Genomic DNA, 57,671 nt, shown 5'->3' on the forward strand with positions numbered 1-57,671 from the left:
CTTTCTTTTTGAGCATAAAAAAAAGACTGTCTCACTTTTGAGACAGCCTCTTTTATATCATTAAACTTATCATGCTTAGTTGATCAGATCAAATCTTGCATATTCAGCAATCTTTTTAGGAAGCTTTATCCCTTCTGCGGTCTGGTTGTTCTCAAGCAATGCAGCCATAATTCTCGGTAAAGCCATTGCAGAACCATTTAAGGTATGTACCAGCTGAGATTTACCGTCTGTTTTATAACGGCATTTTAAACGGTTAGACTGGAATGTTTCGAAATTGGTAACAGAACTTACTTCCAGCCACATTTCCTGCGCAGCGCTCCATACTTCAAAATCATACGTCATTGCAGAAGCAAAACCGGTATCACCACCACAAAGCCTTAACACTCTGTATGGCAGTTCAAGATCAGTTAAAATTTCTTTAATATGCTCTACCATTTCTTCCAGAACAGCATAGGAATTCTCAGGCTTTTCAAGTCTTACAATTTCCACTTTCTCAAACTGGTGAAGACGGTTTAATCCTCTTACATGAGCCCCGTAGCTTCCCGCTTCTCTTCTGTAACACTGGGAAAAAGCCGTATTTTTAATCGGAAGGTCTTTTTCTTCCAATAAAACATCACGGTATAAATTCGTTACCGGAACTTCTGCCGTAGGGATTAAATAAAGATTATCTTCATTAATGTAATACATCTGGCCTTCTTTATCCGGCAACTGACCTGTTCCGTATCCTGATGCTTCATTCACAACGTGAGGCGGATTTACTTCTGTATATCCTTTATCAACGTTTTTATCCAAAAAATACTGAACCAAAGCTCTCTGCAACCTCGCTCCTTTTCCTAAATACACCGGAAAACCTGCCCCCGCAATTTTTACGCCTAATTCAAAATCGATAAGATTATACTTTTTGGCAAGCTCCCAGTGCGGAATGGCTCCTTCACCAAGACCTTTCACATCATGAGATTGGTATACAATTTCATTATCATCTGCTGAAGCCCCGCTTTTCACCAAATCATTCGGGATATTCGGAAGCTGATACAGGATATCCAGTAAAGTTTTTTCTTTAATTTCTAACTGAGATTTCAATTCTGAACTCGACTCTTTGTACTGTGCTGTTTTAGATTTTGCGGATTCTGCTTCTTCTTTTTTTCCTTCTTTCATTAAAAGCCCGATTTCTTTGGAGATTTTATTGATTTCGGAAAGTTGAGAATCCAATTCAAACTGGATTTTTTTTCTTTCTTCATCGGTAGCAATAGCCTCGTCTACCAATTCAAGATTTTTGAATTGTCTTTTCTTAAGACCTTCTAAAACGCGTTCTTTGTTGTCGCGCAAAAAATTGACTTGTAACATTTTATTTAGATGTTAGTTATTAGAAATGTCAGCATCAAGCTAACAGTTTTGCAAATTTAAAAATTATTTTACGATCGTAACTACATTGGGAATATTTGGTTCTTTTACAAATACCTGAACATTATTGTAAAAGACCTTGGAAACCTCAAATGCCACGGGCGACCAGTGGTACTGAATCTTCAATGTATCATTCGTTACCTCATTCGTCGTTTCATTTATCTTTTTGGTAAGCGCCAATGTTATTCTCGATTCATAGGTTCTGTCTTCAGGGCTGATCGAATCCAGGGTTACTCTTCTCGCTCCCGCAATGTATTCAATATAAAGTGTGGAGTCTGCTGTAGCTTTTAATGAAAAACTTACCGGGGCTGTATCTGAAAGCCCGTTAATGTCATTCATTGTAATATTAGTGTAAGAGCCTTCTTTCTTACTGTTCAGTAAATCCTGTCCGGCACTGTTTTTCATGTACAGATTAAATATCTGATCTATTTTTTGTATAGAATCGTCGTCATTTCTACAGCTTAGAAATGCAAAACAGATTACCAGTGATCCCCAAAAAATATTTTTCATACAACAAATATAGTATTTATCCTTAAGAAAGTTTTTTTAAATATAAAAAGAAAAAGAAAAGATAAGCAATCCCTGAAATCAGGATCGTAAAGCTCATTGCAATTCCCATTCCGATAACACCATACATTGGAATGAGAATGTAAGCCATTACTGATAAAAGGATAAGAGATCCAAGGCTGATCCAGGTATTGATCTCTATTTTCCCTACGGCAGGCAAAAGATTTCCGTACAGGTTCCGGGTAAGCATCCCCAGGTTAAAACCGGTCAGTAAAATCATGAATAAAGTGGTATTATCCATATAGGTTTCTCCAAAAAAGAATTGCAGAATATAGCTTTTAAAAAGGTAAAAGAATATAAAAATCCCGGCACAGACCGGCAGGAATATCTTGTGAAAATTAATAAGATAAGACGTTAAAAAACTTTTATTCTGATAGTTTTTTGAAAGAACCGGGAAGTCACTCTGCATAAAGCTTATCGCTAAAAATGTAATATTGGAAGGGATCAGGATTGCCACTCTGTAATTGGCCACCATACTTTCGTTGGAAAAGAATCCCAGCAACAAAATATCTAAAGAAAATAAGGTGTCTGAAATCAGTGAGGTAGCAGCCGTAAACATTCCGTAACTCCAGTATTCTTTGTATTGCCCCGGAATGAATTTTGAAAATGAATACATATCCTTCTTTAGCCAGAATAATGACAGATAAGGGGTAATTGCAATTGCAATCAGATAGCCATAAACTTTAAAAAAATAAGTGAGGATCAGAATCAGCAGCAGCCCACCGATATTGGTGACATTACTTATTCGCGCAAAAGTCTGGTTTTTTGCCGTAATCCTGTAAAACGACTGGATATGATTGACAAAATAAAAACCACCCAATCTGATGGTACAGAACACAAATATTAAAAAAATATCTTCATATTTGTTCAGATAGAATAAAGATATGGTTAAAAAGACAATCAGCAGTATCATTTCAAAGAAGATACCTTTGAAAAAAAAATAAGAGGAAAGCTTCTGTTTTTCATCTTCACCGGAAGCTATTGATCCGTACCGCATTAAACTCTGGCTGCTTCCGAAGCCTGTAAAGGGTAAAAAAATAGCAACCACAGAAAGGGCAATACTTAAAATCCCGAATTCCTTTTCTGGCAACAATCTTATGATCAGCAAAGAACCCGCAAAACCGCATATTTTAGCAATAAGAAAAGACAGGAAAACATAATGCCCGCTATTATTAAAAAAATTTCTTAAAAAATCTTTGAGACTTTTCATGATACAGGAGTTTTAACAATCTGATGATAAATATCCGTAAACTGCCTGGCGATTGCTTCTCTGGAATATCCAGTCACAGCAAATTCCCTGATCTCTGCTTCTTCTTTGAAAGAATATCTGTCTTTACAAATTTTTTCCAGGGTATTGTACAGCTCATCTGTATTATTTTTCTCAATCCCTACTCCCAAACCGTCGATTATAAATTCTGCTGCACCACCTACTTTCGTTGAAATAACAGGTTTTCCGCAGGCATAGGATTCAAGGATCACGCATCCCTGGGTTTCATTTTCACTGAACAGGATAAAATAATCTGAATTCTGCATTTTTTCAGCAACTTCCTGATAACTTATCATTCCAAAGACTTTAATATAGTCTTCGGCACCTATGTCATTAATCAGGCTGATCAGAGATTCCGTATCACCGTCTCCTCCGATTTCCAGGCTTACCCGATATCCGTTTTCATGCAGGACATGAACTGCTTTAATAATATCTTTCGGCCTTTTGCGTGGAATCAGGCTGGATACATGCAGAAAATGAACCAATCCCTGATTTTGAACTTTAGGTTTAATCGTAAAAATTTCCGTATCCACAACATTGGAGATAACCTTCATCGGAGTTGTGATTCCCAGTAATTTCAGGCTTTCTTTCAAGTTGTTGCTTACCGGGAAAATATAGCCAGCATTTCCGGCAATATACCTGGCTATTCTTTTAATACTGGAGGATGTCGTATGCAAATTCTCTTCCTGAAAAGCCGTCCAGTGTTCGGTAACGACAAATGGGATCCCTAATTTCTTTTTGAGATAAACCGCAAAAAGCATATTGTTGTGAAGAACATTGGCATGCACCAGATCCGGCCTTTTCATTCTTGAAAACCCAAGGCTATAGGCTTTCATTCTCGTTAAAAAATTAAGTGCCGGATTTTTAGAATTCTTATAATAGATAATCAACGTTCTTATCCCGTTGATCACCTGATCGTCAAAAACAAATTTCTCTTTTTGGTTAAAATCCCCTATAGCATGTAAAATTTCCACATCGTGTAGCAACGATACCGCTTCTGCATGACGTTGTACAAAATTGCCGTTGGTAGGTTCCAGCTTATTGGGAAACCAGGAGGAAATAAAGAGAACTTTCAACAGAAATTATATTATGGAAGCAGCCCAGCTTTTACCAAACGGTAACAGGAAATGGCTTAAAAAATCGAGATAAGTATTCTTTGAAAAATCAAAAACTTCAATCTCTTTTGATAATTCACCGCTTCTGATCTTTGTTTTAAAATCAAGAAGCTTTAAAGTTTTTACTTCTCCGTTTTCCACAAAGCTTGCTTTCATCCTGTCAAATAATCCAAGCTGATATTCCTGATCAATTGCTCTCATAATTTGTCCCAAAGCATCAATACTGCATCCTGAAGCCATTTCTTTCTCTTCATCCACACACACCACAATAAACTGATTTTTCTCAATCTTAAAAGATGATGAAAGCGGTTTCCCGTGTGCTGCCCAGCCTGCTAAAAAATCAAATAACTTTTCAGTGATCACTTTTGCCTCTTTTGTTGTAAAGGGTCTTGATGCGGGATATATAATAACTCTGTAGTCGTTGGTTTCTACTATATTGGATTCTTCAATCTTCATTGTTGTAAATTTAAAGTATAAAATTAAGAATTATAATTGACTTTATCTTCCGGTAAATAACAAAAACCCAGGAACGTATCCTGAGTTTTCATTGATATTTTTTAAACATATTTGATTTATAAATCTTCTGCTTCAGCAAGAAGCTCTACAATATCTTTTACGGCAACTTCTGCATTTTTATTAAAGTGCTTCACACCGTCTGTCATCATGGTGTTGCAGAACGGGCAGCCTGTAGCAATCACTTTAGGCTCAAAAGACAAGGCTTCTTCCGTTCTTTCGATATTGATGTCTTTATTTCCTTTTTCAGGCTCCTTAAACATCTGTGCACCTCCGGCTCCGCAGCATAAACCATTGGTTTTGCAACGCTTCATTTCTACAAGCTCGGCATCCAGCTTTTCAAGTAACATTCTCGGTGCTTCATACTCGTTGTTGGCACGTCCTAGATAACACGGATCGTGGAAGGTTATTTTTTTACCTTTGAAAGCTCCACCTTCAATTTTCAGTCTTCCCTCTTCCATTAATTTTTTAAGGAACTGTGTATGATGCACCACTTCAAAATGCCCACCGAGACTCGGATATTCATTTTTAAGGGTATTAAAACAGTGCGGACAGGCTGTTACGATTTTTTTCACTTCATAAGCATTCAGAACCTCAATATTCGTTAATGCCATCATCTGGAAAACAAACTCATTCCCTGCACGTTTCGCCGGATCACCGGTACAGCTTTCTTCCTGTCCTAGAACAGCGAACTCAACCCCTATTTTATTGAGTATTTTGCAAAATGCTTTCGTAATTTTTTTGGCGCGGTCATCGAAACTTCCCGCACATCCAACCCAAAACAAAACTTCGGGTGCTTTTCCCTCGGCAGCATATTCTGCCATTGTTTTTATATTGAAATCCATTTTTTCAAATTTACTAATGTTCCAATGTATCAGCTTATCAATAATTGCTACATTGTTGCATTATTTTTACATTGTTACATTAATTTTCGTTGGCCCAGTTCAGGCGGTCTGCCTGATTATACTGCCAAGGTGCAGCATTGTTTTCCACATTCGTCATCATCAGGTTTAATTCCTGCGGAGCAGCAGACTGTTCCATAACCAGGAATCTCCTCATCTCAAAAATGATGGAAAGCGGATCTAATAATACCGGGCAGGCTTCTGTACAGGCATTACATGTAGTGCAAGCCCAAAGCTCTTCTTTGGTGATATAATCGTTCAGTAATTTTTTACCATCATCCACAAATTTTCCATTTTTGTCGATGTTTCTCCCTACTTCTTCCAGACGGTCTCTGGTTTTCATCAGTATTAATCTTGGTGAAAGCTTTTTCCCTGTGATATTGGCGGGACATACGGATGTACATCTTCCGCATTCGGTACATGAATAAGCATTCAGCAACTGAACCTGATTCAGGTCAAAAACATCTTCTGCTCCAAACTTTGAAGGAACTTCTGCAACATCTCCTTCAGCCGGAGCTGCGTAAGGATCTGCATTCGGATCCATCATCAGCTTAATTTCTTTGGTAACGGATTCCAGGTTGTTGAATTTTCCTTTTTTCTCAAGGTTGGCAAACCAGGTGCTTGGGAAAGCCAGGATAATATGTAAATGTTTTGAATAATAAAGATAATTCATGAAGAAAAGGATTCCTACAAAGTGGAACCACCAGGCCGCTTTTTCTGTGAAGAATAAGAAGCTGTCTCCAAAATTATTGAATATCGGAGCTAAAAATATTGAGCTGATCGGGAAACTTCCGTGTTCAGGAAGCAGTCCTCTTTGCTGAAGAATCCAGTCTGCCGTATTCATTTTAAAGAAAGCCATCATTAAGGCAAATTCAATAATAAGAATCCAGTTGGCATCATGTTTCGGCCACCCGAAAAGCTCCTTCATTGTCAACCTTTTAACTCCATAAAAGTTTCTCCGGATAAAGAATACCACCACTCCGATCACTACCAGAAGGGCTAAAATTTCCAAAGTAGCGGTAAAGAAGTTATAAAAACCATGTCCGAAAATAGAAGCTAAAAAACGGTGGGTCCCGAATATTCCGTCAACAACGATTTCAACAAGTTCAATATTAATAATCACAAATCCTACGTATACAAAAAGGTGCAGAATACCTGCGACAGGACGTGTTACCATTTTGCTCTGCCCCATAGCCACCCGTGCCATGGTTTCCCAGCGTTCTGATTTGTTATTGCTACGGTTAATCTCTCTTCCTAATCTGATGTTTCTATATATCTTTTGCAGGCTCTTTGCAAACAATCCAAATCCGGCAACTAATAAAATCAGAAAAATAATATTATCGATATATTGCATAAGGTGTATTAGTCTTTATTGTTTTTACCAAAAACGGAGAAGTTGATATATCTTTTCGGATTGGCTTTCATATCTTCAATCAAAGAATTCAAATTCGTGGATGCAGAATTCAGATTGTTATAAAGCTGCTCATCCTTCATCAGTTTTCCTAAACTTCCCTGCCCGTTATTAATTCCTACAACAACCTCATTAAGCTTTCCTACGGTAGCATCCAGATTGGCAATCGTGGCATTCAATCGTTTTGTATCAATGCTTTCTGCAAGATTTCCATATTTATCTAAGGTAACTTTACCGCTCTGCATGGTAAGGCTTGCGTCATCCAGCACTTTCTGTAATTTAGGATCATTATGCCCTACTAAAGTATTTACGCTTCCTGCTGTCGTTTGCAATGCTCCAACAGTTTTATTAAGATTGGCAAGCAATGCCCTGATCTCTTCTCTGTTTTGCGCATTCACTACCTGGTTTGCATTGGCCATCAAAGAATCTACTCTGTATAAAACACTTTGCAGCTGATCTTTAACAGGACCTACCTGAGAAGAAAGACTCCCCAATGTACCCAATTTGAAAGCCCCCTGTAAGGTGTCGCCATCTTTTGCAGTAGGCCCCCCATACATAAGATTCACTCTCATCTCTTTACCGGACATCAATCCCGGTTCAAAAATCTCAAGGGTAGAATTTTTTGAGAATTCAAAATTATCATCAACAGTAATTTTTACAATAAAATTGATTTTTCCCTTTTTCGTTGTCTGAGGAATGATTTTGTCAACCTGCCCCACTTTCAACCCGTTAATAGAAACAGGTGAAGACTGCGCCAGACCTTCAACATTATCGTATTTTGCGTAAAATATATTATCGGTAGTAAAAAGACTTCTGCCTTTCATGAATTGAAATAACAGCACAAACCCTACAATGGCTAAAAGTGCGATTACACCAGCTTTTAATTCTTTACTGAACTTCACTTGCTAAATTTTTTCTAATGAGCAAATATAATACATTTTAAATTAATCTTTTTCTTTATTGCTCTGTGTTAAATACAAAAAAAGCGGCAAAATTTTTGCCGCTTTTATATGAATAAATATGATTTTTTATTGTTGCTGGCTACCTGCCTTATCCCAGATTTCAATTCTGTAATCTTCAATATCAGCATTGTCCTGTAAGCTTTTCAGCCAGGCCTGACCAAACATTCCTGCATTTCTTTGATTAATAGACTGTGTAAACTGCTTTACATCACCAGGTTGTTTATTAATTGTTTCATTCTTTTTAATTAAAACATAAACTCCTGTTCCACCTTCAACCGGATTGGAAACCTTACCTTTTGCCACACCAAATGCAGCTCCGGCAACTTTAGGTTCCATTGATCCTGCTACTGAAGGATTTAATAAGTTAACCTGTGCAGACTGTTTCGTTGTAGCAAACAGTTTAGCCACCTGGTCAAGACCTGTTGCTTTCGCAGCAGCTATTTTATCAGAGATTTGCTTAGCCGCTAATTTATTTTTAACGACAACTTCAATCTGATCTCTTACTGATTCAGGATCTGCAAGCCCTTGTTCCTGCTTACCGTTTAAGTAAACAACAATTTTATCTCCGGTTCCGTCTACAGTAAAGAATTCCGTATTTCCTTTTTCTCTTTTCTTATCGAAAGCCCAAGCCAGGATCTCTCCATCTTTTTCAGTTCCTAAACCTTGTAACTGGCCATCAAATCTCTTCGCCGTTTTAGGATTTGAGAACTGATAATTCCCTTTTTTAGCAATGTTTACGAAATCATTGAAAGATTTCCCCTGTACCTGCTGGATAAATCTTCTCGCTTTTTTATCTGTATCTGCTTCTGTAGCATCAGATGGCTTAATTGCTTTTACAATATTAGCCACTTTATAGCCCATTGCTCCTGGTTTTTTGTCTTCGATATTGATGATGTGATACCCGAACTGAGTTTCTACAACTCCTGTAGCTCCTTTAGGATTGTTTGCTAAATAAGTTAAGAATTCAGGTACGAAAGGAGTTTCAGGAGTAGTCCATCCTAAACTACCTCCCTGAGCTGCAGAGTTTGGATCATTTGAAAGCTTAAGGAATTCTGTAAATTTAGCCGGTGTGGCTTTTACAATAGCCCCGATAGAGTCTGCCAGTTTTTTAGCTTCTTCTTTAGATCTTTTAACACCTTCTCCTGCAGGACTTCCTTTGAAAGCAATAAGGATATGTCTTGATAATGTAGAATCTGAAGTTTTTTTATTTAAAAGTTTAGAAACCACATAGAAATTTTGTTCTTTATAAGGGCCGAAAGTCTGACCGATTGCCGCAGTAGCAATTTGCCCCTGAATGGTTTGCGGTAATTGGTTCGGCTTTAAATACTGATTGTTGAAAGGCATATCAGAATTTGCCATTACAAACATAGAGTCGTTGGTGGTATTCTGGAAGTTTTCCTTTCCTCCACTGGCATCAGTACCTCCTGAGAATAATTTTGTAATTTCTTTCTGAGCGGCGGCATCATCAGCAGCGCTTGGCTGAGAAGGGAAATACACAATCCCGATATTTCTGCTTGGTTCAGCCTTGAACATTACAGGGTGCTGCTTAATGTAATTTGCCAAATCCTCAGTCGAAACTTTGATATTATTTTTTTGAAGATATGAGGCATAGTCTACTTTCACAAAATCGATATCAGCTAACTGATCTCTTTGTTTCATCAACTCTTCCGCTTCCTTTTTTCCTGTAGTAATACCTGTGGAAACATTGGCAAATACCTGTCTTGCCATGATTCTGTACTCAACAGATTTTCTGGTTTTCAACCACTGGTTGTAGCCTTCTGCACTTGTTGCTTTTAAATCTTCGATCTGTTTTTTAAGTTCCTGAGTTTTGAAATTACCTTTCTCATCAAAGAATTGTTTGTTTTGAGCAAACATCTGATCATACTGGATCTGATTCCAGAAATAATCTTCCGTCATTTCAAAGCCCATCTTCTCGAATTGCTGCTTAATTAACTTGGATTGCACCAATAATTGCCATGCCTGCTCTTCAAGACCGCTTTTCGGTTGGCCCTGCTGATCAGCCTGTTGCTGCAATACGAAAAGTTGATCATTAAACTCTTCACGGGTAATTTTCTCACCATTTACTTTTCCTAAAACATCAGGATTTTTACCAAACACCTTATCGATACTATCCGGGTTTACCAGGAACGCTAAAAGCGCCAGTGCAATAACTCCCATCAAAAGCCAAGGTCTATTCCTAATCTGTCCTAAAATTGCCATTATATAAATTATAGTTTTTTATCAGTTTGCGAAAATACACATTTTTAAGAAATTACAGAAATCTAAGTCTCTTTATTTAATTTTTAAAATTCAAATTATATAAAAAAGGAAATTTTGACCATATTTTTTAGCAAAAAACAAATGGCACAGGTCTTGTGCATTTTAAGGCAACACAGTATGTTCTGTACTTTTCAGGCATATTGTGAAATATCATTATAACGATTTAAAACGAAAATGACAATTTGTCATTCGATCAACTATGACAGAATTTGAAGATATTAGTTTAGAGGAAATGATCAGCGATGGATTTGATATTGTGGCTGAGGAAATCAATCTTTCCGATTTTTCGGAGACTGATAAAAATTCCGGACAAAAAATATTCCCTATACTTCCTGTAAGAAATATGGTAATGTTCCCTAATGTGGTAATTCCTATTACGGCAGGAAGAAAAGCATCGATACAACTCCTTGAAGAAGCCCAGAAAAATGGAGATTTCATTGGAATTGTAAGTCAGAAAAATTCAGATTTAGAACAACCAACAGAAAAAGATCTTTATCACACCGGTACACTGGCCAAAATCATCAAAATAATAAAACTTCCCGAAGGCAATATCACAGCTATTACCAAAGGATTTCACAGATTTAAGGTGAAGAGGTTTACTGAGACCCAGCCTTATTTTAAAGCTGAAATTTCTAAATTAAAAGATACGAGAGCCAAACATAAGGAGGAATATGAAGCCTTGTTAGAAAATATTAAAGATCTGGCTTTAAAGATTATTGAGCTTGATCCCAATATCCCCAATGCAGCTAATTTTGCGATCAAAAACATCAACAATAATGATGACCTTTTGAATTTCATCTGCACCAACGCCAACTTCCCTTCTTTTGAAAAGCAGAAACTGCTTGAAGAGAAAAATTTAATGGAGAGAGCTAATAAATGCTATGAAATGATGCATGAAGATTTCAGAAAACTGGAATTGAGAAATCAGATTCATCAGAAAACATCAAAGGATCTTGATAAACAACAGAGAGAGTATTTCTTAAATCAGCAGATCAGAACCATCCAGGAAGAATTGGGTGGCGGACTGGAAAGCGATGTGGAAGATTTAATCGCTAAAGCCGGAAAGAAAAAATGGAGCATTGAGATTGAAGAACATTTCCAAAAGGAAATCAACCGGTTACAGAGACAAAATCCTAATTCACCTGACTATAATGTGCAGAGAAATTATTTAGATTTCTTTACAGATATGCCCTGGGAGAATTACACCAAAGATACTTTTGATATTGCCAAGGCTGAAAAGATTCTGGATAAGGCCCATTTCGGATTAGAAGATATTAAAAAAAGAATCCTGGAGCACATGGCTGTTTTAAAATTAAAAAACAACATGAAATCTCCTATTCTATTATTGGTAGGGCCTCCGGGAGTAGGTAAAACCTCTCTTGGGAAATCTGTTGCCGATGCTTTAGGAAGAAAATATGTTCGCGTCTCTTTGGGTGGGCTTCATGATGAAAGTGAAATCCGTGGTCACAGAAAAACCTATATCGGAGCGATGGCAGGAAGAATTCTCCAGTCGATAAAAAAAGCAGGAACTTCAAATCCTGTAATTGTTCTGGATGAAATTGACAAGGTAGGTCAGGGACTTCACGGAGACCCAAGTTCTGCGTTGCTGGAAGTTCTTGACCCTGAGCAGAATAAATCTTTCTATGATAATTTCCTTGAAATGGGTTATGACCTGTCGAAAGTAATGTTCATTGCCACAGCAAACTCACTTTCTACCATTCAGACTCCGCTTTTAGACAGAATGGAAATCATTCAGATCGCCGGATACACCCTGGAAGAAAAAATAGAAATTGCCAAAAGACACCTGATCAAAAAGCAGCAGGAAGAAAACGGACTGGATTCAAAATCATTTAAGCTGGGAAATCCTGAACTTAAACATATTATTGAAGCCCATACTTCTGAAAGCGGAGTAAGATCCCTTGAAAAAAGACTGGCTTCCATCGCCCGCTGGGCCGCTTTACAGACAGCCTTATTAAAAGAATATGATGCTAAAATTTCTGTTGAAAAAGTAGACGAAATCCTTGGCGTTCCAAGACCGAAGAGCTTATCGGAAATCACCGGAGTTCCCGGAGTGGTTACCGGCTTAGCATGGACAAGTGTAGGTGGAGATATTTTATTTATCGAAAGTATTTTAAGTAACGGAAAAGGAGCCCTTACCATGACCGGAAACCTCGGGACTGTCATGAAGGAATCTGCAACGATTGCTTTAGAATATATTAAAGCCAAACATGACGAGCTGGGAATTTCCCAGGATGATATCGAAAAGAAAAACATCCACGTTCACGTTCCTGAAGGTGCCACCCCTAAAGACGGACCTTCTGCAGGGATTGCAATGCTGACTTCAATGGTTTCTTCCTACAAAAATAAAAAGGTCAAGCCTCATCTTGCCATGACGGGAGAAATTACCCTCAGAGGAAAAGTACTTCCCGTTGGCGGAATTAAAGAGAAACTTCTTGCCGCAACAAGAGCCGGAATTAAAGAAGTTATCCTTTGTGAAGCCAACAGAAAAGATGTAGAAGAAATAAAAAAAGAATATTTAAAGAACCTGAAAGTACACTACGTCAACCGAATGGAAGAAGTAATTGGATTTGCAATCGAAAAATAACTTATACATATATCAACTTCTCAATAAAAGAAAACACGTCTCAGATTTTTGGGACGTGTTTTTTATATCGGTTGATTGTCATTCTGAACGGAACGGAATGAAATGTAGTGAAGAATCTATTTAATTAGGTGAGCTTCTTCCTTCGTAAGAAAGACAGCTAACCGCAAGAAGATATTATTGCAAAACTCCTTTTCTATAAGCATTTGGGGTAAGCCCGGTGTTCTTTTTAAAGAAAAAATTGAAATTCGGCTGATCTGAAAATCCTACTGCATAACTTATCTGCTCCAGCGTCCAGGTCGTTTGTAACAATAGTGCCTTGCATTCATCCAACAGCCTTCCTTTTATATGGGTACTCACATTCTGTCCGGTTCGTTTTTTAAGTATACGGTTGAGATAATTGGGGTGAAGACCTAAAGAAACCGCAAATTCCTGAGCTGTTCTGAGTTTAATCGGCTTTTCATAATTAATATGGGAAACCTCTTCTTCCAGCAACCCGAAAAACCTATGAATATGATCATAATCTTCACCCGCACTTTCCGGAATCAGGAATTTCGACATTCTTGCACTGTCAATCATCAATAACTGAATGTAAGCCTGAATTGCATCTTCTCCCAGTTGATTTTCCTGTTCGTTGTACATACTTTCCCAAAGTCTTATGAAACCCGGTAAATCCTTTTCTTCAACACAAACCATACTTTTGGATTTATCATTAAATAAAGCAAGCCTTTCTATCGTAGCTTTCAGCATCGGATGATGATTGATAAAATCTTTTTTGAACAGTAAATAATATCCCGCCGATTCACCGGAAGTCTTCTGCCATGAAATAATATCATTAGGATGAATGAAAATCATGGTAGGTTTATCAATCATATATTTATTTAAACCTAAAGTAAAAATCCCGTCACCACCCGTAATCATGAGAACTTTATAAAAATCTCTTCTGTTGGCGGAAAGATAATTTCTGCAGTCTTCAATTTCACGATTAAAAACTTTAATCTGTTTAGAATCATGCGATTCCCTGTAAATAGGAGTAAGTTCCGGAAAGTTACGAAGAAGATCAATTTCTTTAAGGTCTAAACTTGTTTTCATGGCTCTGATTAGCTTTTATAATTCATAAAGTTAAAAAAATCTTATAAAATTTTCAAAAGGTTTGATTTTCATAAAAGCAGACTTTTTTTTCCTATAGAAAGCCTTTTGATTCTGATGCAACTTTGCCTTAACAAAATGAAACAATAAATCAAAAATTAAAAATCATCATTATGGAAATCAATCTCAACGAATCAAGACAGGTTGTACAGCAGGCGAAAGCAAAAGCCGTACAGCTCAATGTAAATGTAAACATTGCAATTGTAGATACAGCAGGACATTTAAAAGTTTTTGAAAGAATGGACGACGCTTTTTTAGGATCAATGGATATTGCCATTAAAAAAGCAAAAACAGCAAGCCTTTTCAGAACAAGCAGTGAAAATGTAGGTGAATATCTGAAACCGGAAGCCGGAACTTACGGAATGGCAGCCACGAATGACGGATTAGTGGGTTTTGCAGGTGGCCTCCCGATTCTTAAAAACAACAGTATCATCGGCTATATCGGGATTTCAGGAGGTGCCGTTTCAGAAGACCTTCAGATTGCAACTGCCGGAGCAGAAATTTTAAATCCGGTTCAAAATTAATATATCATACTAACTCAAAATTTTAAAACAATGGAAACTAAAACAATTTTAATCACAGGAGCAGGCTCAGGATTCGGAAAAGGAGCTGCAATCGGAATGGCTCAAAACGGGCACAATATCATCGCAACAGTACATGTTTCATCACAGGTAACACCGCTTCGCGAAGAGGTAGCAGCATTGGGACTTTCAGACAAAATAAGAGTAGAGCGTTTGGATCTCACCGATCATTACGATATAAAACAGGCTTTGAAATGGGACTTTGATATACTCTGGAACAACGCAGGGATGGGTGAAGCCGGGCCTGTATGGGAAATCCCCGTTGATATCGTCAGAAAAAACTACGAAGTCAACGTCTTCTTACCATTAGTTCTTACACAAGGTGTCGTTCAGAGATGGGTAAGAGAAGGCAGGAAAGGAAAAGTGGTTTTTACATCTTCAATGGGCGGGCTGTTTACTCCTGCAAACTGGGGAACTTATGTATCCACTAAACATGCCCTGGAGGCTTTCGCAGAAGCAATGCAGCAGGAGCTTGCAGCTTATGGGATAAAAATACAGACCATTAATCCGGGAGCTTATTATACAGGATACAATGAAACAATGGCAGATAATCCTTTCCGTTGGTTGGATGATGATGTTAATTTCACAAAAAGAGCTGACCTTCGTAAAGGTTTTGATGATTTCTTTGCCACACCAGAAGGAAAAATGGACCCTAAAGAAATGATAGACCGCATGATTGAAATCGTCCCTTCAGATGAAGGAAAATTCAGAAATGTAGTTCCTAAAGTAATTGAAGACATGTTGAAAGATCATCAGCTAAAAGCCTGGGAAAATACAATCTGATCTTTCGTCAAGTTAATTTCAAAGCTTAATCCAATGAAAACCTTGTTAACAATTTTACTCATGATTACTTTTACAACCTCCATTAATGCTCAGAGCTACAGCAAAGAAGAATCGTCCAATAAAGAGATTATCACAAAAGCATTCCACGACTGGAATAAAGGGACCGGTAATTTCTTTGATCTGCTGACTGACGATATGCACTGGGAAATTACAGGTTCCACTCCTTATTCCAGAGTGTATACTTCAAAACAGCAATTTCTGGAGGAGGTTATTATTCCACTCAATCAAAAGTTGAAAGTAAAAATAAAACCGTCTGTCCGTAATATTTTTGCAGATCATGATATGGTGATTGCCTTATGGGATGGAGAAGCTATTGCACTCGACGGTAAACCTTACCGTTCCTCTTACTCGTGGTATATGAAAATGAAAAACGGAAGAATAACAGATGTTGTTGCTTTTCTGGACGGAATTGAATTCACCGATATTATGAAAAGAATTCAAGTTAATTAAAATTAAAACCCTTCAATTCGGAGGGTTTTATTATTTTTATGCTACAGATTTTGAAATATGAATTTTCTCAGACTCCCTTTTCTCATTAAACTTACCCTTGTCGTCGTTTCAATCATCGGCCTTGGCTATCTTCTCGCATTAGGACAAAGCATTTTAGCGCCTTTCTTCCTTGCTTTTTTAATGGCCATGCTTTTTTTGCCGATCGCCACCTTTATGGAAAAGAAGCTGAGATTTGCAAGATCTTTATCTACAATGACCTCCGTAATGATTATGTTGATTATTTTAACGGGACTGATTTATTTTTTCGGATCACAATTATCCAGCTTCACCAAAGATATTCCACATCTCAGGGCACAGTTTACTACAGTATTCAACAGTCTTCAAACCTGGGTTTCCCATACTTTCCATGTTAAAATTGATGAGCAATTAGATTATCTTGACCAGGGATTAGACAAGCTTCTTTCTTCGTCGGGAGTAATTCTGGGATTCACTTTCGGAATATTTTCATCGGGTCTCGGTTTTATCTTATTTTTTATCCTGTTTTTTATTTTTATTTTAAACTACAGAAGAATTCTAAATAACTTCATCGTCACTGTTTTTAATGAAAGACATAAAGCAAGTGTACAGGAGGTAGTGACCGAAGTACGGATCATGACAAAAAAATACATCATCGGGCTTTGCCTTCAGGTGATTATTGTAACGATACTTACCTCCACAGTTCTCACTATTTTAGGAGTGAAATATGCTATTCTTCTAGGTGTTTTAACCGGTTTACTCAATGTAATTCCTTATCTCGGGATATGCATTTCACTGGTGATTTCCTGTTTCATCGCTTTCGCCACAGCAGCTCCTTCTACCTGTATCTATGTAGCAATCGGCTATATCGCCGTGCATATCATCGACGGAAATATTGTTCTCCCTTTTGTGGTAGGTTCGAAAGTAAAGATTAATGCTTTATTTTCCTTTATCGGAATTATCTTAGGAGAGCACCTGTGGGGAATTGCCGGAATGTTTTTGTGTATCCCGGCCATTGCCATCATTAAAATAATTTTTGAGAGAGTAGATGGGCTTAAACCCTGGGGAAAATTGCTGGGTGAAGAAGAAAAACCTCATAAAAAGAAAAAATCCTATAAAATTTCTAAGAATATTACCTTGAAAGAAATGGACTGATTCACAAGCAAAGAGCAATTAACAATGAATATTTGATAATTATTTTAAAATTTACTTGATTTTTAATTAACGGATTGGAATTTTATTTAATTTTAATAAAAAAATATTCTCATGAAAATTATAAAATTTATCCTGTCCCTTCTTTTCGGGCTTATGTTTATCAATACCGGATTAAACAAATTCTTTAATTACATGCCAATGGAAAAGCCAACGCCGGAACAAATGAAACTTTTCACGGCCTTCGGGGAGATAAGTTGGTTAATGCCATTAGTAGGAACAGTAGAAGTCATCGGAGGGCTTTTATTTATTTTTCCAAAAACGAGAGCTTTGGGAGCTATTGTTATTTTACCTGTAATGGTGGGAATTGTTGCACATGTTTTCACGTTGGATAAATCTCCAATGGGAATGTCGACCGCAGGGATTATGTTTCTGATCAACCTTTGGATGATTATTGACAACAGAGAAAAATACAAAGCTCTGATCAGCTAGATAATGATTAAAATGGTTAATAGTGAGCTGTGAATAGCCAATTTCACTTCGCTGTCAATTTTAGAAGTTCACTATTGCCTCATTCACATTAGACAAATGCACTGAAACCGGTTATCGACCTGCCGACAATCAGTGAATTGATCTCTTTCGTGCCTTCATACGAGTAAATTGCTTCTGCATCAGCTACAAATCTTGCTACATCATATTCCAACAGAATCCCGTTTCCACCCATTACTTCTCTGGCTCTGGAAACAATATCACGGGTTCTTAGAGTACAGAAAACTTTAGCTAACGAAGCATGCTCATCTTTCAGGATTCCTTCGTCCTGCATTTCGGATAACCTGAAAACCATAGTCTGCATGGCGGTAAGGTTCGAAAGCATTTCTACCAGATGCCCCTGAATCATCTGGAATGAAGCAATCGGTTTTCCGAACTGTTCTCTTTTTCTGGTATAATCTAAAGCACTTTCATAAGCCCCTCTTGCACAACCGGTTGCCATCCAGGCCACTCCTGCCCTTGTCATCCGTAATACTTTCCCTGTATCTTTAAACGAATTCGCGTTCTGCAGCCTGTTTTCCTCAGTGACTAAACAATCTTTTAATGTTATCAGACCATTCTGTACAATACGGAGAGCCATTTTGCCTTTAATTTTTTCAACTGAATATCCCGGATTATCTTTTTCAACGATAAACCCTTTTACTTCTCCATCATCCAAATCCCGAGCCCAGATAATGACAAGATCTGCAAAAGTTGCATTCCCTATCCATTTTTTCTGGCCATTCAGAATCCAGCCTTCAGATGTTTTTTTACAGGTAACTGTTAAACCTCCTGCCGCTCCGGAACCAACCTCAGGCTCCGTCAGCCCAAACGCTCCGATTTTTTCAAATTTCTGCATCTGGGGAAGCCATTTTTGTTTTTGTTCTTCAGAACCACAGATATAAATCGACCCCATTGCCAGCCCGGACTGTACTCCGAAAAATGTAGCAATAGAAGCATCAATCCTGGCCATTTCCATCGCAATAACACCTTCCATCAGGAAAGGCATTCCCGGACAACCATAACCTTCGTATGTGACTCCACAAATATCTAATTTCTGAAATTTCGGAATGAGTTCAAAAGGAAATTCGTCCCGTAACCAGTAATGATTTACCAGAGGCTTCACTTCTTTTTCCATGAAAGCCCTCACTTTAAGCTGAATTTCCCTCTGCTCAGGAGTTAAAGTATGGTAGATATCGTAAAAATCTCCGTCAACCGGAGGAAGCTCTTTTTTCGGCTTGTTAGGATCCAGCATCCTCATCAATCCTCCTAATTGCCTGTCATCCAGTTTTGAAAAATTCTGCATCAGTTTCGGCAGATTTACTTTTTGGGAAATTGCACTTAGCTGATCAAAATCTATTGATCTGAATAATTCTATTGCGTTTCTGATTTTGGAAAAGGTATTGGACATAGTTATAGTTGTGGTTTTGATTTGTAAAAAACCAGCAAAAATCAATCCGAAAATTCATCTCTCTTTCATTATTTATTTTACAAAATACTGTTTTACAATAAATTAAATCAGATTTTATATTTACAACTTTTTTACTTTTGATTTTCAAACATTACAAATGATTCAGGTTGAACTTTGATGTAAGAAAAACATTAAAAATCAACAGTATGAAAACTACTTACCTTAAATTATCTCTATCAGCAGTTATCTTATTAGGAATCTATTCCTGTAAAAAAGGAGAAGCAACAGCAAGTGAATATGAGCTTTCAGTCAATGCAGATTCGGCATCTGTAGTGGCTTCAGACAGTATTTCTTCTGCTGCAACCATGAATGTAAAAGACAAGCAGTTCATTAAAACTGCAGATGTAAATATGGAAGTAAAGGATGTATATGAAGCAACAATTTCCATTGAAAAATCAGTTCAGGATCTTGGTGGATTTGTAACCCACAGTAATTTACACAGTAATGTCATTTCCGAAGACATCTATAATACTTCCAGCGAAGATGCCATGCTTGTTAAAAAATACCAGACTGAAAATACCATGCAGGTACGTGTTCCCACCGCAAAACTGGGCGAACTTTTAACGCTGATCAATACTAAAAAACTCTTCCTGAATTCGAGGTCCATTAATGCGGAAGATGTGACCTCAGGAATAAAATATGCCGAGCTTGAAGGAAAAAGAATTAAAAAGACAGGTGAAGATCTCTCTCAATTGAAGACCAACAAAGACAAAGTGAAAATGAGCGATGAAAACAGGTCTGAAGAAAATTTGCAACAGCTGGCTAATATGGATGTTACAGATAATCTGAAATACAGCACCATTGATATTTACATCAAAGAACCTAAAGTCCGTATTGCTGAAATCGCAATTACCAATACCAAAAACATCGACAATAAGTATAAATTCAATTTTATTCATGATGCCAAGAATGCTTTTGTAGAAGGGTTCTATTTAATCCAGAAAATCGCGGTAGGACTGATTGCCATCTGGCCTGTTTTATTAATCACTGCAGTGATTATTTATTTCATCAGAAAAAGAAAACCGTTTCAAAAACCTACTCAAAATATTTCCGAATAAGTGCAAAGCTATCCTAACCTTCCGGTTATCATCATAATTTTAAATTTTACAGCCTCCGATTTTTTCGGAGGTTTTATTTTTCCGTAAATTTGCACATCGGGAAATTGAAAATATAAGATTTATCTTTTTAATCTCAGAAATATTTCCTGAAACGTATAATCACCTAATTTCGAATATATGCTATCAAAAATAAATCCTATACACACCAACAGCTGGAAAGCACTTGACGAACACTTTGCAGAAAACGATTTCGATTTAAGAAGCCTTTTCCAGTACAACCCGAACCGTTTTGAAGAATTTTCTTTGAAAAGAGAGAATTTTCTTTTCGATTATTCTAAAAACCTGATTGACGCAAGAACAAAAGGTCTTTTGCTAAGCTTAGCTGAGGAATGCCTGTTAAAAGAAGCTATTTCTAAAATGTTTTCAGGAGACAAAATCAATGAAACTGAGGGAAGAGCAGTTCTTCATACGGCTTTAAGGGATTTTTCAGATAAAGAAATTTTAGTTGACGGTGAGAATATCAAGCCTCAGATTAAAAAGGTTCTTGATCATATGAAATCTTTTTCTGAAAGCATTATTTCAGGCGAGCACAAAGGTTTCAGCGGAAAAGAGATCACTGATGTAGTGAATATCGGGATCGGAGGTTCAGATTTGGGGCCTGTAATGGTTTGTTCCGCACTGAAGCATTTTAAAACAAGACTGGATGTTCATTTTGTTTCAAATGTAGATGGAAATCACATTGCAGAAGTTGTTAAAAGTTTAAACCCGGAAACCACATTATTTATCATTGCTTCCAAAACGTTTACAACACAGGAGACCATGACGAATGCCAATTCGGCAAAGGACTGGTTTTTAAAAGCAGGAAACCAGGAAGATGTAGCAAAACATTTCGTGGCTTTATCCACTAATATTGAAGAAGTTAAAAAGTTCGGTATCGCTGAAAAAAATATTTTCGAGTTCTGGGACTGGGTTGGTGGAAGATATTCGCTATGGAGTGCTATTGGGTTAAGTATTGTACTTTCGGTAGGATATGAAAACTTTGAACAGCTTTTAAAAGGTGCTTTTGACACTGATCAACATTTCCAGACTGCTGAATTCTCTGAAAATGTGCCTGTATTAATGGGACTTTTAGGAATCTGGTACCGTAATTTTTATGCAGCGACCAGCTATGCAATCCTGCCATACTCACAATATTTAGACCGGTTTGCAGCATATCTTCAACAGGGAGATATGGAAAGTAACGGAAAATGTGTCGACAGGAACGGTGAATTTGTAGAATACGAAACAGGGCCGATTATCTGGGGGGAGCCCGGAACTAACGGACAACATGCTTTCTACCAATTAATCCACCAGGGAACAGAACTGATTCCGGCAGATTTTATTGCTTATGCAAAGAGCTGTAATAAGGTTTCCGATCATCAGGATAAATTATTAGCTAACTTTTTTGCACAGACAGAAGCGCTTGCATTCGGTAAATCTGAAGAGGAAGTTGAAGAAGAATTAAAAAATGCAGGAAAATCGGATGAAGAAATCGACAGGTTATTGAACTTTAAGGTTTTCCATGGCAACACTCCTACTAACTCAATATTATTCAAAGAATTAACTCCTTTTACATTGGGGCAACTGATCGCCATGTATGAGCATAAAATTTTCGTTCAGGGTGTGGTCTGGAATATTTTCAGTTTTGACCAGTTCGGGGTAGAATTAGGAAAAGTATTGGCAAATAAAATCCTTCCTGAGCTTGAGAATAATGAAGCAATCAGCTCTCATGACAGCTCTACCAACGGACTCATTAATTATTATAAAGGAAATAAGTAATAAAAGAAATAATGTTGCCGGCAGGATGCAGATGAATTTCAGAATATCACAGTATTAAAAAAATCTAATAAAATAAAAGTATAAAATGGCAGAAATTCTTGACGGACTTAAAGTATCCAAGGAAATAAAAGCAGAAATCAAGGTTGAAGTTGAAAAAATCCTTGAAGGCAAGAGAAGAGCACCCCATTTGGTAGCCATTCTTGTAGGAAACAACGGAGCAAGTAAAGCTTATGTAAACAGTAAGGTAAAAGATTGTGAAGAAGTAGGATTCCGTTCTTCACTTTTGAAGTTTCCAAGCACCGTTTCCGAATCTGAATTACTTGAAAAAATTGACGAATTAAATAAATCCAAAGACGTAGATGGGTTTATCGTTCAGCTGCCTTTACCGGATCAGATCGATCAGGAAAAAATCATCCTGGCTATTGATCCCAGAAAAGATGTTGATGGGTTCCACCCCGAAAATTTCGGAAAAATGGCTCTGGAGATGGATACTTTCTTACCGGCTACTCCTTTCGGAATTTTAACTTTACTGGAAAGATACAATATTGAAACCAAAGGAAAGGATTGTGTCATCATCGGAAGAAGTAAAATTGTGGGAAGACCAATGAGTATCCTTATGGGCAGAAAAGACTTCCCGGGAAATTCTACGGTTACCCTTACCCACTCTTATACCAAAGATATTGAAGAATATACTAAAAAAGCTGACATCGTCATTACCGCTTTAGGAGATCCTCATTTCTTAAAAGGAGATATGATCAAAGACGGAGCTGTAATTGTTGACGTAGGAATTACAAGAGTAGATGACGATTCTGCAAAAGGATATTATCTTGCTGGTGATGTGGATTTTGACAGCTGTGCAGCAAAAGCAAGCTGGATCACTCCTGTTCCCGGAGGTGTAGGCCCTATGACAAGAGCGATGTTGATGAAAAATACCATCATTGCTTATAAAACATCAGTCTATAACGACTAAATTAAAATGAACAAAGAAGAAGATATTTTATTAAAAGAAGGTAAAATGCTCCCTGTGATGGAGCATTTTTACACTCTTCAGGGAGAAGGAGCCCATACCGGAAAAGCAGCCTACTTTATAAGATTAGGAGGTTGTGATGTCGGGTGCCACTGGTGTGATGTAAAGGAAAGCTGGAACCCGGATTTGCACCCGCTGATGAATACTGTAGAAATTGCAGAAGCTGCCGCAAAACACTGTAAAACCATTGTATTGACCGGTGGTGAGCCTCTTATGTGGAATTTAGATATTCTTACATCCAGATTAAAAGAACTGGGATGCACCATCCATATTGAAACATCCGGAGCTTACCCGATGAGCGGACAGTTGGATTGGATCACTCTTTCACCAAAGAAAACAGGACTTCCAAAAGAAGAGATTTACAAAAACGCAAGCGAGCTGAAAGTAATTATTTTCAACAATCATGATTTTTCCTTTGCAGAAGAGCAGGCAGCAAAAGTTTCTGAAAACTGTAAACTCTATCTTCAGAGCGAATGGAGCAAGCGTGACGAAATGTATCCTAAAATTACAGACTTTATCTTAGCACATCCCGAATGGCAGGCATCTGTTCAGACACATAAATATCTGAATATCCCATAAAATTATGTAAATTAGCTTCGTATTCGTTGATAAAGCTGATAGATGCAAAGAATTCGATACTCTAGATATTTAAAATCGATTATTATTTTGCTAGACCTTTTGGTTATAGCTTCTGTTTTTGTATTCTTTTTTATCACCCGGAATGAAAATTTAAAATACAATCAGGAAACCTGGTATCAGAATACTTTTTCATTGTTGTTATTATTTTTGTTCTGGATGCTGCTGAGTGGCAGGACAAAAATTTATAATATTGCAAGAAATCTTACATATACTTTGTTTCTTGAACGGCTTCTCATCCATTTTATGCTCTTTATCCTCGGTGTTTTACTGATTGGAAAAGTAAGCTATAATGTATTTTTCAATTCCGATATTTACTGGCTCTCCTTTTATTTATTCTTTTTTATTTTCCTCGCCAAATCAATCATCTATTTTGCGATCAAATATGTAAGGAGTTTAGGGATCAATCATAGAAACATCATGTTTCTGAGTGAAAACAGCTCCACGGAAATATTAAAGAATATCCTTAAAGAGAGAAAGGATTATGGATATAGAATTTTCGACTATAATCATTCTTCCATTGATTCAAATATGTTAGTGGAATTCTGGAAAACAAACGGAATACACACGCTGTTTTTGCCTTCCGAAAACTCATTCAGTGAGAAAACGGAAGATGAAATCTTCATGCTGGCAGAAGCTAATAAAGTTCATATTTCATTAATCCCAAGCATTATACAAAGTGATTTCTTTTTGTATGACTTAGGATATATCCAGACACAGCCGGTTTTGAACCAGGCAAGGTATCCTTTGGATTATTATTCCAATTTTTTATTGAAAAGAACATTTGATATTGTTTTTTCAGTTTTTGTATTGATATTCATATGTTCTTGGCTGTTTCCTCTTATTGCCATCATCATAAAACTGACTTCAAAAGGGCCGGTCTTTTTCTTACAAAAAAGATATGGTTTCCATGAAGAGGTATTTAATTGCATCAAATTCAGAACAATGGTAATCAATGATGAATCCACCACAAAAACAACCGCTGAGAATGATTCAAGAATCACTAAATTTGGAAAGTTTCTGAGAAAAACCAGCCTGGATGAAATGCCTCAGTTTATCAATGTATTAAAAGGTGAAATGTCTATTGTAGGACCACGCCCCCATATGTTGGCAGTAGACAATTATTATAAACCCAAAATCGGAAGATACAGTTTAAGAAGCATGGTGAATCCGGGAATTACCGGCCTTGCCCAGGTAAGCGGTTTAAGAGGTGATTCCGGTGATGTGGAAGTGGAAATGAATAAACGTATTCTTGCCGATGCCTTTTATGTAAGAAACTGGAGTTTTGTCCTGGATCTGGTGATTGTTTTAAAAACCACTTTGTTAGTTATAAGTGGAGATAAGAACGCAAAATAAATAATGCTTTAATAAAAAAAGTCTAATTTAGCAGAATGTTAAAAAAGTTTTTTACAGCTGTAGGAGAATACATCATCCTTCTGGGTAAAGCCATGCAGAAACCTCAGAAAATGAGGGTATTCTGGAAGCTGTTCATGAGAGAAATAAACGATTTGGGAGTCAACTCTTTCGGGTTGGTTATCTTCACCTCTATATTCGTTGGGGCAGTTGTTGCCATTCAGATGTTTAATAATTTTGATGCTTCATCTTTCCCCATTCCCCCTTCATTTGTAGGATATGCTACTAAAGCTGTATTGGTTTTAGAATTCTCGCCTACCATCATCAGCTTGATCCTGGCAGGAAAAGTTGGCTCATATATTGCTTCCAGTATAGGAACAATGAGGGTTTCCGAGCAAATTGACGCATTAGATATTATGGGTGTAAATTCACCAAACTTCCTGATCTTGCCAAAAATTATTGCATGTGTGATTTTCAATCCGTTGCTAATTGCCATCAGTATTGTATTCGGTATTCTCGGAGGCTATATTGCAGGAACGCTAACCGGAAACTGGACAACAGCAGATTATATAACAGGGATCCAGATGTATATGCCTAATCTCTTTATATATTATGCGTTCACCAAAACTGCAGTTTTTGCTTTTATCATTGCTACGGTTCCTTCTTATTTCGGATATACCGTAAAAGGAGGTTCATTAGAGGTAGGTAGAGCAAGTACGCAGGCTGTAGTCTGGACAATGGTTTTCATCATCCTTTCCGAATTAGTATTAACCCAATTAATATTAAGCTAATGATCGAGGTAAAAAATCTTAAGAAAAGTTTTGATGATGTTGAAGTGCTTAAAGGGATTTCAACCACGTTTGACAAGGGAAAGGTAAATCTTATTATTGGGCAGAGCGGCTCAGGGAAAACTGTGTTCCTGAAAAGTTTACTGAATGTATACCAGCCTTCATCCGGGGAGATCCTTTTTGACGGAAGAGATATCAATATAATGAACAGGGAGGAAAAGCAGCATTTACGTTCTGAGATCGGAACCCTCTTTCAGGGAAGTGCATTATTTGACTCTTTAACGGTGGAGGAAAATATAATGTTTCCTCTCGATATGTTTACCAACCTGACTTTCAGAGAAAAGAAAAGAAGGGTTTTTGAAGTTATCGGAAGAGTACACCTGGATAAAGCCAACAGAAAATTTCCTTCTGAAATCTCCGGAGGGATGCAAAAGCGTGTGGCAATTGCAAGAGCCATTGTAAATCACCCGAAATATTTATTCTGTGATGAGCCCAATTCAGGACTGGATCCATACACCTCTAATGTCATTGATGATTTGCTACTGGAAATTACAAAAGAATATAACACGACAACGATCATCAATACCCATGATATGAACTCTGTAATGACCATCGGTGAAAAGATTATCTATCTGAGGTTAGGGATCAAAGAGTGGGAAGGAAATAAAGACATTCTGATCACGGCAGGCAATAAAAATCTCATTGACTTCGTTTACTCATCAGAACTGTTCAAAGAATTGAGAGAGTATTTACTCGAAAATAATAAAACTATTGAAAATACAATCACTAAAATAGACGACAATGAAAAAGGTATTTAGTATCGCATTAATAGGCTTTTCTCTATTTGCATCAGCGCAGATTTCAATGGCAGCAAAAGCTAACTTAATTTTTCCGACAGGATCACCTTCGTGGAAAAATATTTCCAATACAGCATCCAACGCAATAGACAATAAAGGTAAAAACAATACAGGATTTAACGTGGGATTATCCATGAAAGTAAATCTTCCTATGGCATTTTTCGTAATGCCGGAACTGTATTACACGACTTTTAAAAATGAATTTACCGACCCTGTTTCCAATACAACTTTTGACATCAAAAACAACCGTATCGATTTACCGGTACTGGTAGGTCACAAAGTATTGGGAGATATGCTTGGAGTATTCATCGGGCCAGTTGCAAGCTATAATTTGAGTAAGGAAGATACTTTTAATGACTTTAAAGAAAATGCAAGAGATAATTTCACAGTAGGTTATCAGTTCGGAGCGCAGGTTGAAATTAAAAAGTTCCTTATCAATGCAAGATATGAAGGTGCTTTCAGTAAAGATGAAAGAGATTTTATCAACAAAGTATCGGGTGAAACTATCAGATATGACAACCGCCCCAACCTTTTTATGGTAGGTATCGGGTATAAGTTCTAATCTGAAGAAAATAACAGCTATAAAAAAATCCTCAGATATTAAATTTGAGGATTTTTATTTTCATTTTCCAGCTCTGCCTGGCGTTTAGCGATTTCGGCAGCCTGTTTTTCAAGATCTTCTTTGTCTTTTTGCAATTGTTTGAATTCTTTTCTCTTCTGTTCAGCTTTTATCGCGCTTCCCTTACTTACATACCCTACCATTCCTCCGATAATTAAGCCAATACCTACACCGGCCATTACTCCCATAATGTGTGGAAGCCCTATTTTCTCGACCGTAAAATCGGTGGTGAGATAAAAAAGCAAAGTTGATACAGCCAAAAGTATAAGTCCGGTAATTGATAAACTCTTCATGATAATGTGTTTTGATGATTAAAAGCCTTACCAAATTAGTGAAAATTTAATAAGGCTTTATATACAAGATTAAAAATTCAAATTATATTTTCCCGCCTGCAGCTTTATAATATTCCAAAGCTTTTGGAAGGTCTTTCTGAATATCTGAAATCCTGGTTTCAGGATTCGGGTGGGTAGATAAGAATTCAGGCTGTCTGTTTCCTGAAGAGGCTCCTTCCATCCTGTTCCAGAAAGGAATGGCTTCTCTAGGGTCATAACCTGCCATAGACATCAGATATAAGCCCATTTCATCAGCTTCAGACTCCTGATTTCTGCCATATTTTAATAAGGCTACCTGTGAGCCGATCGGATACACTTTCTGGAAAACATTTGCCCACTGAGCATTGGAAATTGTACCACCCAAAATAGCGCCTCCGTACTGTGCTACCATCGCTTGGGAAATTCTTTCGTTTCCATGGCCTGCTAAAGCATGGGAAACCTCGTGTCCCAAAACTACCGCTAAACCATTATCACTTTTAGTAACAGGCAAAATCCCTGTGTATACGGCAACTTTACCCCCTGGCATGCACCAGGCATTCAGCTCATTGCTTTGTATAAGATTAAACTCCCAGTTATAATTGGCAAGATCTGCAGACCTTCCTATACTCTGGTAATATTTCTCAGCAGCTCCTTTTATTCTGCTGCCTACGCTTGTCACTCTTTTTGCCTCTGCCGTACCTGCAATAACTTTAGATTTAGACAATGTCGTTTTATATTCCTGTGAAGACATTGTTAAAATTTCCGAATTATTTGCCAGCTGCAAAGAAGATCTCCCCGTAATCGGGTTTGTAGTACAAGCCGCAACTGATAAAGCAATTGCTCCTATCCCTAATAAATAAGTTAATTTCATAGTTTAGAGTGTTAATAATTCAATTTTAACAATTTTTATTCCAAAATATTTTACAACGGATATATTTGCATACATTTTGCTATTTAAATTTACTAATTATTACTGTTATGAAAAAGTATATTTCATTAATATTGATCTCAGGATTTTTATTATTCTTTCAAAGTTGCTCTTCTCAAACTAAATTAGATTCTAAAACAGTTGATGCACTTGTCAATTCCAAAGAATTTACTTTTCATGCAGAAAGGGCAAACCCGACCAATTATGATGTCATCAACATTATGAATTCAATGCCTAATTCTACGGCGACGAGAATATTACAGCTTGACGGTAATTATACGGTAGAATTGAGAAATAATCAATTAGAAGTTGTACTTCCTTATTTCGGACGGTTGTTTAATCCTAGTCTCGGAAATACCGATAAAAACAGCTACCGCTTTACTTCAAAAGATTTTGCAGTAGATCAGTCTCAAAATAAAAAAGGAACCTGGATTGTAAAGATTAGGCCTAATGACGTAAGCAATGTTTCAGATATCATTATAGAAGTTTATAAAAACGGAAGGGCATTCACCTCCATCAGAAGCAATGACAGACAGCCCATTTCCTACGACGGATATGTATCCCAGAATGAAAATACGGAAAAGCCTTAGTCCGGACCTTTAGAAAGAAATTTTTCAACAAATAATTTTGCTTCGGTGCTTGGATTGAAAACCATTGCCGAAGCATTTTTTTTATGCTGAATATAAGCTTCTTCTACCGAATTATTTTTCTTCATCATAGACAAAATATATTCCTGAACCCAATATTCAAACCGTTTTTCAGCCTGCTGAACTCTTACGCCTTCAAAACTTCCCGTCTTTTTTTTCAGACTGATAAATTCATCGATGGTACTGTAAACATCACTCAGGCCTTCATTATAAAGAGCAGATCCCAATAAAACCGGCACTTTCCAGCCTTTTTCTTTAGCCGGAATAAAATCAAGGGCCCTTTTAAGCTCAAGCTTTGTCGTTTTTGCTTTCTGAAGATTGCTTTCTTCAACTTTATTGATGAAAATAATATCCACCATTTCCATAATTCCTCTTTTGATGCCCTGAAGCTCATCGCCGCCGCCAATAATCTTCAGGAACAGGAATATATCGGTAATATCTGCGACCAGAACCTCAGACTGCCCCACTCCTACGGTTTCTATAAGGATATAATCGTAACCTGCCGCTTCACAGATCATCATGGTTTCAAAAGTAGTATTGGCAACTCCACCCAAAAAGCCGGAACTCGGAGAAGGCCGTATGAAAGCATTTTCTTCTCTGGCCAATTCTTCCATCCTGGTTTTGTCTCCCAGAATACTTCCTTTATTGATTGCAGAGCTCGGGTCTATCGCTAAAACAGCCACTTTTTTTCCATTTGCAATAGCCAGTCTTCCGAAATTCTCTATAAAAGTAGACTTTCCTGCACCTGGCACTCCGGTAACTCCTACCCGTATTGATTTTCCGGTAAAAGGCATAATTTCTTTCAGCAATTCTTCGGCCTGCTGCCTGTGTTCGGCTTTTTTACTCTCAACCAAAGTAATGGCTTTTGCAATCAGGCGCTTGTTGCCTGACCGTATTCCTTCTATTAAATCTTCTGTAGAAAATTTCATTGATTCAAAATTAATAATTAAAAGTGAATTGTGAATGGTCTGCTACGCTGTCAATTTTAAAAATTCACTTGTGAAGCAAGATTCACAATTCACCATTTACTATTTCAATTTTTATTTCTTCTAAATTAAAACTACAGGCTGTTTTATCGATCACAGAGGGAATTCCCTACATTTGTTATTATTCAGAAAAAGTAAGAAAAATATGAAAAAAATAATCGCTGTAGCGTCATTTACAGCTGTCTTGTTAGCTTCTTGTACTCCAAAAGTTTCTACAGCCACAACACCTACAGGACCCGCAACATCTACTGCTGAGCAGATTGCCCAAGGAAAAACCATTTTTGAAAACTCATGTGGAAGGTGTCATAAACTGCCAGATCCTACAAAACATAGCTCTGTACAATGGGTAGGAATCATGAATGCGATGGCTCCGAAAGCTAAATTAACCGATGAGCAGCATCAGTGGGTTTACGATTATATTGTTTCTGTGAAAAAATAATATCATCATTCACAAAAAAATATTATTATGAAAAAGTTAGTTTTAAGTATGATCTTAGGTTCGGCTTTTATGGTTTCATGCGGACCTAAAAGTGTGGCTGTCACAGGCCCTAAATACACCTCATCTGAACAACTTGCTCAAGGAAAAACTGTTTTCGAAAATTCGTGTAACAGGTGTCATAAATTACCGGATCCTGCAAAACATGATGACCAGGGATGGATAAAAACCTTAAGCAGGATGGCTCCAAAAGCTAAATTGAGTGACGACCAACATCAAATGGTTTATGACTATCTGATTTCTGTAAATAAAAAATAAGCTTTCCATGGAAAGCTTATTTTTTTAGCTCTAATCCGAGTCCCGGTTTTCCGGATAAGATTATTTTTCCGTTTTCTACAAAGCTGCCAGTTGCATAATCATTAGAAATAAGATTTGCTCCGTCTAGATCTACAAAGTCAACAAGCCCGGTTAAAGTACATGCAGCTGAAATTCCGACTGTAGATTCCGTCATGCAACCGATCATAATTTTATAATTTAATGCTCTCGCTTTTCCTATCATTTCCAGAGCAGGCGTTAAACCTCCACATTTCATCAGCTTTATATTGATGCTCTTGTAATAAGGAACTAATTTTTCCAGGGAATCAATGTTCTGACAATCTTCATCCGCCATCCAGTTGGCAGATCCGTTTTTGTTTAAAATCTGGTACTGGTTGATTGGTCTTGGCTGTTCTAAATAAGAAAACCCCTTAATTTCAGGGGTTTCCTGAATCCAGAGACAATCTTCAGCAGTAAAGCTTGCATTGGAATCTAAAGCAATATTCCTGTTTAGCTGTAAAAGTTTTTCAACATAAATTTTATCTAAACCTTTACATTTTATTTTGAATTTATTCCAGCTGCTTTGTTCAATTTTCCTGACCTGATTCTCAAAAGTTCCGGCAGATATTGTGATTGAGCTATCTGCTAAATTTTCAGAAGGCAGAGCATTGATATCAGTGAAGCTTTTGTTTTCAAGCTTTCCGAACAGGTCCCAATAGGCACAGTCTAAAGCAGACTGTAAGAAAGCATGTAAATTCAAACCCTGTAAAAATTTAAAAAAATCTTTTGGGTGAATCATATTCTGGGCTTCAATTTTTGACTGAATTTCTTTTATTTTTAAAATAAAATCCTGAAGATTAATCTGATAATAGTCGATTGCAACACATTCTCCATAGCCTTTATGATTTTGATGAGATAGCTCTATAAGCAATGCTTCTCTTTTATCATAATTCCCGTAAGCAATTGAGAACGTTTCTTTTAACTGAAGAACTTTAATTTCATAATTCAATTCCATTTATTAAAACTACAAAAAAGGAGACTTATTTTGTCTCCTTCTTCTTTTTAATTTGTTTTTTCTTTGGTTTTTGGGGCATTTTTGCTTTAATAAATTTCTCTTTATTTTTCAAAAAATCAAGCATAGACTGATCATAAGCAAATTCGACAGCTTCTTTTAACGGATCTAAAGCTTTTTTGTATTCCTTGTTAATTTCAAACCAATGAGATTTCAGGATTAATATCCTGCACTTATCAATTCCTTTGATCTTTAATGCATATTCTATCAGTTTTTCAGCTTCATCCAAATCTTCATTGTCCAGAAGGCACTTAATATAGTATTTAGGGGTATTGAGATTGGTAATGTCATTTTGCATGGCTTCTTCAAAATAAAGCTTTGCTTTTTCATAATCAATCAATGCTTCACTGTAGATTCTTCCCATTAAACATAAACTATCTGCATCTTCAGGATCGTAGGAGAGCGCATAATTCAATGCTTCCAGACAATCCGGAAGACTATAAGGATAGTTATCCAAAGCTTCAAAGTAATATTTGTTTTTAGTTAAGGTCATTTTTGTAGTTTTTTAATTCATTTTTCAGCAGATTTCTTTGCTTTTTGAAAGATTTCTCCTGGTAATTTTTCTTAAAATCCGTTCCGGAAAATGTACGTACCGGGCTTCCTCTCTCCACCTGCAGATGGTTGTTCCAGGTTTCCTGCATTCTTTTTTCCAATTGCCGGATCTGCATCTCCATTACTTTTTCTTTTAATCTTATAACGGACAGCTTTTTATTCTCCAACTGTGATCTGGAATTCTGCACGAAAACACTTTGGCCCGTAGGTACATGAGTGGCACGAACGGCAGTGTTTACTTTATTCACATTTTGCCCGCCATTTCCCTGGCTTCTCATTGTCTGAAACTGAATATCTTTTTCATTGAATCCTGTTTTTTCCAAACCTTCGAGTTCAAAAATACCGATGAACCAATTGCTCCTTTTATGCAGTTTCCTGAATGTACTTTTACCTGTCCAGCAAATACTTCCCAGCCAATTGCTTAAAAATACTGAGATATCTTTTCCTTTTAAAAGCAGGGTTACGGATTTCAATGTCAGATTCTCATCTCCATTTTCCCTGTGAATAATTTCGTAGTCTATATTTTCCGTCTTTATTTCCTCAAGAAAGACCTTCAGAACTCTGGCTACTACCCATTGACATTCCAAAGGCCCTCTTCCTGAGGTAATCTGTATTATTTTGTCCATTTTATTTTGGCATTTCACTTAACAGGGGATGACCGACGGGATCAATTCCTTTTTCCAATAGATGTTTTGCAGCCATTACCGCCCAACATTTATCACTGGAATGAATGTTTCTGTAAAATGAAAGTAGAAGATCTGGTTTCACCACAGTAAACCCATTGGTTTCAATGGTTTCCAGATCGTTTCTTTCAAAGAAATCGATGGTTATTCTGTGAGACTTTCCGTTTTCCAACTCAACCGTTTTTTCATATCTGCGAAAATTTTCTTCGCTCGGCAGATGATCGTACCGGGTCCATACTTTCTGAAACCCTTCCTGCTGAAGAATTATCACTACCTCAGCCACATTTTCTTTTTTTACAAAAACATCAATATCCTTGTGGTCGTGGGCATGTTTATATTCTGTATGCCCTTTTTCAGACATAAAATGCCACGCCCATCCCCCTGATAGTATGATTTTATTTTTTAATTTCTCTAAAATTTTGAGTCCGTGCTGAATTCTGAATTCCGGCCAGACTTCTCCGTATCTTTTTATGTTATGAGGAGCTCCCATTTTTCTAATTTTAAACCTTAAATATTAAACCTTATAGGTTTTGGAAACCTATAAGGTTATTCTCAACTGATACCTCCAGGCTATCAATTCTGTTATTTATCCATCCTCACAATTCTCGGCTGAAAGGTTCCAAGGATATCTACCAATTCACTTTGTGCATTCATCACCTCATTGATGTCTTTATAAGCCATTGGAGCTTCTTCTGCATTTCCACCCATCAAAGTGACATTCTTGAGCTTCAATTCTTTTTTGATGTCATTCTGAGTGAAAAGGCTCCGGCACTCTCCTCTGGAATAAGCTCTTCCTGCTCCATGTGAGGCTGAGTTCAAAGAATCCGGATTTCCTTTCCCGCGAACAATAAAACCTTTCGCAGTCATTGATCCGGGAATCATTCCCAATTCATTTTTATTGGCAGGCGTAGCTCCCTTTCTGTGAACAATCACTTCTTTTCCGTTATGAATCTCTTTCCATGCGAAATTGTGATGGTTTTCGATCCTTGCTTTTACCCTTCCTCCAACTGCTTTCACCAATCTTCTGTGAATATCGTCGTGGCAGGCTGATGCATAATCTCCGGCAAGATTCATTGCCGTCCAGTATTCCAGACCGAGATGGGTATTCAGATCCAGCCAGGCAAAGTTCTGTGCTTCTTTTGGAAGTGGACACTGATCCATCGCAACTCTTGAATAATACTGAGCGATTTCGGCACCCAGTCCGCGGGATCCGCTGTGCGAAAGAATTCCCAGGTATTTCCCTTTTGGAAGCCCTATTTGTTCGTCTGCTTTTGTGATTTCAACCTCACCGAATTCCACAAAGTGATTTCCTCCACCCGAAGACCCCATCTGCCTGATTGCTTTTCCTTTTAATCTTCTCAAAACCGGGATCATATCAAATGTATCTCTGTCAAAAATTTCATGATCTACATGAGATTTATGTGTTTCATACATCCCGAATTTGGTATGTTCAGCCAGTACTTTTTCATATTTATCTTTAGCACCGTCAAGATATGAAACAGGTGTATCCAGAATACTGAGGCTCATTCTGCAGCCTATATCCATTCCGACTCCATAAGGAATCACTGCGTTTTCTACAGCGAGAACTCCACCGATGGGAAGGCCGTAACCGCTGTGTGCATCGGGCATTAGGGCTCCCTGTACCGATACGGGTAACTTTAAAGCCGTGTACAACTGGTTCATTGTTTCCTCTGAAATGTTGTTTCCGAAAATCTGAAAAGAGGCACGCTGTGTATTCAGCATTCTTTTTTCTGTTTTCTTAGATGAAAGCAATGCTTCTGCAATTTGTCCGAAGGTTAAATCTTTTTCAAAATTTTCCGGATTGAGCATAATTTCTTTTAAAAGAGATTTCACATAATGAATATTTTTAGTTGCAAAATTTCTTTTCATCACTTCCAAAGCAATATTTACACTTTGATTATTCGGATAACCTAATTTTAATATATCTTTTCCTTTAAGTTTTAAATTTCCCATTGTTTTATAATTTAAAAATTAGATGTGAGAAGTTAGATTTTATACTTCCAAAAGGCACATCGATTTTATTTCAACTAAAAATTTAGTTTATTTTTTATTGAATGATCATGAAATTGAAAAACTCATAGGACAGAGATTCTTCATTTCACTACCTTCATTCAAAATGATATTAAAAAAAGATTCCGGGGAAACTGAAGTTTAAAATATTGCGCAATAAAAAACCCGAAATCTCTACGACTCCGGGTTTTGATATTTCATTGTACTGTTATTCTAAGAATGTACCAAACCACGAAGCCTCACCACTGTAAGTGGCAAACCGATTGGAGAATTTTGATCAAATCTGAACATTGCTTCGTTGTTTTTAAATGGTTAAACTTTATTTTCTGGTGCAAATATAAAATAATTTATTAAAATCCTACTCACCAAAGTCAATCATATTTCCCAAATTACATAACATTCATTTTTTTGTTATTGTTTTCTCCTAAGATTAACCTATTAACAACATTAATAATTCTTATATTCTATTTTATAGCTTTTTTCTTTTTAAATTTTATATTTCTTTATTCTTCATTTTGCTTGCTTTTAATTATTTCATACACAAAAACATACTTTTTATAAAAAAATATATTCTATAGCTTTGTTCCTTTAAAATATGAAATGAAAAAAAAATTAACACAGAGCTTATTTAAACATCTATTATTCGTAGCATTTTCCTGTATCATTTTTTTAACATCTTGTAGCAAAGATGATGATTACATTGAAACAAGCCTTGAATCACCTATAATTCAGAATAATCCGCAGGGAGGTTATCCGTTAATAATAAAGCAAGTTCCTTATATTAAAATGAATATGCCTGAAGAACCACAAAAGCTTATTTATGATGAAAATAAGAATGATGTAACTCTTTCTGCCATTAAAGATACAATTGTTGTTATTATTGAAGGTGGGCCTACACATACTTTAGGTGAAGATTTAGGACAAATTAAAGGGGCTATTAACTCTGACGGGCTTCCTAATCACACAGTCGTAGGTATGCGACAGGCTCATAACATCAATCCTACGGTTTTTGGGAGTGGTACATCATTTACAAATGCCAACGCCCAAGAAGTGAATATTCAGACTATTGGGATTGTAGAAAAAGTAATAACCTGGTTAAAATCAAATAACAAGGTCGTTTATTTATTTGGTCACTCAAATGGTAGCCTTATTGTTCAAAACTATATGTCCTCCGGTAAAATAAGCCCCAATGGTTATGTGATTACCGGAACAAGATTAAAACCCGTTCAAGCATTTATAGATAACTATCCCAATAACATTGATGTTTCATTTACTAACGGAATAACAGTTGTAACCACCAATGTTCCTTCCGATCAAATACCCTATTTCAATGTCGTTTCAAAGTTACAGCTTAATCATAACAAAAATTACATAACCCTCTTAGCAGGAAATCCAATGCTATCCAACACTGTATATTCATTATCCGGAAAGGATGAAGCAATAGGAAGAATAGAACTTGACGAAAAAAGTTTTCTAGAGAACAATCAAATCTCTACAATTTTCGAAGCTGATGGAGATCATAGTGATGCCTCAGCCGGTATTATACCTGCATTGAAGTTTCTCAGATTATAAACCTATTTATTAATCCTATAATTTTAATCAATCATAAAAATAAAAAGACCAATTCTGCTATTGAATTGGTCTTTTTATTTTTCTATAAACGTTCAAATTTTCGTAATAAAAACAAATACAGGATTATCTATCAAATCGGCATATTTATTTACCTATATGTCGTCTATATATTTTTATTCTTCTAAAAAATTCTCTAAAATATCCACAGCACACTTTGGAAGATTGGTTCCCGGGCCGAAAATAAAATCAGCTCCGTTCGCATACAGAAATTCATAATCCTGTTGCGGAATAACTCCACCAACGACGATTGTAATATCATCTGCTCCGAGCTTTTTCAATTCTTCAACAACCTGCGGGACTAAAGTTTTATGTCCGGCAGCCAATGATGATACCCCCAAAATATGAATATCATTTTCGACAGCCTGTTTAGCCACTTCTTCCGGAGTCTGGAATAACGGGGCAACGTCTACGTCAAATCCCATATCTGCAAACGCTGTGGCCACTACTTTTGCACCTCTGTCGTGGCCATCCTGTCCCATTTTAGCAACCATTAATCTTGGGCGGCGTCCTTCTTCTTCTTCAAACTTTTGAGTCAGTTGAAGGGCTTTTTCAAAATATTCATTTTTACCGGCATTCATCGCGTATACTCCAGAAATTGTTTTAATATTTGCTTTATATCTGCCGAAGCTTTCTTCCATAGCATCACTCATTTCGCCTAAAGTTACTCTTCTTCTTGCAGCTTCAATACATAATGCCAACAGATTTCCTTTTCCTGTTTTTGCAGATTCTCTGATTTCGTTCAGAATCTGCTCAACAGCTTCAGTATTTCTGTTTGCTTTTATCATATCCAGCCTTTCAATCTGCTTTCTGCGAACTTCAGTATTATCGATGTCAAGGATTTCTATTTCCTCCTGCTTTAATGAAGATTTAAACGAATTTACCCCGATAATAAATTCTTCGCTGCTATCAATTTTTGCCTGTTTTTTGGCAGCTGCTTCTTCAATTCTCATTTTCGGAATTCCGGCTTCGATGGCTTTTGTCATTCCTCCCTCCTTTTCTACCTCATCGATGTATCGCATTGCTTCTTCAATCATCTGCTGGGTGAGGCTTTCAACCAGATGACTTCCCCCCATCGGATCCACTACATCGCAGATTCCGCTTTCCTGCTGCAAAATAATCTGTGTATTTCTTGCTATTTTCGCTGAATAATCTGTTGGAAGGGCAATCGCTTCATCCAATGCATTGGTATGTAAAGACTGCGTTCCGCCCAATGCTGAAGACAGAGCTTCAATTGCCGTTCTTGTAATATTATTAAAAGGTTCCTGCTCTGTCAAAGACCAGCCTGAAGTCTGGGAATGAGTTCTTAATGCTAAAGATTTCTGATTCTGGGGATTGAACTGCTTTAAAAGGTTTGCCCAGATATATCTTGCAGCACGCATTTTAGCAATTTCCATAAAGTGATTCATTCCTATTGCCCAGAAAAATGACAGCCGCGGTGCGAAATCATCCACATTCATTCCTGCTTTAATCCCTGTTCTCACATATTCCAGGCCATCTGCTAACGTATAGGCCATCTCTAAAACAGGAGTTGCCCCTGCTTCCTGCATATGATATCCTGAGATGGAAATCGAATTAAATTTAGGAATGTTCAGGGAAGTATATTCAAAGATATCGGCAATGATTTTCATGGAAGGAGCAGGTGGATAGATGTATGTATTTCTCACCATGAATTCCTTTAAAATATCATTCTGTATCGTTCCTGAAAGCAATTCCTGCTTTACGCCCTGCTCTTCGGCAGCAACGATATAGAATGATAAAACCGGAAGCACCGCACCATTCATTGTCATGGAAACGGAGATCTGATCTAACGGAATTTCATTAAAGAGGATCTTCATATCTTCAACAGAATCGATTGCTACTCCTGCTTTTCCTACATCCCCTACTACTCTGGCGTGATCTGAATCATACCCTCTGTGCGTCGCCAGATCAAAAGCTACGGAAAGTCCTTTCTGACCTGCTGCGAGGTTTCGTCTGTAGAATGCATTAGATTCTTCTGCTGTGGAAAATCCTGCATACTGTCGGATCGTCCATGGTTTCTGAACATACATTGTGGAATAAGGACCTCTTAAGTAAGGTGCAATTCCCGGAGAAGTCTGGGTTAAGGATTCATCTTTAATATCCTGATTGGTATAAGATGATTTCAGTTCTAATCCATCCTTTTCAAAACTATAAATTTCACCGTTTTTGGGTGATATATTTACTTCCAGTTTTTTTACAGAAATTGTCTTTCGCATTCCAATGATTTTATCCCGTAAAGTTAATTTTTTTGAATGAAACATGAAACCTCATTTAATCTCTTTGGAATATGTGAATTAACCTAACGAGAAATCCGGGCAATTGCCCGGATTTCTCGTTATATCATGTATGCTATTTATTTTTTAATTCCCATTTCATACAATGCAAAAGAAAGTAAGTCTGCATTTTCACCAATCACCTGCTCTGTGGATCTTCCTGCCCCATGCCCTGCATTTTTTTCGATTCTTAAAAGGACTGGATTTTTACAAGCCTGCTTTTCCTGCAGTTCAGCCCCGAATTTGAATGAGTGGGCCGGAACTACTCTGTCATCATGATCACTTGTAATAATCATCGTTGACGGATAGCATGTTCCTGCTTTCACATTATGCACGGGTGAATAAGATTTAAGGTATTCAAACATTTCTTTGTTATCTTCTGCTGTTCCGTAATCGTATGACCATCCTGCACCTGCTGTAAATTTGTTGTATCTCAACATATCTAATACACCAACTCCGGGGAATGCCACTTTCGCCAAATCAGGACGCATTGTCATGGTAGCGCCTACCAACAATCCGCCATTTGATCTTCCGGAAAGAGCCATATATTCTTTTGAGGTATAGCCTTTAGCCTGTAAGTATTCTCCGGCTGCAATGAAATCTTCAAAAACATTTTTTTTCTGCATTTTGGTTCCTGCATCATGCCATTTTTTACCATATTCACCGCCGCCGCGGATATTCGGAACAGCATAAATCCCCCCGTTTTCCATCCATACTGCATTCACTACTGAGAATGCAGGCTGTAAGCTTATATTGAAACCTCCGTAAGAATACAGGATGGTAGGGTTTTTCCCGTCAAGTTTGGTTCCTTTTTTATAATTAATCATCATCGGAATTTTTGTTCCGTCCTTTGAGGTATAGAAAACCTGTTCGGAAATGTAATCTTCAGAATTAAAATTCACTTTCGGCTTTTGATATACCTCTGATTTTCCGGTGTCTGCATTAAATTTATATGTTGTTCCGGGAGTAATATAATTGGTAAATGAGAAATACAGCTCTTTTTCAGTTTCTTTTCCACCGAAACCGGAAATATTTCCTTTTCCCGGTAATGCAATCTCTCTGATCAGCTTTCCTTTTTTATCATACTGCTTTACCTGATCAATAGCATCGATCATATAGGTTGCAAAGAAATAACCGCCACCTGTAGAAATTCCCAGTACGTTTTCGGTTTCAGGAATTACATCTTTCCAACCATCCGGAGAAGGATTTTTGATGCTTGTCTTCACTAAACGCATATTCGGAGCACTTTTATCGGTAAAGATAAAAAGATCATCTCCTTCCGTATCCACAATACTTGCGTTGATATCAAATCCTTTTACAATCTGCACAAAATCGCCCCCGTTTTTCAGGTCTTTTATGTACAGTTCGTTCCCATTGGTTGCATCAGCAGCTGAAATGATAAGGTATCTCTCGTCTTCAGAAACATCTGCTCCTATGTATCTGCGCTGTATTTTATCTCCTCCGAAGATCAGCTTGTCTTCTGATTGTTTTGTTCCAAGCTTATGGAAGTATACTTTATGTTTATCGGTCATTCCGGAAAGTACAGTTCCTTCTTTTGGCTTGTCATAGCTGGAATAATAGAACCCCTGATCTCCCTGCCATGAAATTCCACTGAATTTTACATCGACCAGCGTTTCGTCGATCTGTTTTTTGGTAACGGCATCAAGAATAATGATCTTATTCCAGTCACTTCCGCCTTCGGAAATAGAATAAGCAGCTAAATTCCCTTTTTTATTGAATGATAGCTGAGAAAGTGAGGTGGTTCCTTTGTCTGAAAATTTATTCGGATCTAAAAATACTTCTGTAGCCTTTGTTTTATTGTTCGTTCTGTACAAAACAGATTGTGCCTGTAAGCCGTCATTTTTATAGTAATAGGTGTATTCACCTTCTTTAAATGGAGCTGAGATCTTTTCATAATTCCAGATATCCCGAAGTTGATTTTTAATACTTTCCCTGAAGGGAATTTTTGAAAGATAATTCTGGCTGAAAGCGACTTCTTCATCCACCCATTTTTTAGTGGGTTCAGAGTCGTTTTCCAGGTCTCTGAAAGGATCTGCCACTGCAGTTCCGAAATAGGTATCTGTCTGTTTTCCTTTTAAAGCTTTAGGATAATTCATTTTTTGGGAATAAAAAGACGCTGAAAACAAAACTCCAGCTGTTAACAAGATAGGTTTAAGATTCATACCGAACGATTTTCTCAAAAATACGCAAAGTATATGAAATAAAAAAAGCCACTGGCTGTCAGCGGCTCCGAAATTTATTTAAAAAAGTAAAATTACTTATTCTTAGGGTTAAATTTTTTAAAATAGAATTCATATAGCTTTCCAGCCAATTCTTCCGCACCGCCATTCCAATAATAGGTATTTTCATTTTTCTTTATCTGATACAGTTTAAATCTCTGGGTAACGGAAATGATTTTATCTGCTTTTTTCACTTCATTTGTTACAATATTCAGGTAATTTTTAAGTTCTTCTCCAGTTACTTTCTTTTCATCTTTAAATTCCGGGTCGGAAATTTTTGCCGGAACTTTAAAAGTCACTTCAAAGTTGACACCGGAAACCACTTGATTCTGATCGGTTTCGTGGGGTAATGATTCGATATTTTTCACTACATAATTTGCATTTTTAAAATTATCCAACATTACATTAAAAAATATTTGGGATTCTGCTTTAGATTGATTCGCTGTTTCTTCAGAAAATCCGGAAAGGAAATTCTGTGTAAGGTTGTCTACTTCTTTGGAATAGGAATCTCTGGCGCTGATCTGATAGACATTATCTTTTCCTAAAAAGGGTTCTAAATAGCCATTAAGACTGGTCAAAGCCTGATCATCATATTTTACGAGAGCATTAAAATACAGATTGAAGACTTCCTGCGGCTTTAAATTGTTATTCTGGGCAGAGATCTTTTGAAATCCTAACAATAGTATTAAAAATAAAATAGCATAGCTTTTCTTCATAACTAACAGTTTTTTTATAGTGTTTAAAAAATTGGGCCAAAAAAAAGGCCCTTGAAGACATCAAGAGCCGGCATATGATAAACTTTTTTAAAAGTTTTCTTCTTCACCTTTCATTTTTTCTGCATTTTCTGCCATAATTACTGCATCGATCATTTCAGAGATATCTCCGTTCATATAAGCATCAAGGTTATACATCGATTTATTGATTCTGTGATCTGTAACCCTTCCCTGAGGATAGTTGTACGTTTTGATCTTTGCAGAACGGTCTCCCGTAGAAACCATTGTTTTTCTCTGTGCTGCAATATCACCCTGGACTTCCTGTAATTTGATATCGTACAATTTAGCACGAAGCATTTCCATCGCCAGTTCACGGTTAGCCAGCTGAGAACGGGCCTGTTGGCAAACCACCACTAATCCTGAAGGCTTGTGCGTTAACTGAACTTTCGTTTCAACTTTGTTAACGTTCTGCCCTCCTGCACCTCCTGAACGTGAGGTCTGCATTTCTATATCCGCAGGATTGATTTCCACATCCACTTCTTCTGCTTCGGGTAACACCGCAATGGTAATGGCAGAGGTATGTACTCTTCCCTGAGATTCGGTTTCAGGAACACGCTGTACACGGTGAACTCCCGATTCGAATTTCATAATCCCGTAAACACCTTCTCCTTCTACCTTCATGATCAGTTCTTTGTACCCTTTCGCGGCTTCATTAGAATCGGTTACTTCATGTCTCCAGCCTTTTGTTTTGAAGTACATAGTGTACATCCTGTATATATCTTCTACGAAAATAGCAGCTTCATCTCCACCAGTTCCGGCACGTAATTCTACGATGATGTTTTTATCATCTGCAGGATCTTTCGGGATCAGCAATACTTTCAGCTCTTCTTCTAACCCGGGAATCTTTTCCTGAGCTTCCATTTTCTCCATTTTCGCTAAATCTACCAGGTCTCTGTCTGAACCATCAGCAATGATCTCATCAGATTCTTCGATCGTATCTAAAGCGCCTTTGTACTGGTCGTAAACTCTAACAATTTTCCCCAAATCACTATATTCTTTGTTTAAAGAAGAATATTTTTTTTGGTCTGAAATTACATCAGGCTGTATAATAAGGTCTGCCACCTCATTATATCTTTGTTTTATAGCTTCTAATTTTGGAATTAATGACTTAGACATTGTAGAAATTTTGTGGCTGCAAAGATATGAATTATTAATTCAATTTAAAACTCCTTTAGTTTTCTGATTTAGAAAGTCTTTGGTCTGATAAATATAAAACAATCCCTAAAGCTACAATTCCCAATCCTATGAGACTTTCTTTAGGATTATGAATAAAAGTAAAATACAATATATAAATACTGAATAGCAGGAAAACCGTCGGGAAAATATAGAATAAATCAGACTTAAAAATTTTCCTCTGGTCTTTTTTAAGAAAGAAAACCGTAGAAACAGACAGGCTTGCAAATAGCTGAAGAATAAACGCTGTGTACACAAAGATCTCCTTAAAACTTCCTGTCAGAATAATCAGTGTCGCAATCACTGCATGGGCAAAAATAGCCCGTACAGGAATTCCTTTTTCGTTATTGACTGACAATGATTTCCAGAAACGGGTTTCCTTAGCAAAAGCCTGTGTAAGCCTTGAGCCTACCCATAAATACCCGCTGATAGTGGCTATCAACTGTAATGCTATAAAAACATTTACGATTTTCCCGAAGGTATGTCCGAGCATATTATTGGCTGCTTCTCCCATTACATCTTCTTTTCCTGCAAGCTGATCTACGGGAGCATGCTTCAGCATAATAAAATTGACCAGAATATAGGAAACCGTAACAAATAAAGTTCCTGCAATCAGTGCTTTGGGAAGATTTATCTGTACGTCTTTAATCTCTCCCGCGATATAGGATGCAGAATTCCAGCCGGTGTAAGAATAGGTTACAAAGACCAAAGATGTTGCAAATGCGGGAAGCATAACTTCATCTTTCCAGCTACCGGTGAAGCTAAGGCTGTTGCCTGCCTCAGGTTCCGACAGTACCACTCCCACAATGATCAGGATAATGATAAAGGCAATTTTTATCAATGTAAAAAAATTATGAAACCTTCCTGAAGCTTTTAAACTAAATGATAAGGACAGAGCCACTAAAAAGATGGCTGCTATTGCAAAACCGTTTCCAAAAGTAAAATCAAACGCAGAAAGGTATTTTGACATGGCCAGGGCTGCCAAGGCCACCGGTGAGGAAAATCCTATGATTAAAGAAATCCAGCTTACCAGATAGCCCAACAGAGGATGATAGGTTTCTTTTAAATAGATAAAATCGCCACCGTTTCCTTTAAAGTGAGAGCCCAGTTCGGCATAACAAAACGCACCTGATAAAGCCAGAATCCCGCCAATGACCCAAAGCAGTAAAATGCTGTAGGTATTGGTAATATCTGTCAACTGAAACCCGAGTGTAGTAAATATCCCGGTTCCAATCATATTTGAAACGACGATAGCTACTGCAGTTTTCCAGCCGATATGATGTGAGGCAGTGTTCATTTATATATTTAAAATAATTTTTCCAAAGATAAAGCCTGAAATAAAAAAGAGACCATTTTCAGATCTCTTTTTTATTTTTTCTGTAATTATTTAATGATCATCTTCTGGATCGCAATCCCTGTTTCAGATTTCAGATGAACCAGATATGTTCCCGCCGGATAGCCTGCTTTCAATTCATAAGTCCCGTCTTCATTGTTCAGCCTGAATGAATCCATTTTCTTACCACTTATGTCATAGATCACAATTTCTCCGTTTTTCACTTTATGGTAGATCAGTTTTGCCACATCATTCTTCACCGGGTTATCTGCAATTTGAAGAGATAATCTGCCCGGTGAATTTTCATCGACAGCAGATAAACTTCCTGTATAGTTTCCAAAAATCCTGAATTCTCCTGGCTGAAGTGTAATCGGAGCTGTTGTGGAAGTAATGTTTGAAACGGTATTATCCATCAGGTTTTCCCATTGCCCAATATATGGAAAATATGGAACAACACTTTTAGCTGAAGTATTGTAGTTGGCTAAAACAACAACATTTTTCACCCCGGTAGTGATTGTATTGTCATAAACATAAATCCTTGTGATTAATCCGTCCGGATCATTGGCAAGATTATTTGACTCTACCGTATATGTTTTGGATTTGAATACCGGATATGTATTTCTGATGCTTATAATTTTAGCCCAGGTATCATATACTGCCTTTCTGTTTAAATTACCATCATACCCGAGTGTAAAAGCAACCGGCTTTTCATCTGTACGGCAACCGCTGTTGATAGAGCCGTCTGCGCATCTGTTGATGCTGAATTCATATCCCAGCTCTCCAAACTGCCAGATCATTTTAGGCCCGGGAATCGTGAAGAATGTTGCTCCGAAAGTTTTCATTCTGTTTAAAGCTGTATTCAGGTCTTTTACACTGTAAGATCCGTTTATGGCACCGTATTCAAGGTTTTTAAACATTAACCTTTCTTCATCATGGCTTTCTCCGTAGCCTACAGCATGCATATTGGTAAAGCCGTGAAGCTCATGATCCATCCTGTCATAATTACTGTTTTCCTTATAGCCCATTGTATTTTGGTTATAGGGCTCCGTTTGCTTATTCCAGAGCATAACTCCTTTTCCTTCTGCAATTCTGTAATTTGCCCATTGCTGTTCTTCAGCATCAGTTCCCAGATGCTCAAAAATCATATATGAATTGGGATCAATTCCCCATTGCTTGTCTGCATAATATTTCAGGATATCTACCCTGTCCTGCTGATAAGCATTGGTACAGTTTTCGTCGTTTTCAGAGCAGCTTTGAGTAAAGCCTTTTGTTAAGTCCCAACGGAACCCATCAATTTTATATTCTGTAAGCCATTGCTGCAATGTTCTTTCGACATAATATTTAGTTGAAGGACTTGTATGGTTAAAATCATTGAAAACATTATAGGAGTGTTTCGGAACCTGGTTGAAATACGGGTTATTGGCTGCAACACTTCCATATCCGTCACCATCGGGATCAACATTCCAGAGTCTTACCAGTGGAGATCTTCCTGTAGCATGATTGAAGGCAACATCCAGAATAACAGCTATTCCGTTCTGATGACAGAGATCTACAAATTCTTTAAATTTTTCCGGAGTTCCATACGCTTTATCCAATGCATAATGGAAAGATGTATTGTAGCCCCATGAAAGGTTTCCTTCAAATTCCATGACCGGAAGAAGTTCAACAGCATTGATATTTAAATTCTTTAAATAAGTAATTTTATTAATCAGTGACTGCCAGTTTTTTTCCTGTGTAAAGTCTCTTAACAGTAATTCATAGACTACAAGATTTTCTTTATCCGTTCTCTGGAAATTGGTTACCTGCCAGTTATAAGGAGTCTGACCTGTTTTAAACATTGAGACTTCGAAATCCTGTCCGGCCGGAAAAACAGGCAGATCCGGATAGGTAGAAGCTGATATCCACTGGTCATCATATGAAGATAAAATCTGTGGCGAAAAAGGATCTGCCACTTTTCTCAGATCATTCGTTCTGTATTGGAAAGTGTATAATTGTGACGGAGTGAGACCATTCAATTCAATCCAGTAAAGGTCCGGATTTGTAGTGTCTCTTTTCATCAGATATGTATCATTCACCGTCCAGTTATTAAAGCTTCCGATCACATGAACGAAATCTTTAAAAGGTGCATATAAAGCTAACCCTACCTTTGTATTATCTGTAGGGCTATAATTGATTCCTTGTCTGATCCAATTGGGAATCGGTTCGGAAATGACATTCCTTGGGATCTGCAGGATAAATTTTGCATTCTTTGAGCTTGAGTTGACATCTGTTGCAATCAGCTCCATATTGGCATCAGCCGTTACAGTATAGCTATATGAATACGAAGTGGAAGGAGTAGAAGTAGTATTCACAACCGCTCCGTTCGCTTTTAACTGGAATGTAGCGTTTACATTGGTTGTTGCAGTAACGTTAATGGAACTTCCAGAAGGTACAGAGGTAAGGCTATTGGCCAACGGATTCGTTAAATTTAAGCTGAGCACGCCCACATTCACGAAAATATCCGGTGATGTCTGGTGGCTTCCTGTTTTATCTTTTAATAAAAATCCGAACCGCCCTATTCCTGTTCTGCTGAAAAATGCCGTTGGCGTAAAAGTCAGCGAATAGGAATCTGTTGTGGAATTATATGTAAGTTTATTCAGCTCATTGGAATTGTTCCAGCTTCCGTTGGCAGGACAATCCTGGCTGTTATTATAGTTGGTATCAAAAGACCATGACCAGATGTAAATGGCATTATTCGCAACTCCCCATGCAGATTCATCAATCTGATTTCCGGGTACAGTCAGTGTAATCTGATCCGTCTCGTTAAACGGGCTGGGTGTAATGGTATAGTTGATCTGTCCGAAAATACAGACAGCAATAAACAACAATATACCGGAATAAAATTTCTTCATAAAAATTGCTTTTTTCAAGGTAATACTCTACGAAAGTAATTTATTTTTTGAGAAATTTTAATTTTTTAACAAAAAAAGGTTCACATTAATCTGTTAAAAAACTATGCATTAAAGAATAAAACGATCTCTTGTATTTTTTAAGTCTGTGCTTTGTCTGGTTCAGAATTAAGTTTGTCCGGTTGACCTTGTTTCTGATGGTTTTGAATGGAAGGTCTTCCTACTTTTGGGGTATAAATTTTAAAATGTTACCGCCATGTATCAGAATTCAACAACCCAAGACCTTCGCTCTATCAGAAAATACCTGATCAGCAGCATCCTGATTTTAATTTTTAGTATGGGATTAAACGCCCAGCAAACGAAAAGTTCATTAGGAACTTTAAAACAGATTGACGCAGGTGTGCTGAACATCGGTTATACAGAAGCCGGATCTCCTACTGGTACACCTGTCATTTTACTTCACGGATGGCCTTATGATATTCACAGTTATGAAAATGTTGTCCCATTATTAACGGCAAAAGGTTACAGAGTGATCACCCCTTATTTAAGAGGTTTCGGAACAACCCGTTTTATTTCTGACAAAACCATAAGAAACGGACAGCAATCAGCCGTTGCCCTTGATATTATAGCATTGATGGATGCTCTAAAAATTGATAAGGCAATCATCGGTGGATTTGACTGGGGAGCACGAACTGCGGATGTAATAGCAGTACTTTGGCCGGAGCGTGTGAAAAGGCTGGTTTCGGTAAGCGGTTATTTAATTACCAATCTTGAAGCCAATAAAAAACCTTTACCTCCTGCTGCAGAATCAGGTTGGTGGTATCAGTATTATTTTTCAACAGCCCGTGGTGAAAAGGGATATAATGACAACAGATATGAATTCAATAAGCTGATCTGGAAAACAGCTTCCCCATTATGGAATTTCCATCAGGCAACTTATGATCAGACCGCACAATCTTTCAATAATCCTGATCACGTTGCCATTGTCATCCACAATTACCGTTGGAGACTATCTTTAGCAAAAGGGGAAACAAAATATGACGAACTGGAAAAAAAGCTTTCAACAAGACCGGTAATTACCGTTCCCACGATTACAATAAGCAGTGATTTTGATGGTGCTGCAATCGATGGAAAAGCTTATGCTAATCAATTTACAGGAAAGTATTCTCATAAAATTCTACACGGAATCGGACATAATGTGCCTCAGGAAGATCCGAAATCATTTGCTGATGCCATTATTGAAGTTGACGGATATTCAAAATAATTTCGCAGGCATTTATTATAACCAATTTAAGTTAATTAATAACAATCTAAATTTTTTAACAATGGAAAATAATCAAAACTTACAGACAGAAAAAGTATTATATACCGGAAAAACTTATACAACAGGCGGCCGTGACGGGTTTTCGAAAAGCTCTGACGGCAACCTTCAGGTAAAATTTTCAACTCCGGGAGGAACAGAACCGGGAACGAATCCTGAACAGCTTTTTGCAGCCGGCTGGTCAGCATGCTTTATCGGTGCTTTGGGAATTACTGCAAGAAAAAGAAAAATAAGGCTCTCCCCTGAAACAGCGGTAGATGCAGAAGTGGATCTTTGTATAAATGATGATGCCTATTTTTTACAGGCCCGTCTTTGGGTAAACCTTCCGGGAATTGATCATGAAACGGCAAAGCTACTTATTGAAGAAGCGCACCAAACCTGTCCTTATTCTAAAGCGACAAGAGGAAATATCAATGTGGAAATCAATATCATCTGATCTTTTTCAACGTTATATTATTAAAAGTGCCCCGGCGCTGGACTTTGTCCAGCGCCGGGGCTATGTAATTTAAAATGAACTCATATTAAAACAAAAGGCTTTGAAAATCTTTTGTCAGCATCAAATCAGGTGGAAATTAGTTTTTAACCACTTTTTTAACAACGGTCTGTCCGTTCTTTAGTTTTAGCTCTGCTATATAAATTCCGTTTGGTAGCCCCTGCATATTCATCTGATTCCCGGAAAACTGAACTTTAATCTTTTGTCCTGCCCCATTGACGATATTTACACTTTCTATTGCAGAATCTGTTTTGATATTTAAAATTCCGTTGGTAGGGTTCGGATATATTCCGACAGTATTCAATTGAACATTTGAAGTGCTTAATCCTGTAAAATCTTTAATACATCTCACAGATTCGCCCTGTCCTCTTGGTCCTCCTGAACCTGGATTCGCAATGGTAGTTCCGATATAAAAATATTTTCCGCCGGATGATGATGTTGTTGAACTCCAGTAATAGCCTCTTTCCCCTACAAAAGTAAATCCTCCTGTATTTGAGCTTCTATATCCTGCAGCCGGTAATTTCAAATGACTGCTATAAGCTGTAGCCGGATTGCTGATGTTTTCGGCTGCAGACAAGCCTTCCCAATCAGTTTGGTCAGGCATTTTCCAGCCTTGTCCTACTGCTTTACAAGGATCTGCCCCGTTGGTAGACGTCGCTGCTGCAGCGCTACCCGCTTCCCACAGGTCAGTTAATGAATTAGGAGACCACCATGCAGGTGAACTTCCGATGATATAGGATGTAATTCCAGCTAATCCATCAGGAGAATTCGTTGCCGGCAGCCCTGTAGTTGGCGAAGTTCTTGTCTGGTGTCCGTCATCCCATCTTCCCCACTGGAAAAGGTCTCCATAAGAATCCTGATCATTCACCGCTGTCGCCACCTGAGAGCTTCCTAAATTCTGCTGAAGCCATATTTTTCCGTCTGCTCCTCTCACCGTCGTGTAAGAAACGGCTTGCCCTTTGTAAACAAAGCTTACACAGCCAATATCTCCGGGATTGTTTCCGGGATCTGTATTGTTGCATATCTGGGAGGTTCCCGCAATTGAAATTCTTTTAACCCTTGTTCCGTTCTGTGAATAGGCTAAAACAAGGTAATGATTCGTTTTATCGATCGCCAGATCATTATAGGTAGCTTCACCATCGGAAATAAAGTCTCCGCCAAAACTTACCCACGTCTGATTTGAAGGATCTAATCTGTACACTGTATTTCTCCGGAAATTATCATTCTCAAAACGACTTGCCACTACATAAGGCTCACCCGTAGCTGTTACAGCAATAGCAACTTCCTGAACTACTCCCGGGGAAAAATTGGCATTTCCAACCTGTATCCAGGAAGTTCCGTCGAATTTTTTAACATTTAATTTCTTCCCATTTGCTGTGTTCGAAACATAAGAAACATATAAATTATTATTGGCATCAATCGCAATATCGGAAGTATACTGCTCTCCCGAAGAAGATGCATCTACAATACTTCCCCCAACCAGGGTCCAGTTGTCTGTATTTGCTGCTGTAGTAGAATTTTCATATACTTTTACTCCGCCTGCCACATTGCAGGTATATACTTTATTATTGGTTCCGATAACCATTTCAGCAAATGCAGCACCACCGGAAAACCCTGCATTTCCTACCTGCTCCCAAGCTCCGTTGACATATCTTTTTACCGTTCCCGAATCATAAGAACCATAAGTGAATAATACATTAGCCGGAGAAACGGCAGAGGCCTGGTAATTTACCGAAGTATCCGTAACATTCGGTAATTGTGCCCAGCCGGTTCCTGTAAACTGACGAACTTCCATTCCTGATCCCGGATAACCGATCTGATTGGTATAATAGATATTTCCTGCATTATCTAGTGATAATGAATTGAACAGGGCGGTGCTGTTTGTAATTCCTGTACCACCTCCTACATAAGACCAGCTGTTTCCATCAAATTTCTGAACAGAACCTTTCGCTACAGATACATCATAATAAGAAAGAAAATAATTCCCTGCATTATCCACAATTAAATTATTATTACTGCTTCCTCCTGCTGAAACCGTTTGCACTCCTCCTACATCTTCCCATTGCTGGGCATATGTATAACTTCCTGCGACGCAGAGCAACCCAAGTCCAACTCCAATATTGCGCATCACAAAATGTAAATTTTTGAACATAATCAATATTATTTTTATTTATTCTAAATTTAATTTATTTTTGTGCAAAATTAGCAGTCTCATTTAATCAGAAGTTATCATTTCCAAACTTTTTGTTATCTGATATCCCGCTTTTATTTCAAATTGTACCATGACAGTAAAAAATGTTGCATGAAGAATCAATACAATAAAGGGGCATTATTCTCATCGGAAGACATCACCATAACTATGCAGGGGGATCTTGCATCCAGGAAGCTTTCAAGAGCGGGCATCATTGAGAGCCGGTCAAGTTTTAACCTTCTTTTCCTCTTAAGTCCGAATATTCATCTGGAAGCCCAGGATTGCAGTACTAAGCTTCAGTTTAAAAAGAACCAATACATTCTTCATTATTCTTCAGAAGAAACCCAGGCAGAGCTCTGGACCGAAAATCAGGAAATTTTAAAATACCTTCAGATCCGGCTTGATTATCATTTTATCACTCATTTAATCCATCCTGAATCTAATCCGGAAAGTGCAGAAATCCTGGAAAATATGATCACTAACAATTTTATTTTCCTGCATAAAGAAACTCCGCCCTATATGACGGTAGAAATGCATATGATCTTAAAGGAGATTTTAAGCTATTCCAAAAAAGGAGTCTTACAAAAATTATTTATTGAAGCTAAAATCATCAAACTGCTGATTTTAATTTTCGAGCAGTTCAGTGAGAAAAATACAATTGAAAATACACCAAAAAACCCAACAATTATTAAAAAGTATATTGACGAAAATTATCACAAACCTATCACGGTTGAAAAAATAGCAAAAGTAATAGGCATCAATCAGAATACTATCAGAAAAGAGTTTAAAGCTCAATACCATACCACTATTTCGAGTTATATTTCTGACCTGAGAATGCTCAAAGCTAAAAAACTCATTATCAAAAAGGATATTCTGATTAAAGAAATTGCTATTGAATGCGGCTACGATTATGTACAGAACTTTACCAGGGCATTCAAGAAAAAATTCGGGGTCTCACCGGAGAAACTGAGGATTGAATAAAAACAAAAACCACTTAACGAGTAAGTGGTTTATATATGTTGTTTTGCTTTGATATTACTTTTTCAGAATTCAGGTGAAAAAGCAATGACAATCAATTAATGATGTCCGTGACTATCGTGTAAGAAAGGCCCGTGTCCTTTAGGCTGGTTGAAGATCACTTCTACACCTTCCTGCTCATAAATATTTTTTCTTCTGATATCTTCCGGATCGAAAGGTTTTACTTTTCCGAAATATTCCATCAAACCTTCAGTCAACCACATTGGGATCACTAAACCGAAGAACATGAAGATACACCAGAACCCTACTAAGAACATTGTGAAAAAATAGATCGTCCAAAGGAACTGATAAAACGGCCAAAATGCTGATAACATCATCTTTCTTATAGATTTTAGGCAAAAATAAAACTTTTTTCCTTTTTACACAAAAGATACGCGTCCTATTTTTATAATTTATTTTTATTTTAAACTAATTAATGCGCAAGGTCTGCAAAGAAATCATTCCCTTTATCATCGGTAATAATGAATGCCGGGAAGTCTTTTACTTCGATTTTTCTTACTGCTTCCATTCCTAACTCAGGGAAATCTACAACCTCAACGGATAGAATATTATCTTTTGCCAGGATTGCGGCAGGCCCACCGATTGATCCTAGATAGAAACCACCGTATTTATGGCAGGCATTGGTCACATCTTTGGTTCTGTTTCCTTTTGCCAGCATAATCATACTTCCGCCATGGCTTTGGAATTCGTCTACATACACATCCATCCTTCCTGCCGTTGTAGGCCCGAAGCTACCCGATGCCATACCTTCCGGAGTTTTTGCAGGACCGGCATAATAGATCGGATGATTTTTAAAATACTCAGGCATTGGTTGTCCGCTATCCAGAAGCTCTTTGATCTTTGCATGGGCAATATCTCTTGCTACAATCAGGGTTCCGTTTAGTTTCAGTCTTGTTTTAATCGGATATTTTGAAAGCTCGGCAAGAATTTCAGGCATCGGCTTATTCAGATTGATTTCTACAGCTTCCTCTAAATGCGGCGGCGTTGCAGGTAAAAATTTTTGTGGGTTTTCTTCCAGTTGCTCAAGAAAAATTCCTTCTTTCGTTATTTTTCCTTTGATATTTCTGTCTGCAGAGCATGAAACACCCATCCCAACCGGACAAGAAGCTGCATGGCGGGGAAGTCTGATCACTCTTACATCATGGGTTAAATATTTTCCTCCGAACTGCGCACCAATCGCACTTTCCTGGCATATCTTCTGAACTCTGGCTTCCCATTCAAGATCCCTGAAAGCTTGTCCCCCTTCATTTCCTTCTGTCGGAAGGTTGTCATAATATTTTGCAGAAGCCTTTTTTACAGCAGCCAGATTCGCTTCAGCAGAAGTTCCACCGATTACCAACGCCAGGTGATATGGTGGGCAGGCAGCCGTTCCAAGGTCCGAAATTTTCTCTTTGATAAATTCTTCAAGAGACTTTTCGTTTAATAAAGATTTTGTCTTCTGGTAAAGGAAAGTTTTGTTGGCAGAACCTCCTCCTTTCGTTAAAAATAAAAATTCGTAAGAATCTCCTTTTTTAGCATACAGATCAATCTGTGCAGGAAGGTTTGACCCGGAATTTTTTTCATCAAACATCGTCAAAGGAACCACTTGAGAATATCTGAGATTCCTTTTCTGATAAGTATTGTAAATCCCTTTGCTTAAATATTCACCGTCATCAACTCCGGTATATACATTTTCTCCTTTTTTACCCATCACAATTGCAGTTCCTGTATCCTGACATGAAGGAAGTGCTCCTTCTGCGGCAACCGCTGCATTCTGCAATAAATTATAAGCTACGAATCTGTCATTATCTGTCGCTTCAGGATCGTCAATAATTCTTTTAAGACTTTCTAAGTGAGAAGAACGGAGCATAAAAGAAACGTCTGCCATTGCTTCTTCAGCCAACAACTCAAGCCCTTTCGGGTCTACTGTTAAGATTTCCCTTTCTCCTAGTTTTTCAACTTTTACATAGTCTGATGTAAGCTTTTTATACACCGTATCATCCTTCTGAACCGGATACGGATCCTGATATCTAAATTCCATTCAAATTTTTCTTTGTGCAAAAATAAGGCTTACGTAAAAAAACATGAGTAAAATCAGTCATTTAGATTGATATTTATAATGATTATAAATTGTGAGAGTTTTCATTATTAAGTAACTTTATAAGCCATAAATGAAAATTTCAATCACAATGAATTACAGAATAGAAAAAGACACCATGGGCGAGGTTCAGGTACCTGCTGACAAATTCTGGGGTGCACAGACTGAGCGTTCAAGAAATAATTTTAAAATCGGTCCTGAAGGTTCAATGCCCCATGAAATTATAGAAGCTTTTGCTTTTCTGAAAAAAGCTGCAGCTTTTGCCAACACAGATCTGGGAGTTCTTCCTGCAGTGAAGAGAGATATGATTGCTAGAGTCTGTGATGAGATCCTTGAGGGAAAATTAAATGATCAGTTTCCTTTAGTGATCTGGCAGACAGGCTCGGGAACCCAGTCAAATATGAATATGAATGAAGTGGTTTCAAACAGGGCTCATGTAAATAACGGTGGAACTTTAGGAGACAAGTCTGAAATTCATCCGAACGATGATGTGAATAAATCTCAGTCGTCTAATGATACCTATCCGACTGCCATGCATATTGCAGCCTATAAAAAAGTAGTGGAAGCAACGATTCCTGCTGTCGAAAAACTAAAAGGAACATTAGCCGAAAAATCAAATGCATTCAAAGATATCGTCAAAATCGGAAGAACTCATTTAATGGATGCCACTCCCCTGACTTTAGGGCAGGAATTTTCAGGATATGCAGCTCAGCTGGAGTTCGGATTAAGAGCTTTAAAAAATACTCTTCCCCACCTTTCTGAGCTCGCTTTGGGCGGAACTGCAGTAGGAACCGGACTGAATACTCCGCAAGGGTATGATGTGAAAGTTGCGGAATACATTGCCAAATTTACAAACCTTCCTTTTGTCACTGCTGAAAATAAGTTTGAAGCGCTGGCAGCTCATGATGCCATCGTGGAATCTCACGGAGCGTTAAAACAACTGGCCGTTTCATTATTTAAAATTGCCCAGGACATCAGATTATTGGCTTCAGGGCCCCGTTCCGGAATCGGAGAAATTCATATTCCTGAAAACGAACCGGGATCTTCTATTATGCCAGGGAAAGTGAATCCTACCCAAAATGAAGCAATGACCATGGTATGTGCCCAGGTTTTAGGAAATGATACGACAATTTCTTTTGCAGGAACCCAGGGAAATTATGAACTGAATGTCTTCAAGCCGGTGATGGCCTATAATTTCTTACAATCTGCCCAGTTAATTGCAGATGCCTGTATTTCATTCGATGATCACTGTGCGGTAGGAATTGAGCCTAATCATGAGAGAATTAAAGAGCTGGTTGACAAATCTTTAATGCTGGTAACTGCTTTAAATACACATATCGGTTACGAAAATGCTGCTAAAATTGCTAAAACAGCCCATAAAAACGGTACAACTCTGAAAGAAGAAGCTGTAAACCTTGGACTTTTAACTGCTGAACAGTTCGATGAGTGGGTAAAACCGGAAGATATGGTAGGAAGTTTAAAATAGAATGATTTTTTATAATAGATTAAATGTTAGAAAGTCTCAGAAATTCTGAGGCTTTTTATTTTATTTAAATCATTGAATTACAATTTTCTAATTAAAACTATTTTTCATACCTTAGTGATTAATTAAAATTAAAACAAAATACTATGAAAAATCTAAAGAAAATCAACAGAGAAAATTTAAAGCAGGTATTGGGAGGTCACACTTGTCCTGCAAATACCTATCACATTACTTATAATGGTTATCATGCATGTTGCCTGCAAATTCCAAGCGGGAATCCGTGTACTTCAACAAAATGCCTGGTTCCTATAGAAATGTGTGATCCTGATCTTAATTAAATTCCTAAATGAATAGTTGATCCATCACAAAACAAAAGGCCGGAAAGTATTCCCGGCCTTTTATACAATTTATATATAAAGGCTACATGTTTTTTACCACCAAAGCCCAACCCCGAAAACTAAAGCTTTATCATTTTCGAAGTTTCCGTCTTTAAAGAAGTTTCCGAAATCTTTTTTCACAAAAATGCTGAAATCATTGTAAGAAACCGTGAGCTGGCCGCCATAAATAAAAGGGCTTACCTGATAATTCCCTCGTTCTCTCTGGCTGATTCCGTCACCTTTTATGATATTATTCGTTGACATTTTCACACCGCCATAAACATTAGCCCCTACTTTAAATCCTTTATTGTAATCCCTGTACTGAATATCCATTCCGGCATTCTTTATCCTGGAAAAATTATATTGTACCCCAAGAGGAACCATTATATATCCGGTTCTTAGCTTACTTTTGCTTAGATTTTTATCAAAATTGGCCAGATAAACATCTGCGTTGGCATCTTTTGCAATAAACATATTGTTATCAATATTCAGTGTTCTCCATGAAAAACCGATTCCGGAAATCAATCCCCAGGGGCTTGTTCTGCTGAACTGATAATTGAATTTAAAGCCAAACTCAAAGTTTCCCGCATACCCTAAATTTTTATCCAGGCTGTTATCTGCCTTACTGTTCGTAAGGTTCATGATTCCATATGAAATATATCCGTCAAGGCTTTTAGTGGGCCTGAATTTTTTAAGAAGTTTTTCCTTCAGCTCTTCATTGGAGGTCACATCAGAATTTAGAAGTGAATACCTTACCTGCTTTTGGATTACTGTGTCAAGATCGAATCCCAATTCCTCAATTCTCTGATCAATTTTTTCAGAAAAACGGTCAGCAACGATTGCTTTTTGTTTATCAAACTCGGCTTTATCCAGGTTTTTCGCCTGAAGGGTAAGCAATTCCGCTTCCATTAATTTTTTTTCTTCCTGGATAATGGCATCAATTTTACGGGCGTATTCATCCACTTTTTCCTTTACTATAGGGCTTACCTCAGTATCTTCTTTTGACTGCAGGTTCAGTCCCAATGATTTTCTTTG

At 37.5% G+C, this 57,671-nt stretch carries 52 protein-coding genes (1 of these 52 running past the window's edge); 23 read left to right on the plus strand and 29 right to left on the minus strand.

Annotated features, from left to right (window positions below; translation table 11 throughout):
• Positions 1–75: 75 nt before the first annotated feature.
• From serS to PMI13_RS06770, 9 genes are all read right to left on the minus strand, one after another.
• Complete coding sequence (gene serS / locus PMI13_RS06730; protein ID WP_007842038.1) at positions 76–1,344, minus strand: serine--tRNA ligase; 1,269 nt, start codon at positions 1,342–1,344, stop codon at positions 76–78.
• Positions 1,345–1,407: 63 nt separating this feature from the next.
• Positions 1,408–1,911, minus strand: a complete 504-nt coding sequence (locus PMI13_RS06735; RefSeq protein ID WP_007842040.1) for a hypothetical protein — start codon at positions 1,909–1,911, stop codon at positions 1,408–1,410.
• A 22-nt stretch (positions 1,912–1,933) separates the two neighbouring features.
• Complete coding sequence (locus PMI13_RS06740; RefSeq protein WP_007842042.1) at positions 1,934–3,178, minus strand: oligosaccharide flippase family protein; 1,245 nt, start codon at positions 3,176–3,178, stop codon at positions 1,934–1,936.
• Entirely contained in the window at positions 3,175–4,311 is a 1,137-nt protein-coding gene (locus tag PMI13_RS06745) for a glycosyltransferase (protein WP_007842043.1), read from the minus strand. Before PMI13_RS06745 ends, PMI13_RS06740 begins: the two co-directional genes overlap by 4 nt.
• Before the next feature lie 6 nt (positions 4,312–4,317).
• Positions 4,318–4,806: a hypothetical protein gene (locus tag PMI13_RS06750; RefSeq protein ID WP_007842045.1), complete on the minus strand. Its 489-nt coding sequence runs from the start codon at positions 4,804–4,806 to the stop codon at positions 4,318–4,320.
• Positions 4,807–4,922: 116 nt separating this feature from the next.
• Positions 4,923–5,708 carry a (Fe-S)-binding protein gene (locus tag PMI13_RS06755; protein WP_007842047.1) on the minus strand — a complete coding sequence of 262 codons (786 nt, stop codon included), beginning with the start codon at positions 5,706–5,708 and terminating at the stop codon, positions 4,923–4,925.
• Positions 5,709–5,787: 79 nt separating this feature from the next.
• Positions 5,788–7,119, minus strand: a complete 1,332-nt coding sequence (locus PMI13_RS06760; RefSeq protein WP_007842048.1) for a (Fe-S)-binding protein — start codon at positions 7,117–7,119, stop codon at positions 5,788–5,790.
• Positions 7,120–7,127: 8 nt separating this feature from the next.
• Positions 7,128–8,078: an MlaD family protein gene (locus PMI13_RS06765; protein ID WP_007842049.1), complete on the minus strand. Its 951-nt coding sequence runs from the start codon at positions 8,076–8,078 to the stop codon at positions 7,128–7,130.
• A gap of 126 nt (positions 8,079–8,204) precedes the next feature.
• A complete protein-coding gene (locus PMI13_RS06770) occupies positions 8,205–10,358 on the minus strand; it encodes a peptidylprolyl isomerase (protein ID WP_007842050.1) in 2,154 nt (717 codons plus the stop codon).
• A 259-nt stretch (positions 10,359–10,617) separates the two neighbouring features.
• Between PMI13_RS06770 and lon the strand changes: the two genes are divergently transcribed.
• The gene (lon, locus tag PMI13_RS06775; RefSeq protein WP_007842054.1) at positions 10,618–13,023 is read left to right on the plus strand and encodes an endopeptidase La; all 2,406 of its coding nucleotides are present in this window, start codon (positions 10,618–10,620) and stop codon (positions 13,021–13,023) included.
• Between the two features lie 174 nt (positions 13,024–13,197).
• Here the strand turns inward: lon and PMI13_RS06780 are convergent, their stop codons facing one another.
• The gene (locus tag PMI13_RS06780; protein WP_007842056.1) at positions 13,198–14,112 is read right to left on the minus strand and encodes an AraC family transcriptional regulator; all 915 of its coding nucleotides are present in this window, start codon (positions 14,110–14,112) and stop codon (positions 13,198–13,200) included.
• Between the two features lie 170 nt (positions 14,113–14,282).
• Here PMI13_RS06780 and PMI13_RS06785 point away from each other — a divergent pair, with 170 nt between their 5' ends.
• The 5 genes from PMI13_RS06785 to PMI13_RS06805 all read left to right on the plus strand — a co-directional run bounded on the left by PMI13_RS06785 (position 14,283) and on the right by PMI13_RS06805 (position 17,702).
• Entirely contained in the window at positions 14,283–14,693 is a 411-nt protein-coding gene (locus tag PMI13_RS06785) for a GlcG/HbpS family heme-binding protein (protein WP_007842057.1), read from the plus strand.
• 30 nt (positions 14,694–14,723) lie between these two features.
• Positions 14,724–15,533: an SDR family oxidoreductase gene (locus tag PMI13_RS06790; protein WP_007842058.1), complete on the plus strand. Its 810-nt coding sequence runs from the start codon at positions 14,724–14,726 to the stop codon at positions 15,531–15,533.
• A 60-nt stretch (positions 15,534–15,593) separates the two neighbouring features.
• Positions 15,594–16,043 carry a nuclear transport factor 2 family protein gene (locus tag PMI13_RS06795; protein ID WP_034669972.1) on the plus strand — a complete coding sequence of 150 codons (450 nt, stop codon included), beginning with the start codon at positions 15,594–15,596 and terminating at the stop codon, positions 16,041–16,043.
• Between the two features lie 57 nt (positions 16,044–16,100).
• The gene (locus PMI13_RS06800; RefSeq protein ID WP_007842060.1) at positions 16,101–17,213 is read left to right on the plus strand and encodes an AI-2E family transporter; all 1,113 of its coding nucleotides are present in this window, start codon (positions 16,101–16,103) and stop codon (positions 17,211–17,213) included.
• A 111-nt stretch (positions 17,214–17,324) separates the two neighbouring features.
• Positions 17,325–17,702 carry a DoxX family protein gene (locus PMI13_RS06805; protein ID WP_007842061.1) on the plus strand — a complete coding sequence of 126 codons (378 nt, stop codon included), beginning with the start codon at positions 17,325–17,327 and terminating at the stop codon, positions 17,700–17,702.
• A gap of 88 nt (positions 17,703–17,790) precedes the next feature.
• On the opposite strand, the gene PMI13_RS06810 is transcribed toward PMI13_RS06805, so the two are convergent.
• Positions 17,791–19,149, minus strand: a complete 1,359-nt coding sequence (locus PMI13_RS06810; protein WP_007842062.1) for an acyl-CoA dehydrogenase family protein — start codon at positions 19,147–19,149, stop codon at positions 17,791–17,793.
• Positions 19,150–19,355: 206 nt separating this feature from the next.
• Here PMI13_RS06810 and PMI13_RS06815 point away from each other — a divergent pair, with 206 nt between their 5' ends.
• The 8 genes from PMI13_RS06815 (at position 19,356) to PMI13_RS06850 (ending at position 27,308) form a co-directional block, all read left to right on the plus strand.
• A complete protein-coding gene (locus PMI13_RS06815; RefSeq protein ID WP_007842063.1) occupies positions 19,356–20,267 on the plus strand; it encodes a DUF4349 domain-containing protein in 912 nt (303 codons plus the stop codon).
• A gap of 177 nt (positions 20,268–20,444) precedes the next feature.
• Positions 20,445–22,085, plus strand: a complete 1,641-nt coding sequence (gene pgi, locus PMI13_RS06820; RefSeq protein WP_007842065.1) for a glucose-6-phosphate isomerase — start codon at positions 20,445–20,447, stop codon at positions 22,083–22,085.
• Positions 22,086–22,170: 85 nt separating this feature from the next.
• Positions 22,171–23,055, plus strand: a complete 885-nt coding sequence (locus PMI13_RS06825; protein WP_007842066.1) for a bifunctional 5,10-methylenetetrahydrofolate dehydrogenase/5,10-methenyltetrahydrofolate cyclohydrolase — start codon at positions 22,171–22,173, stop codon at positions 23,053–23,055.
• Positions 23,056–23,061: 6 nt separating this feature from the next.
• The gene (locus PMI13_RS06830) at positions 23,062–23,691 is read left to right on the plus strand and encodes a 7-carboxy-7-deazaguanine synthase QueE (RefSeq protein WP_007842068.1); all 630 of its coding nucleotides are present in this window, start codon (positions 23,062–23,064) and stop codon (positions 23,689–23,691) included.
• Positions 23,692–23,733: 42 nt separating this feature from the next.
• Positions 23,734–25,104 carry an exopolysaccharide biosynthesis polyprenyl glycosylphosphotransferase gene (locus tag PMI13_RS06835; RefSeq protein ID WP_007842069.1) on the plus strand — a complete coding sequence of 457 codons (1,371 nt, stop codon included), beginning with the start codon at positions 23,734–23,736 and terminating at the stop codon, positions 25,102–25,104.
• A gap of 35 nt (positions 25,105–25,139) precedes the next feature.
• Complete coding sequence (locus tag PMI13_RS06840; RefSeq protein WP_007842073.1) at positions 25,140–25,892, plus strand: MlaE family ABC transporter permease; 753 nt, start codon at positions 25,140–25,142, stop codon at positions 25,890–25,892.
• Positions 25,892–26,707 (plus strand): ABC transporter ATP-binding protein, encoded by an 816-nt coding sequence (locus tag PMI13_RS06845; protein WP_007842076.1) that lies wholly within the window; start codon positions 25,892–25,894, stop codon positions 26,705–26,707. Before PMI13_RS06840 ends, PMI13_RS06845 begins: the two co-directional genes overlap by 1 nt.
• Positions 26,691–27,308, plus strand: coding sequence for an outer membrane beta-barrel protein (locus PMI13_RS06850; RefSeq protein ID WP_007842078.1), 618 nt, complete (start codon positions 26,691–26,693; stop codon positions 27,306–27,308). Before PMI13_RS06845 ends, PMI13_RS06850 begins: the two co-directional genes overlap by 17 nt.
• Positions 27,309–27,346: 38 nt before the next feature.
• Here the strand turns inward: PMI13_RS06850 and PMI13_RS06855 are convergent, their stop codons facing one another.
• Positions 27,347–27,658 carry a hypothetical protein gene (locus tag PMI13_RS06855; protein WP_007842080.1) on the minus strand — a complete coding sequence of 104 codons (312 nt, stop codon included), beginning with the start codon at positions 27,656–27,658 and terminating at the stop codon, positions 27,347–27,349.
• Positions 27,659–27,740: 82 nt separating this feature from the next.
• On the minus strand, positions 27,741–28,547 hold the full coding sequence (locus tag PMI13_RS06860) for a M48 family metallopeptidase (protein WP_007842082.1): 807 nt from the start codon (positions 28,545–28,547) through the stop codon (positions 27,741–27,743).
• Between the two features lie 107 nt (positions 28,548–28,654).
• Here PMI13_RS06860 and PMI13_RS06865 point away from each other — a divergent pair, with 107 nt between their 5' ends.
• Positions 28,655–29,194: a DUF4251 domain-containing protein gene (locus PMI13_RS06865; protein WP_007842084.1), complete on the plus strand. Its 540-nt coding sequence runs from the start codon at positions 28,655–28,657 to the stop codon at positions 29,192–29,194.
• Here PMI13_RS06865 and meaB read toward each other — a convergent pair.
• Positions 29,191–30,180, minus strand: a complete 990-nt coding sequence (gene meaB, locus PMI13_RS06870; protein ID WP_007842086.1) for a methylmalonyl Co-A mutase-associated GTPase MeaB — start codon at positions 30,178–30,180, stop codon at positions 29,191–29,193. The two genes, PMI13_RS06865 and meaB, sit on opposite strands and share 4 nt — an antisense overlap.
• A gap of 202 nt (positions 30,181–30,382) precedes the next feature.
• On the opposite strand from meaB, the gene PMI13_RS06875 reads away from it, so the two are divergent.
• Positions 30,383–30,676: a c-type cytochrome gene (locus PMI13_RS06875; RefSeq protein WP_007842088.1), complete on the plus strand. Its 294-nt coding sequence runs from the start codon at positions 30,383–30,385 to the stop codon at positions 30,674–30,676.
• Between the two features lie 27 nt (positions 30,677–30,703).
• Positions 30,704–30,991 (plus strand): hypothetical protein, encoded by a 288-nt coding sequence (locus PMI13_RS06880; RefSeq protein ID WP_007842091.1) that lies wholly within the window; start codon positions 30,704–30,706, stop codon positions 30,989–30,991.
• A 16-nt stretch (positions 30,992–31,007) separates the two neighbouring features.
• On the opposite strand, the gene PMI13_RS06885 is transcribed toward PMI13_RS06880, so the two are convergent.
• From PMI13_RS06885 to PMI13_RS06905, 5 genes are all read right to left on the minus strand, one after another.
• Positions 31,008–32,003: an enolase C-terminal domain-like protein gene (locus tag PMI13_RS06885; protein WP_007842093.1), complete on the minus strand. Its 996-nt coding sequence runs from the start codon at positions 32,001–32,003 to the stop codon at positions 31,008–31,010.
• Between the two features lie 25 nt (positions 32,004–32,028).
• Positions 32,029–32,553 (minus strand): tetratricopeptide repeat protein, encoded by a 525-nt coding sequence (locus PMI13_RS06890; protein WP_007842102.1) that lies wholly within the window; start codon positions 32,551–32,553, stop codon positions 32,029–32,031.
• Entirely contained in the window at positions 32,540–33,238 is a 699-nt protein-coding gene (gene prfH, locus PMI13_RS06895; protein WP_007842103.1) for a peptide chain release factor H, read from the minus strand. The genes PMI13_RS06890 and prfH overlap by 14 nt, the downstream gene beginning before the upstream one ends.
• A 1-nt stretch (position 33,239) precedes the next feature.
• Positions 33,240–33,785 (minus strand): nucleotidyltransferase family protein, encoded by a 546-nt coding sequence (locus tag PMI13_RS06900; RefSeq protein WP_007842105.1) that lies wholly within the window; start codon positions 33,783–33,785, stop codon positions 33,240–33,242.
• Positions 33,786–33,877: 92 nt separating this feature from the next.
• A complete protein-coding gene (locus PMI13_RS06905; protein ID WP_007842107.1) occupies positions 33,878–35,269 on the minus strand; it encodes an RtcB family protein in 1,392 nt (463 codons plus the stop codon).
• 657 nt (positions 35,270–35,926) lie between these two features.
• Between PMI13_RS06905 and PMI13_RS06910 the strand changes: the two genes are divergently transcribed.
• Positions 35,927–36,898, plus strand: a complete 972-nt coding sequence (locus PMI13_RS06910) for an alpha/beta fold hydrolase (protein ID WP_007842109.1) — start codon at positions 35,927–35,929, stop codon at positions 36,896–36,898.
• A gap of 173 nt (positions 36,899–37,071) precedes the next feature.
• On the opposite strand, the gene scpA is transcribed toward PMI13_RS06910, so the two are convergent.
• The 6 genes from scpA to PMI13_RS06940 form a co-directional block, all read right to left on the minus strand.
• Positions 37,072–39,192 carry a methylmalonyl-CoA mutase gene (scpA, locus tag PMI13_RS06915; RefSeq protein WP_034669986.1) on the minus strand — a complete coding sequence of 707 codons (2,121 nt, stop codon included), beginning with the start codon at positions 39,190–39,192 and terminating at the stop codon, positions 37,072–37,074.
• A 137-nt stretch (positions 39,193–39,329) separates the two neighbouring features.
• Positions 39,330–41,366: a prolyl oligopeptidase family serine peptidase gene (locus tag PMI13_RS06920; RefSeq protein ID WP_238536287.1), complete on the minus strand. Its 2,037-nt coding sequence runs from the start codon at positions 41,364–41,366 to the stop codon at positions 39,330–39,332.
• A 158-nt stretch (positions 41,367–41,524) separates the two neighbouring features.
• The gene (locus PMI13_RS06925) at positions 41,525–42,205 is read right to left on the minus strand and encodes a hypothetical protein (RefSeq protein ID WP_007842115.1); all 681 of its coding nucleotides are present in this window, start codon (positions 42,203–42,205) and stop codon (positions 41,525–41,527) included.
• 87 nt (positions 42,206–42,292) lie between these two features.
• The gene (prfA, locus tag PMI13_RS06930; RefSeq protein WP_007842116.1) at positions 42,293–43,378 is read right to left on the minus strand and encodes a peptide chain release factor 1; all 1,086 of its coding nucleotides are present in this window, start codon (positions 43,376–43,378) and stop codon (positions 42,293–42,295) included.
• A 55-nt stretch (positions 43,379–43,433) separates the two neighbouring features.
• On the minus strand, positions 43,434–44,732 hold the full coding sequence (locus PMI13_RS06935) for an APC family permease (RefSeq protein WP_007842117.1): 1,299 nt from the start codon (positions 44,730–44,732) through the stop codon (positions 43,434–43,436).
• An 86-nt stretch (positions 44,733–44,818) separates the two neighbouring features.
• Positions 44,819–47,659 (minus strand): alpha-amylase family glycosyl hydrolase, encoded by a 2,841-nt coding sequence (locus tag PMI13_RS06940; RefSeq protein WP_007842119.1) that lies wholly within the window; start codon positions 47,657–47,659, stop codon positions 44,819–44,821.
• 253 nt (positions 47,660–47,912) lie between these two features.
• Between PMI13_RS06940 and PMI13_RS06945 the strand changes: the two genes are divergently transcribed.
• Entirely contained in the window at positions 47,913–48,920 is a 1,008-nt protein-coding gene (locus tag PMI13_RS06945; protein WP_007842123.1) for an alpha/beta fold hydrolase, read from the plus strand.
• A 61-nt stretch (positions 48,921–48,981) separates the two neighbouring features.
• Positions 48,982–49,413: an organic hydroperoxide resistance protein gene (locus PMI13_RS06950; protein ID WP_007842124.1), complete on the plus strand. Its 432-nt coding sequence runs from the start codon at positions 48,982–48,984 to the stop codon at positions 49,411–49,413.
• A gap of 136 nt (positions 49,414–49,549) precedes the next feature.
• Here PMI13_RS06950 and PMI13_RS06955 read toward each other — a convergent pair whose 3' ends face one another.
• On the minus strand, positions 49,550–51,622 hold the full coding sequence (locus tag PMI13_RS06955; RefSeq protein WP_007842125.1) for a T9SS type A sorting domain-containing protein: 2,073 nt from the start codon (positions 51,620–51,622) through the stop codon (positions 49,550–49,552).
• Between the two features lie 150 nt (positions 51,623–51,772).
• Here PMI13_RS06955 and PMI13_RS06960 point away from each other — a divergent pair, with 150 nt between their 5' ends.
• Positions 51,773–52,642 carry a helix-turn-helix transcriptional regulator gene (locus PMI13_RS06960; RefSeq protein ID WP_007842126.1) on the plus strand — a complete coding sequence of 290 codons (870 nt, stop codon included), beginning with the start codon at positions 51,773–51,775 and terminating at the stop codon, positions 52,640–52,642.
• A 95-nt stretch (positions 52,643–52,737) separates the two neighbouring features.
• On the opposite strand, the gene PMI13_RS06965 is transcribed toward PMI13_RS06960, so the two are convergent.
• Together PMI13_RS06965 and PMI13_RS06970 are read right to left on the minus strand one after the other, a co-directional pair.
• A complete protein-coding gene (locus PMI13_RS06965) occupies positions 52,738–53,016 on the minus strand; it encodes a hypothetical protein (RefSeq protein ID WP_007842127.1) in 279 nt (92 codons plus the stop codon).
• Positions 53,017–53,111: 95 nt separating this feature from the next.
• The gene (locus PMI13_RS06970; RefSeq protein ID WP_007842128.1) at positions 53,112–54,719 is read right to left on the minus strand and encodes a fumarate hydratase; all 1,608 of its coding nucleotides are present in this window, start codon (positions 54,717–54,719) and stop codon (positions 53,112–53,114) included.
• A 148-nt stretch (positions 54,720–54,867) separates the two neighbouring features.
• Here PMI13_RS06970 and fumC point away from each other — a divergent pair, with 148 nt between their 5' ends.
• Both fumC and PMI13_RS20870 read left to right on the plus strand, forming a co-directional pair.
• Positions 54,868–56,262, plus strand: a complete 1,395-nt coding sequence (gene fumC / locus PMI13_RS06975) for a class II fumarate hydratase (protein WP_034669985.1) — start codon at positions 54,868–54,870, stop codon at positions 56,260–56,262.
• Positions 56,263–56,405: 143 nt separating this feature from the next.
• Positions 56,406–56,597, plus strand: coding sequence for a bacteriocin-like protein (locus tag PMI13_RS20870; RefSeq protein ID WP_007842130.1), 192 nt, complete (start codon positions 56,406–56,408; stop codon positions 56,595–56,597).
• 93 nt (positions 56,598–56,690) lie between these two features.
• On the opposite strand, the gene PMI13_RS06980 is transcribed toward PMI13_RS20870, so the two are convergent.
• Positions 56,691–57,671, minus strand: partial view of an outer membrane beta-barrel protein gene (locus PMI13_RS06980; RefSeq protein WP_007842132.1) — the 3' portion only. Its footprint extends 60 nt past the window's final position; only the last 981 of its 1,041 coding nucleotides appear in the window; its start codon lies beyond the right edge, outside the window — the gene reads right to left on this strand; its stop codon occupies positions 56,691–56,693.

The sequence above is a fragment of the Chryseobacterium populi genome, from assembly GCF_000282115.1.
In the GTDB taxonomy this organism is placed as follows: Bacteria; Bacteroidota; Bacteroidia; order Flavobacteriales; family Weeksellaceae; genus Chryseobacterium; species Chryseobacterium populi.

Excerpts from the sequence above, each read along its gene's own strand:
- serS (WP_007842038.1), bottom strand. The coding sequence starts at position 1,344 with ATGTTACAAGTCAATTTTTTGCGCGACAACAAAGAACGCGTTTTAGAA.
- PMI13_RS06735 (WP_007842040.1), bottom strand. The coding sequence starts at position 1,911 with ATGAAAAATATTTTTTGGGGATCACTGGTAATCTGTTTTGCATTTCTA.
- PMI13_RS06740 (WP_007842042.1), bottom strand. The coding sequence starts at position 3,178 with ATGAAAAGTCTCAAAGATTTTTTAAGAAATTTTTTTAATAATAGCGGG.
- PMI13_RS06750 (WP_007842045.1), bottom strand. The coding sequence starts at position 4,806 with ATGAAGATTGAAGAATCCAATATAGTAGAAACCAACGACTACAGAGTT.
- PMI13_RS06755 (WP_007842047.1), bottom strand. The coding sequence starts at position 5,708 with ATGGATTTCAATATAAAAACAATGGCAGAATATGCTGCCGAGGGAAAA.
- PMI13_RS06760 (WP_007842048.1), bottom strand. The coding sequence starts at position 7,119 with ATGCAATATATCGATAATATTATTTTTCTGATTTTATTAGTTGCCGGA.
- PMI13_RS06770 (WP_007842050.1), bottom strand. The coding sequence starts at position 10,358 with ATGGCAATTTTAGGACAGATTAGGAATAGACCTTGGCTTTTGATGGGA.
- lon (WP_007842054.1), top strand. The coding sequence starts at position 10,618 with ATGACAGAATTTGAAGATATTAGTTTAGAGGAAATGATCAGCGATGGA.
- PMI13_RS06780 (WP_007842056.1), bottom strand. The coding sequence starts at position 14,112 with ATGAAAACAAGTTTAGACCTTAAAGAAATTGATCTTCTTCGTAACTTT.
- PMI13_RS06785 (WP_007842057.1), top strand. The coding sequence starts at position 14,283 with ATGGAAATCAATCTCAACGAATCAAGACAGGTTGTACAGCAGGCGAAA.
- PMI13_RS06790 (WP_007842058.1), top strand. The coding sequence starts at position 14,724 with ATGGAAACTAAAACAATTTTAATCACAGGAGCAGGCTCAGGATTCGGA.
- PMI13_RS06795 (WP_034669972.1), top strand. The coding sequence starts at position 15,594 with ATGATTACTTTTACAACCTCCATTAATGCTCAGAGCTACAGCAAAGAA.
- PMI13_RS06800 (WP_007842060.1), top strand. The coding sequence starts at position 16,101 with ATGAATTTTCTCAGACTCCCTTTTCTCATTAAACTTACCCTTGTCGTC.
- PMI13_RS06805 (WP_007842061.1), top strand. The coding sequence starts at position 17,325 with ATGAAAATTATAAAATTTATCCTGTCCCTTCTTTTCGGGCTTATGTTT.
- PMI13_RS06810 (WP_007842062.1), bottom strand. The coding sequence starts at position 19,149 with ATGTCCAATACCTTTTCCAAAATCAGAAACGCAATAGAATTATTCAGA.
- PMI13_RS06815 (WP_007842063.1), top strand. The coding sequence starts at position 19,356 with ATGAAAACTACTTACCTTAAATTATCTCTATCAGCAGTTATCTTATTA.
- pgi (WP_007842065.1), top strand. The coding sequence starts at position 20,445 with ATGCTATCAAAAATAAATCCTATACACACCAACAGCTGGAAAGCACTT.
- PMI13_RS06825 (WP_007842066.1), top strand. The coding sequence starts at position 22,171 with ATGGCAGAAATTCTTGACGGACTTAAAGTATCCAAGGAAATAAAAGCA.
- PMI13_RS06830 (WP_007842068.1), top strand. The coding sequence starts at position 23,062 with ATGAACAAAGAAGAAGATATTTTATTAAAAGAAGGTAAAATGCTCCCT.
- PMI13_RS06835 (WP_007842069.1), top strand. The coding sequence starts at position 23,734 with ATGCAAAGAATTCGATACTCTAGATATTTAAAATCGATTATTATTTTG.
- PMI13_RS06840 (WP_007842073.1), top strand. The coding sequence starts at position 25,140 with ATGTTAAAAAAGTTTTTTACAGCTGTAGGAGAATACATCATCCTTCTG.
- PMI13_RS06845 (WP_007842076.1), top strand. The coding sequence starts at position 25,892 with ATGATCGAGGTAAAAAATCTTAAGAAAAGTTTTGATGATGTTGAAGTG.
- PMI13_RS06850 (WP_007842078.1), top strand. The coding sequence starts at position 26,691 with ATGAAAAAGGTATTTAGTATCGCATTAATAGGCTTTTCTCTATTTGCA.
- PMI13_RS06855 (WP_007842080.1), bottom strand. The coding sequence starts at position 27,658 with ATGAAGAGTTTATCAATTACCGGACTTATACTTTTGGCTGTATCAACT.
- PMI13_RS06860 (WP_007842082.1), bottom strand. The coding sequence starts at position 28,547 with ATGAAATTAACTTATTTATTAGGGATAGGAGCAATTGCTTTATCAGTT.
- PMI13_RS06865 (WP_007842084.1), top strand. The coding sequence starts at position 28,655 with ATGAAAAAGTATATTTCATTAATATTGATCTCAGGATTTTTATTATTC.
- meaB (WP_007842086.1), bottom strand. The coding sequence starts at position 30,180 with ATGAAATTTTCTACAGAAGATTTAATAGAAGGAATACGGTCAGGCAAC.
- PMI13_RS06875 (WP_007842088.1), top strand. The coding sequence starts at position 30,383 with ATGAAAAAAATAATCGCTGTAGCGTCATTTACAGCTGTCTTGTTAGCT.
- PMI13_RS06880 (WP_007842091.1), top strand. The coding sequence starts at position 30,704 with ATGAAAAAGTTAGTTTTAAGTATGATCTTAGGTTCGGCTTTTATGGTT.
- PMI13_RS06885 (WP_007842093.1), bottom strand. The coding sequence starts at position 32,003 with ATGGAATTGAATTATGAAATTAAAGTTCTTCAGTTAAAAGAAACGTTC.
- PMI13_RS06890 (WP_007842102.1), bottom strand. The coding sequence starts at position 32,553 with ATGACCTTAACTAAAAACAAATATTACTTTGAAGCTTTGGATAACTAT.
- prfH (WP_007842103.1), bottom strand. The coding sequence starts at position 33,238 with ATGGACAAAATAATACAGATTACCTCAGGAAGAGGGCCTTTGGAATGT.
- PMI13_RS06900 (WP_007842105.1), bottom strand. The coding sequence starts at position 33,785 with ATGGGAGCTCCTCATAACATAAAAAGATACGGAGAAGTCTGGCCGGAA.
- PMI13_RS06905 (WP_007842107.1), bottom strand. The coding sequence starts at position 35,269 with ATGGGAAATTTAAAACTTAAAGGAAAAGATATATTAAAATTAGGTTAT.
- PMI13_RS06910 (WP_007842109.1), top strand. The coding sequence starts at position 35,927 with ATGAAAAAAAAATTAACACAGAGCTTATTTAAACATCTATTATTCGTA.
- scpA (WP_034669986.1), bottom strand. The coding sequence starts at position 39,192 with ATGCGAAAGACAATTTCTGTAAAAAAACTGGAAGTAAATATATCACCC.
- PMI13_RS06920 (WP_238536287.1), bottom strand. The coding sequence starts at position 41,366 with ATGAATTATCCTAAAGCTTTAAAAGGAAAACAGACAGATACCTATTTC.
- PMI13_RS06925 (WP_007842115.1), bottom strand. The coding sequence starts at position 42,205 with ATGAAGAAAAGCTATGCTATTTTATTTTTAATACTATTGTTAGGATTT.
- prfA (WP_007842116.1), bottom strand. The coding sequence starts at position 43,378 with ATGTCTAAGTCATTAATTCCAAAATTAGAAGCTATAAAACAAAGATAT.
- PMI13_RS06935 (WP_007842117.1), bottom strand. The coding sequence starts at position 44,732 with ATGAACACTGCCTCACATCATATCGGCTGGAAAACTGCAGTAGCTATC.
- PMI13_RS06940 (WP_007842119.1), bottom strand. The coding sequence starts at position 47,659 with ATGAAGAAATTTTATTCCGGTATATTGTTGTTTATTGCTGTCTGTATT.
- PMI13_RS06945 (WP_007842123.1), top strand. The coding sequence starts at position 47,913 with ATGTATCAGAATTCAACAACCCAAGACCTTCGCTCTATCAGAAAATAC.
- PMI13_RS06950 (WP_007842124.1), top strand. The coding sequence starts at position 48,982 with ATGGAAAATAATCAAAACTTACAGACAGAAAAAGTATTATATACCGGA.
- PMI13_RS06955 (WP_007842125.1), bottom strand. The coding sequence starts at position 51,622 with ATGTTCAAAAATTTACATTTTGTGATGCGCAATATTGGAGTTGGACTT.
- PMI13_RS06960 (WP_007842126.1), top strand. The coding sequence starts at position 51,773 with ATGAAGAATCAATACAATAAAGGGGCATTATTCTCATCGGAAGACATC.
- PMI13_RS06965 (WP_007842127.1), bottom strand. The coding sequence starts at position 53,016 with ATGATGTTATCAGCATTTTGGCCGTTTTATCAGTTCCTTTGGACGATC.
- PMI13_RS06970 (WP_007842128.1), bottom strand. The coding sequence starts at position 54,719 with ATGGAATTTAGATATCAGGATCCGTATCCGGTTCAGAAGGATGATACG.
- fumC (WP_034669985.1), top strand. The coding sequence starts at position 54,868 with ATGAATTACAGAATAGAAAAAGACACCATGGGCGAGGTTCAGGTACCT.
- PMI13_RS20870 (WP_007842130.1), top strand. The coding sequence starts at position 56,406 with ATGAAAAATCTAAAGAAAATCAACAGAGAAAATTTAAAGCAGGTATTG.